Below are 57,671 nucleotides of genomic sequence, written 5' to 3'. Positions count from 1 at the left end.
CCGTCGGAGCGTGATTGTACTCGGCGACGGTGAAAATGAAGCCGTCGAATTCACGCAGCTTCTTTTTCCAGCGCTCTGCCGTCTCGCTTTCAGCGGTCGTCGCGCGCTGCTCACCGAAAAAATGCATGGGGTAGTCGAGCAGGTCGAGAACCTCGACCTCGATGTCCTGCCGTTCGCCGGCGATAGCGGCAATCCACTTGGCCGGATGCTCGGCAAAACGGCCAATACGCGTGCTGCCGACGATGACGGCAATCTTCAACTTGCTCATGGATATCATTTCCTGATGGGTTTTGGGGGCGGATAATGGGAGCGCAACTTTATGAGAAAGCCTCCGCGCCGAGCAAGGCACGAAGGCTTCGAAAAATCAGCTTTTTGACAGGCCGATCGTACACAATCGAGTGAATGGAGCCCGCTCGCAAACTCGGCTGATGCACGCCTTGCGGAGGATGGCAGCGCTTCAGCCTGCGTAGACGACGAGCAGATCCTTGGCATCGATCTGATCGCCGGCCCGCACCAGCACTTCGGAAATCGTCCCATCCTTTTCCGCATGCAGCGCCGTTTCCATCTTCATCGCCTCGATCGAGACGAGCACGTCACCGGCATTGACGGCCTGGCCGGGCGAGACGAAGACACGGCTGATGACACCCGGCATCGGCGCGCCGACATGAACGGCATTGCCCGGCTCCGCCTTGCGGCGGACGGCGGCACCCGCCGCTCCATGGGCCCGGTCCGGCACCTTGATGCGGCGCGGCTGGCCGTTGAGCTCGAAGAAGATGGTCACCATGCCCTGGCTGTCGGTCGCGCTCATCGCCTGGTTGACGATGACGAGCGTCTTGCCGCGCTCGATATCGGCAAACAGCTCCTCGCCGTCCTTGAGACCGTAGAAATAGGCGGGTGTCGGCAGCACCGAGACCGGTCCGTAGGTATCGGAGGCGAGCGCGAAGTCGGTGAAGACCTTCGGATACATCAGGTAGGAAGCGAATTCGAAGTCGCTGACCTCGCGCTCGAGCTTCGTCTCGATGACTTTACGCTCCGCATCGAGATCAGCCTCCTTGAGCAGCGAGCCGGGGCGCACGGTATAGGACTTGTCGCCCTTCAGCGCCTTCTTCTGAAGCGCTTCGGGCCATCCTGACGGCGGCTGGCCGAGATCGCCCTTCAGCATCGAGACCACCGATTCCGGGAAGGAGACTTCCTTGTCGGGGCTGACGACGTCGGCAACCGTCAGGTCCTGAGACACCATCATCAGCGCCATGTCGCCGACGACCTTGGAAGACGGCGTCACCTTGACGATATCGCCGAACATCTGGTTGGCGTCGGCATAGGCCTGCGCCACCTGATGCCAGCGGGTCTCGAGCCCGAGCGAGCGGGCCTGTTCCTTGAGGTTGGTGAACTGGCCGCCCGGCATTTCGTGCAGATAGACTTCGGATGCCGGGCCCCTCAGATCGCTTTCGAAGGCGGCATACTGGTTCCGCGCCGCTTCCCAATAGAAGGAGATGCGGCGGATCCATTCCGGATCGAGGCCCGGATCACGCTCCGTGCCGCGCAGCGCCTCGACGATCGAGCCGAGACAGGGCTGCGAGGTATTGCCGGACAGCGCATCCATGGCGGCATCGACGGCATCGACGCCAGCATCGACGGCAGCAAGAACGGTCGCGGCCGCAATACCCGATGTATCATGCGTGTGGAAATGGATCGGCAGGCTGGTCGCCTCGCGCAGCGCCTTGAACAGAACCTTCGCAGCCGCGGGCTTGAGAAGACCCGCCATATCCTTGAGCGCGATGATATGCGCCCCCGCCTTCTCGAGCTCGACCGCAAGGTCGGTGTAGTATTTCAGATCGTATTTCGGGCGGGCCGAGTTCAGGATATCGCCGGTATAGCAGATCGCCGCCTCGCAGAGCTTGTTCTCCTCGGCAATGGCATCCATCGAGACGCGCATGTTCTCGACCCAGTTCAGGCAGTCGAAGACGCGGAAGAGATCGATGCCGCCCCTGGCCGCCTGGCGGACGAAATATTTGACGACATTATCGGGATAATTGGTGTAGCCGACGCCGTTGGCGCCGCGCAGCAGCATCTGCAGCAGAAGGTTCGGCGCGCCCTCGCGGATCAGCGCCAGGCGCTCCCACGGATCCTCGGTCAGAAAGCGCATGGAGACGTCGAAGGTCGCGCCGCCCCAGCATTCGAGCGACAAAAGGTTCGGCAGCGCATGCGCATAGGTGTCGGCAATGCGGGCGATGTCATAGGTGCGCATGCGGGTGGCAAGCAGCGACTGGTGGCCGTCACGCATCGTCGTGTCGGTCAAAAGCACACGCTTTTCGTTGCGCATCCATTCGCCGAATTTCTTCGGGCCGAGCGTGTCGAGGAGTTGCTTCGTACCATCCTTGACCGCATTGCCGTTGGCGTAGGGAACCACCGGCTCGGCAGCGTTATCAAGCGGCATCGGCCTGTCCTTGGCCTCGGGATGGCCATTAACGGTGACGTCGGCGAGATAGGTCAGCAGCTTCGTGGCGCGATCCTGGCGCTTCACCTGCTGGAATAGCTCCGGCGTCGTGTCGATGAAGCGCGTCGTGTAACTGTTGTCCCGGAACTTGGGATGGCCGATGATCGCTTCGAGGAAGGTCAGGTTGGTTGCCACGCCGCGAATGCGGAATTCGCGCAGCGCCCGGTCCATGCGGGCGATCGCTTCGGACGGATTGGGAGCCCATGCCGTGACCTTGACGAGAAGCGGATCATAAAAGCGGGTGATGATCGCACCCGAATAGGAGGTGCCGCCATCGAGGCGGATACCGAAACCGGACGCCGAGCGATAGGCGGTGATGCGGCCGTAATCCGGAATGAAATTATGCTCCGGATCTTCCGTGGTGATGCGGCACTGCAGCGCATGACCATTGAGACGGATATCCTCCTGGCGCGGCACGCCTGATTCCAGCGTGCCGATCGCAAAGCCGTCGAGGATGTGGATCTGCGCCTTGACGATATCAATGCCTGTAACGACTTCGGTCACCGTATGCTCGACCTGAATGCGCGGATTGACCTCGATGAAGTAGAATTTACCGGTATCGGCATCCATCAGATATTCGACGGTGCCGGCACCGATATAATTGGTCGCGGCCGCGATCTTCAGCGAATAGGCGGCGAGTTCCTGGCGCTGCGCCTCCGAGAGATAGGGCGCCGGGGCGCGCTCGACGACCTTCTGGTTGCGGCGCTGGATCGAGCAGTCACGCTCGAAGAGATGCACGACATTGCCGTGCGTATCGCCGAGCACCTGGCTTTCGACGTGGCGGGCGCGCTCGACGAGCTTTTCCAGATAGACCTCGTCCTTGCCGAAGGCCGCCATCGCCTCGCGCTTGGCTTCCGTCACCTCGCGGGCGAGATCCTTTGGATCGCGGATCGCGCGCATGCCGCGCCCGCCGCCGCCCCAGGAGGCCTTCAGCATGACGGGATAGCCGATCCCCTCCGCCATCTTCGCCACTTCGGCCATGTCCTCCGGCAACGGCCCGGTGGCCGGCACCACGGGAACACCGACCGAGATCGCCAGATTGCGCGCTGCGACCTTGTTGCCGAGCTGGCGCATCGTATCGGCCTCCGGGCCGATGAAGATGATACCGGCCTTGTTGCAGGCATCGACGAATTCGGGGCTTTCCGACAGCAGGCCATAGCCGGGATGGATGGCATCGGCGCCGGAGAGTTTAGCAACGCGGATCACCTCCTCGATCGACAGATAGCTCTCGATCGGGCCCATGTCCTTGGAAAGATGCGGACCGCGGCCGACCTGGTAGCTCTCGTCCGCCTTGAAGCGGTGCAGCGCCAGCTTGTCCTCTTCCGCCCAGATCGCCACGGTTTTTATTCCAAGCTCGTTGGCCGCGCGGAACACGCGAATGGCAATTTCGGAGCGATTGGCAACGAGAATCTTGGAAATGGGCAAAACGGTCTCCTCAGACGTTCAGACGCGGGAATGCTGCACCCGCGAAGGAAATTCTTAACTTCTTGTCACAGAAAGTTCAATTTATCTTGCGACTGCGAAATGCAATTTTTCGACATGCTGAAGCAATTCCAGGAAAAGTGCGAAAGCGGCTTCCGTCCGGACTTGCGTAAAAAGTAAAAAGCAGAGCGGTTTCGCTTCAATGAGAAGCGGAATTGCTCTAACTTATCAGGCCATGACGGAAGGCAAGCGCTACCGCCTGCTGCCTGTTTTTCGCCTTCAGCTTGTCCTGCAAGCCGTTCATATACCAGTCGACGGTGTGGTTTGAGATCTTCAGCATCTTGCTGATCTCCATCGAAGTCATGCCTTCGGCCAGATAATGCAGGATTTCCATCTCGCGCCGCGTCAGCGGCGTGTCGGCCGGCAGCACGGTCTCCAGTGCCTGCGCCTCACCTTTCAGATCGAGCAACCGCCAGAAGGCCTTGCGCGCCACCGCCTCCAGCAATGCGATTTCCACCGGCGACAGCTCGATCGGCTTGCCGGCGAGGCTAAGGCTGGCGAGAATGCCGTTGCGTCCGTGGATGGGAAAGATGTAGCCATCCTCCAGTCCATGACCGAAGGCATCGACCATCATCTGCTCCATGCGGCGCTGATGTGCGTCCTTGTGGAAGGCCGCCATCGCCTCCCGCCAGCGGAAGGGCCGCTGCGCATGAGCGAGATAGCGCACCATCGGATCAATCAGCGCATATTTTTTTGCGGCATATATCTGCGGCCATTGCTCCGGCCAGCGGCCGGCAAGCGCCGCAGCCCAAGGCTCCGGATTCTGCTGCACCGGGCTCTGCGGGACATGGCGCAGCAGACCGTAATATTCGAAGCCGCAACCGCGGAGGATCTGCTGCATTTCGGTGATGACAGCTTCAGGGTTTGAACATTCTTCCAGAATTACAAGCAATTGAATTAACGAATTAATTTTCACAAAAATGCCCCTTGCCCGGACCTGATGCCCGCATGAGGCCGTCGGCGGCTGGTCAAACTGGTCGCGAAACGGTCTTCAATAAATGCAGTCTGTAATTTAATGCTGCGCTAAACATTTAATAAAATGCAAGCGCAAATTGTCGCGAGATATAGCCGAACGGCTATTTCTGTGCCATGGCCATCTCGTTGGGTCCTGCAATAATACAATCGTATCAATCGTCACATCGGTCGAACGCTGAACACTCCGTTAATCGCCCGTTCAGGTAGCCTTTTGTAGCATCGCATCATCCCGTTTTCGCAGATGCACAAGAGGTTCGACGTGACGCTATTCAAGGTCTATGCAAGAGCTCTGCGCTATCTTGGCGCCTACAAGCTGCGCGTATCCCTGGTCGTTGTCGCAAACATTGTTCTTGCGACGATCACTATCGCGGAGCCGATCCTGTTCGGTCGTATCATCGATGCGATTTCGGGCAAGGGTGAGGTCAAGCCCATCCTCTTCATGTGGGCGACTTTCGCCGTCTTCAACACCATCGCCTTCGTTCTGGTGGCGCGCGAGGCCGACCGGCTGGCCCATGGCCGGCGGGCGACGCTGTTGACGGAAGCCTTCGGCCGCATCATTTCCATGCCGCTTGGCTGGCACCATCAGCGCGGCACCTCCAACGCGCTGCACACATTGCTGCGCGCCTGCGAGACGCTGTTCGGCCTCTGGCTGGAATTCATGCGCAACCACCTGTCGACGGTCATCGCGCTTGCCCTTCTGATACCGACCGCAATGTCGATGGACCTGCGCCTTTCCGCCGTGCTCATGGTGCTCGCCATCGCCTACTGGCTGATCGGCCGCGTCGTCATGAGCCGCACCAAGGACGGCCAGGCTTCGGTCGAGAACCATTATCATACCGTCTTCTCGCATGTCAGCGACTCGATCAGCAACGTTTCGGTCCTGCACAGCTATAACCGCATCGAGGCCGAAACCAGGGCGCTGAAATCCTTTGCCGACCGTCTGCTCGAAGCTCAGTATCCGGTGCTCGACTGGTGGGCGATCGCCAGCGCACTGAACCGCATGGCGTCGACCATCGCGATGATGGTGGTCCTGATCATCGGCACCATGCTCGTCCAGGCCGGCCAGCTGCGCGTCGGCGACGTCATTGCCTTCATCGGCTTTGCCAACCTGCTGATCGGCCGTCTCGACCTGATGCGCCAGTTCGCTACGCAGATTTTCGAGGCCCGTTCCAAACTCGAGGAATTCTATACGCTTGAAGACTCGGTGCGTGAACGTGAAGAGCCTGCCGGCAACGGAGAAATCAAGGACGTCAAGGGTGCGATCGAATTCCGCGACGTCTCCTTCGGCTTCGGCAACAGCTCACAGGGCCTGCACAATGTCTCCTTCTCGGTGAAGGCAGGCCAGACGGTCGCGATCGTCGGCCCGACCGGCGCCGGCAAGACGACGCTCGTCAACCTGCTGCAGCGTGTCTACGACGCCCAGGGCGGCAAGATCCTCGTCGATGGCACCGATATCACCAAGGTGACCCGCAAGTCGCTGCGTCGCCACATCGCCACCGTCTTCCAGGATGCGGGCCTGCTGAACCGTTCGATCAGCGACAATATCCGCCTTGGCCGCGAGGGCGCCAGCGAAGAGGAAATGCGCCGTGCGGCCGAAGCCGCCGCCGCTGCCGATTTCATCGAGACCCGTGAGGATCGCTACGATACGCATGTCGGTGAACGCGGCAACAAGCTCTCCGGCGGCGAGCGCCAGCGCATCGCGATCGCCCGCGCCATCCTCAAGGACGCGCCGATCCTGGTGCTCGACGAGGCGACCTCGGCGCTCGACGTCGAAACCGAAGCCCGCGTCAAGGCCGCGATCGACAATCTGCGTGAGAATCGCACCACCTTCATCATCGCCCACCGCCTGTCGACGGTCCGCGAAGCCGATATGGTGCTCTTCCTGGATGACGGCCGCGTCGTCGAACAGGGCAGCTTCGACGAACTCAGCCACAGCAACGGCCGCTTCGCCGCCCTGCTGCGCGCCAGCGGCATCCTGACGGACGAAGAGGTCCGCAAGGCCCATACCACCGAAGCCGCCTGATCGGTTTGGGTTCAAGATAAGGCCGGAAGGGTAACTCCTTCCGGCCTTTTTTGTTTGCTCCGATAGCGTCGTGCTGTGTGATACGCTCTTTGGTCTTTCTTGGGCTCTGCCAAAATACTTAGTCATGCCGTGCCGCACCCCCTCTGCCCTGCCGGGCATCTCCCCCACAGGTGGGGAGATCGGCTGGGCGCACTGGCCTCCCCCAACAATGAGCGTCCAGGACGGCGAAACGATAGATGGCGGGAAGGTCAAGCCACTTGTGATCTCCCCACCTGTGGGGGAGATGCCCGGCAGGGCAGAGGGGGGGCACACGGTACAGCCTTTCCGATCTAGGCCAGACTAATTGATCACACCGCCGATCCTCCCTATCATCCTCCCGCCGCCGAGCATCCAGGGAGAACCGCATGAAGGTCCTGCGCATCGTCGCCAACATCCAGGCACCGGATATCAACCCGGCCCGGCGCTTCTATCAGGATATCCTCGGTCTTGACGTCATCATGGATCACGGCTGGATCACGACATTCGGCGCCGCGCGCTCGATGAACGTTCAGCTGAGCATTGCCAACGAAGGCGGCTCCGGAACGCCGGTGCCCGACCTCTCGATCGAGGTCGACGACCTCGATGCTGCTTTCGCGGCGATGTCGGCCTCAGGCTTCCCGATCGAGTACGGCCCGGCCGACGAGCCTTGGGGCGTCAGGCGCTTTTATGTGCGCGATCCCTTCGGCAAGTTGGTGAACATCCTCGTACATAAAAATTGAGCCGGCGGCCATCGGCCACCGGCTCCTTCATGTTGGGAAAGTCCAAGCCCTATTTTCGATCGTTCTGGCGATAGGCATTCGCCGTCCCGCCAATGCGGACGGGAACGGGAATCGTGGCGGTATCGGCCACAAGTTTCCCCTTGACCTTGCCCTGCTGGCGTTTGCGCTCGAGATAATAGGCATAGGCAAATTGTATCGCGATCCCTGCAATCACGACGAGCGGACCGGCCAGCTGATCCTTGTTGGTGATGTAGAGCACCACCTGGCCGATCATGGCGAGGATCGTGCCGGCGACGAAGATGTTCAGCGAATGGCGGCCGAGGATCGTCAGCGGATGGTCCGCAGGACGGCGCAGGATGCGTGACAGCGCCGGGATGCTGATGACGAGATAGGTCAGTGCCAGCACATGCAGCAGCCGCGGCAGTGACAGGAAGGTCTTGTCGAAACCGGTGATAACAGTCGGCAGGCCGAGGGCCGCCAGCGAATTGCCCCAGATCCAGAGATGGCCGGTGACCCAGATGAAGGACAACATGACGTAACCGGCAGCGGCCGCAAGTAGCAGCGGATGGCGCGGGATCGTGCCGCCGCGCTTGATATGCAGCATCGAGACGATGCCGATCGAAAACAGGAACTGCCAGGAAAGCGGATTGAGGAACCAGTAGTCTTCAATCAGCATGTTGTGCGGCGCCACCTGGTAGATGCCCGCAAGCAGCCAGACCGCAGCCGAGACGCCGAGCGCCAGCCACGGGCTGCGCGCATTCAACAGCAGGATGATCGGCACCATCAGCATCAGCGCGCCGTACATCGGCAGGATATTGTTGTATCCGATCTGGTGGCCGAGCAGGAGCAGCGCCGGAATGCCTTCCTTCAGGTTCATCAGAACCGCCAGGATATTGATTTCAACCAGCAATCCAGGCCGATGGAACAGCCAGGCACCGCAGATGAAGAGCGCCAGCGTCATGAAGGTGGTGATCATATGGGCGAGATAGAGCGTGAAGGCGCGCTTTACCGCCTTGATCGCCACTGTGAGCCGGCTGCCCGGCTGGAAGCGGGACCCGTAGGCAAGGCCGACGGCAATACCCGAGATCAGCACGAAGGCTTCGGCGGCATCGGAGAAACCAAAATTCTTCGTCGTGACATATTCGAAGATCTGTCCGGGAACATGATTGATGAAGATCATGATCAGGGCCACGCCGCGCAAGACGTCGAGCCTGGTGTCACGCACCGGCGCAGCTGCGGATAGGGAATTGCGCCCGGCGACGATGGCTTCGGTCGGCGTGCTTGCCATGGGTTTCTCCTTATTATCCGATTTGCAAACGCGACGATGGCCAAAAGGGTTCCCTTTTGGCCATCGCGAATCGCCGTGTTTTTCAGCGTGGAGAACGCTGTTATCCGAGCGGATATCCCTCTTCGGGATCGGTGACTTCGCAGCCGTTGATCGACAGAGTGTAGCCGCTGTCATTGGACGCTTTTGAGACCGAAATGCGGTATTTGCCGCCGCCTTGCTCTACCTCTGCCGCAAAACCGTCCCATTCCGAAGGGAGCGACGGGCGCACATAGAGCCGGCCGTCCCTCAGCCGGATACCGAGGATGCCCTCGACGGCGGCGCGGTAGAGCCAGCCGGCAGACCCGGTATACCAGGTCCAGCCGCCGCGCGACGCATAGGGATCATGGCCGTAGACGTCAGCCGCCACGACATAGGGTTCGACGCGGTATTGCTCCGCTGAAGCCTTGTCGAACGCGTGGGTGATCGGGTTGAGGATCTGGAAGCAGCGGAAGGCATCGTCACCCCGCTTCAGCTCCGCCAGCGCCATCACCACCCAGGTCGCGGCATGGGTATATTGCCCGCCGTTTTCACGCACACCCGGCGGATAAGCCTTGATATAGCCGGGATCCCTGGCGGAATTGACGAAAGGCGGCGTGAACAGCCGGATGATGCGGGCATCCTCGTCAACCAGCTGATCGAGCACGGCATCCATCGCCGTGACGGCGCGGGCCGGATCGCCCTCGCCGGACAAAACGCTCCAGGACTGCGCAATCGAATCGATCCGGCATTCAGGGCTCTCCCTTGAGCCAAGCAGCGTACCGTCGTCGAACGTGCCGCGGCGATAGTATCCGCCATCCCAGGCCGCAGTTTCGAGCGCCTTCTTGAGCTCGGTAAGATGCGCCGCCCAGCGCTCTGCGCGGACCGTGTCGCCGCGCTCTTCGGCATAGGGAATGAAGGAGCGCAGTGCACCCGCCAGGAACCAGCCGAGCCAGACGCTGGTGCCGCGCCCGGCAATGCCAACGCGGTTCATGCCGTCGTTCCAGTCGCCGCCGAGGAACAGCGGCAGGCCGTTGGCCCCCTTGCGGGCGATGGCGAGATCGAGCGCCAGCGCCGCGTGTTCGTAGACGGTCGCCTTATCCTCGGAAATCTCCGGCTTGTAGAATGAGTCGTGCTGGCCTTCGAGCAGTGCCGGCCCTTCCAGGAAGCCGATCTCCTCGTCGAGGACGTCTTTGTCGCCGGTGACGCTGCAATAGTGATGGATCGCGTAAGCGAGCCAGACGACATCGTCCGAGATCAGCGTGCGCACGCCGGCACCCGTTCCGGGCAGCCACCAATGCTGTACATCCCCTTCGCGGAATTGCCGCGAAGCGGCATTCAGGATCTGCCGGCGGGCAAGCGAGGGTTCGTGCAGCACGAAGGCCAGCGTGTCCTGCAGCTGGTCGCGGAAGCCGAAGGCGCCGCTTGCCTGGTAGAAGGCGGTACGGGCCATGATGCGGCAGCCGAGGCTCTGATACGGTAGCCAGGTGTTGACGAGATTGTTCATCCCGCGATCCGGCGTCGATATCTGCAGCCTGCCGGTGAAATCCCGCCAGAAGGCGCGGTTTGTCTCGACGGTCTCGTCGAACGAAGCCTTGCGGATATCGGCGATAACAGTGCGCGCTTCTTCATCCGTCAGCGTATCGCCGAGGAAGAAGGTGAAGTCGCGCTCCTCGCCGGCGCCGAGCTCGATGTCGATTGCAAGCGCCGCGGCCGGATCACCGTCGAGTTCCGTCGCGCCGGAAAGGGTGGCGGCGGAGATGACGGCCTGCGGTGCCTGGATGGTCCCCGCCTTGCCGATGAATTCGCGCCGGCTTGCCGAGAAGCTCGAAACCGTCTCGCTCGCCGCAAAGAAGGCAGTGCGGTTGGAAAAATCGATGCTGTAGGGGTTGGTGGCAAACAGCGCCCCCGTCTCCTCGTCATGGCTCGACAGGATGAAAGGCACCGTGCGTGCCGGATTGCTGCCGAGGATCCATTCGACATAACCGTAGAGACGCAGCTTGCGGCTGGCCGAACCGGTGTTGCGCAGGCGCAGGCGCTGCAGTTTCACCGGCTTTTCGCGATCGATCGTCTGCGTCAGCTCCAGCGCGATATCGTGCTGAACACTGGAGAAGACGGAATAACCGAGCCCGTGGCGGGCTTCGAAACGAATGTCCGGTCTGCGGGAAAGCGCTGCGAACGGCGTCATGACGGCACCGCTGTCGAGATCGGTGAGATAGAACGCCTCTCCCGAACGGTTGACCACGGTGTCGTTCGACCAGGAGGTCAGCTGATAGTCGCGCGAATTGACGCTCCAGGTGAAGCCCGAGCCCTCGGCCGACACGTGGAAGCCGAAGCTGTCGTTGGAAATGACATTGATCCAGGGCTGCGGCGTCGCATGACCTCCTGGCAGCCGAACGACATATTCGCGTCCGTCGCGGGCAAAGCCGCCAATGCCGTTCCAGAAGTCGAGATCGCCTTCCTCCTCGATGACGACGGCGGGCACGACAGGTGGCGGCACCGGCGCAACACGCTTGACGGGGGCCTTGTTGCGCTCGGCCCGTTCCATCTCCTGCAACTCCTCCTTGGAGGGTGCGAATAGCGCGACGGCGCGGTTGATCTGGTCGACCACCTTGCCGTTCTTCGCATGCAGGGTGACGCGGGAAGCCGCGATCAGCGCATGATAGGTGGCTTCCTCCATCAGGTCCTGGCGAACCGCGAAGATATGCTGGCGCAAGCCATCGGCCTGGCCTACGCGGCGCACGTTCTCGCACATGGCGTCGAGGGCGTGTTGCATGTCCTGCGCATAGGAGGAGGCGCGTTCGTTCATGATCACGAGATCGGCGGTGACGCCGCGCGAGCGCAGATATTCCTGCGCCAGCAGCGCTTCGCGGGCGATATCGAGATCCATGTCGTCGTTGACGCGCAGCGTGAAGATCGGGAAGTCACCGGAGATCGCCAGCGGCCAGAGCGCCGATTGCGACTGCAGGCCGGCCTCGACGGTCGCCTCGTCCTTGCGCAGCTGCATGTCGGGATAGACGAGGTAGCGTCCGAGATGCTGGAAGGCCGCCGCCTGCTGCGAGGTGACGCCGACATGGCGCATCTGCACCTGCGTGCGTGTCCAGGCCTGGACGAGCTCATGGGTGAAGGCGTCGGGATGACGGTAGCGATTGACCGCCTTGTCGACTTCGTCGCGGCTCGGCGCCGCGATCGTCCAGAAGATCACGCTGACTTTCTTGCCGGCCGGTACGCGGACGGTGCGGCGCAACGACATGACGGCATCGAGCATGAAGCCGTCGCTGCCGGAAAGTGTCGCACCCGGATCGAAGGCCGCCGCATCGGCAAGGCTGCGGCCACGGCCGATGAACTTGCGCCGGTCGGTTTCGAATTCGGTATGGCGGGTATCCCCGGCATTGTCGACGATCAGATGGGCGATGCTGATGTGCGGCTCGTTCGGATCGCGCTTGTTGCGTTCGGCGCGGATGACGTCGCCGCGCTTGCCGATCTCTGTCTTGACGAACATGCGGGCGAATGCCGGATGCGCACTGTCGGTATCGTCGGAGGTGATCACCGGTTCGAGGTAGGAGGTGACCTCGATGAAACGGTCTTCCGTGCCCATGTTGAGCAGGGTGACGCGGCGGGCCTCGGCATCATGCTCGGTCGCAATGATGCACTCCACCTCGCTGGTGAGGTCGCCGACGATCTTTGTGAACTGCGCCTTCTCGTCGGCGAATTCGACCTTGATCTTTTCGCCCTCGACACCCTTCGGCTCCGATGTCGTCGACCACCATTCATTGGTGGCGGTGTCCCGCAGGAAGATGAAGCTTCCCCAGCGGTCTTCGGTCGGATCGGCTTTCCAGCGCGAAACGGCAAGGCCGTTCCAGCGGGAATAACCGGCGCCCGTCGCCGTCAGCATCAGCGAATAATGGCCGTTCGACAGGAACACGAGTTCGCGGTCGCGCGACGCCGGATCGCTGATCTTCCTGATCTCCGGCCGCAGGAGATCGTCCTGGATGCTGGCCGGCGTGTCGGATTCATGCTTACCGCTCATGACGGGAATGTCGCGCGGCGCCTTTTCCTGCAGCAGCAGCTCCGCTGCCTCGATGACGGGATCGGAGTGGAAGAGCTCGCGCAGATGACCATTGAAGGCGACGTTGGCGACCGCCGCGATCGACATGCCGTGATGGTGGGCATAATAATTGTAGACCACCGCGCATTTCTTGCCTTCCGGCACGCGCGTCGGCGTGAAGTCGACGGCGTCATGGAAGCCGAACTTGCCGAGCGCACCGACCTTGCGCAGCCTCTGCAGGTTTTCAAGCGCGCCTGGCGGGTCGTACTGAGCGGCGAGCAGCGACGCGTAAGGCGCGATGACGGCATTGTGGCCGAGACCGCGCTTCAGGCCGAGCGTCGGCACGCCGAAATTCGTGTACTGATAATTGAGGTTATGGTCGCGGGCATTGAAGGCCGCCTCCGAAATGCCCCAGGGAATACCGAGCTTGCGGGCATAATTCATCTGCTCGACGACGACCAGATTGTTGGTCTGGTTGAGAATACCCCCGCCGCGCTCCTGCATGACGAGCGGCGGCATCAGATATTCGAACATCGAGCCGGACCAGGAAACCAGCGCGCCGCGCGAACCGACCGGCACGACTTGGCGGCCGAGGCGGTACCAGTGTTCCGTCGGCAGGTCGCCCTTGGCGATGGCGAAGAGGCTGGTCAGGCGGCATTCCGAGGCGAGAAGGTCGTAGCAGGCCTGGTCGAGTTCACCGCTTTCGACGCGATAGCCGATCGACAGCAGACGCCGCTCTGGCCGAAACAGGAAGCCGAAATCCATCGAGAAGGCGAGATCGCGCGCCTTGTCGCGCAGCGCCACCAGCCGCGGCCTCAGCGCATCGACCTTGGAAAGATCGAAGGTGCTGTCGGAAATATGCGCCTCGCAGACCTTCACCAGCGATGCCGCCCACAAGGTGACCTCTTCGCTCTGCTTCGACTTGACCTCATGGTCGAGATTGGCGGCGAGCTTCTCGATGTCGCGGGCGAGAACGGCGAGGTTGATGATACGGATGGAGGCGAATTCGTGCTCGCGCTTGACGGCGGCGAGTGCGTTCTGGAAGCCGACGATGCGCTCCTCCAGGCGTCGGCGCAGCGGGCGCACGGTCTTGCGATCGTCGGGCAGGTCCGCCAGCACTTCGCCGAGAATGCCGGCCGTGTCGCCGACGCCGTCGAGATTGCCCTGCATATGTGCGGACGGCGCCTCGGCCCAGTTGCGGCAGGCCGACGAAATGGCGATCAGATGGCCGGCGAGATTGCCGCTGTCGACGGCCGAGACGTAACGGGGGCCAAGCGTCTGGAGCGTATCGGTGTGGTACCAGTTGAACAGGTGACCGCGGAATTTCTCCATTTTGTCGATCGTCGCGATCGTCTGCTCCAGCCGCTCGAGCGTCTCCTCGAAGGAGAACCAGCCGAAATGCCGGCCGGAAACGACGGAAAGCAGGTAGACGCCGATATTGGTCGGCGAGGTGCGCGCCGCGACGATCACATGCGGCGTTTCCTGGATATTGTCCGGCGGCAGATAATTCTGCTCGGCCGTCGTGAAGGTCTCGAAATAACGCCAGGTGCGCCGGGCGATCTTGCGCAGTTCGCTCGACACGGAATCGGCGACCTCGAGCCGGTCCTCGGTCTCTGCCGACTGGCTGACATACCAGGCGACAACAGGCGACAGGATCCACAGCAGCGCGAAGGGAATGCCGACGAGGAAGGCGTTATCGCCTGGAAGAGCAGCAAAACCAAGCGCCAGCAGCGCCAGCACCGGTGCATGCCACATCGCCTTGTAATAGGAGATCAGCGTGCCCTGGCCGCCGGCCTGGACGCTGGCGGCGGTCCGCCACTGCAGCATCAGCTTGCGGCTAACGAACAGGCGGTAGAGCGAGCGGCCGATCGCATCCGCCATCATGCAAGCCGAATCGGCGATGAAGACGATGCGCAGCGCAACCTGCGCATTGGCAGCGGTGATATCGGACCAGACCGTATAGAGATGGGCGCGGGCGATGATATCGCTGGTGCGCGGGATGATGCCGTTGATGAGCGACAACGTCGGCGCGACGAAAAGGCAGAAGATCAGCAGAATCTGCCAGATGAGTGCGCCGAGCGGATCCATGAAATACCAGCCGAGCACGGAGGCGAAGAACCAGGCGATCGGCGTCAGCGAGCGGCGCAGATTGTCGAACATCTTCCAGCGGCCGAGTGCCGTGACGCCGTATTTCGGATTGAACATGTAGGGGAGAAGCTGCCAGTCGCCACGCGCCCAGCGATGCTGGCGCGAGGTTTCCACCTCGTAGCGGATCGGGAAATCCTCCACCAGTTCGAGATCGGTGACGAGCGCGCAACGCGCCATCGAACCTTCGAGAAGATCGTGGCTGAGCACCGAGTTCTCGTCGATCCGGCCCTTCAGCGACGCTTCGAAGGCGTCGACATGGTAAAGGCCCTTGCCGGTGAAGGTGCCTTCGCCGGCGAGATCCTGATAGACGTCGGAAACGGTGAAGACGTAAGGATCGAGGCCGCGATTGATCGAAAAAACGCGCTGGAAGACCGAAGCGTCCTTGCCCGTCGTCAGCGACGGGGTGACACGCGGCTGCAGCACGCCATAGCCGCTTTCGACGCGACCGGTTTTTGGATTGATGACCGGGCGGTTGATTGGATGATAGAGCTTGCCGACGAGCTTGGTGACGGCATCGCGCATCAGGCGCGTATCGGCATCGAGCGTCATGACATATTGCACATTGGCCGGCACGGTATTGGCGCCCGGCAGGTAGGTCGTGTCGCGGTCGCCGCGCAGAAGCATGTTCAGCTCGTGCAGCTTGCCGCGCTTGCGCTCCCAGCCCATCCAGACGCCTTCCGAGGGATTGTAGAGGCGGCGGCGATGCAGCAGGTAGAAACGCGTCTTGCCGTCATAGGCATAACGGGCGGAGAGATTGGCGATCTCGCGCCTGGCATAGTCGAGAACCTCGAGATCGGCAGGCGTTTCCTCGGCCTCGCTGTCTGGCCAGTCGCTGAGCATCGCGAAATAGATCTCGCCACGCGGATTGGCGAGATAATGCACCTCGAGATTGCGCACGTGATCGTCGACACTGTCGCGGTTCGAGATCAGGCAGGGCACGACGAGCAGCGTGCGCGCATCCTCCGGAATGCCTTCTTTGAACTCGTAGCCGACGAGGCGCGCCGGCGTCACGAAGAAGGACAGCAAGGTGTTGAAGAGACCCGTCGCGCCCTCCGACGCCGGCACTGAGAACATGATCAGCAGCAGGGCGATTTCGACCGCCCCCATGCCGGCATTCGCCATGAACTTGCCGACGATCGCCATGGCGATGACCGTCAGCAGCATGACGGGCACGGCAATCGCCAGCCAGTTGAACCGGCGCACGGCGCGCACGAAATGCTGGATGACCGTCGGGCGATAATTGGCCCGCGCCTCGAGCTTCGGCCGCTGCGCGCCCGACAGGAAGCCGCCGACATTCGGTTCATGCGGCTGCGGCTCGCCGGAGGCCTTGGCGGCATCGGTCATGTCGAGCGCCAGCTGGGCGATTTCCATTTCCGACAGCGGCGAGCGCTTGGCCAGCTTCTCGATCTGCTTGCGATATTTGTTGCGCGAGCCGGAATCGAGGATGCCGTAATCCGAATGCTCCCAGAGCAGCTTGTCGACATGGCTGACCTGCTCGACCCAGACGGACCATTCGGCATCGTCGATCTCGCGAAGGCTGCGGATGATGTTGCCCATCGTCACATTGCCGGAAGAGAGCCGGCTGTGTTCGGCCGTCGTCGCCTCTTCGGTGTTGCGGCCCAGTTCTTCCAGCCGCTGATCGAGCCAGGTGATCGCCAGGCTCGACGTCTGCGAGCCGTCGCGCAGGCGATAGAGGAACTGCGTCGAGAAGGTATTGTCCTCGGCAAGCGGTTCCAACGTCTTCAGATAGGCGGCCGCTGCGGCTGGATCGGTAAGGCGCACCAATTCGTCGGCCGCCTCGTTGGCGCGCCGACGCAGGCGGCGGCTGGCTTCGACACGGCTCGAAATGCGACGAAGGTTTTCCACGAGCACGTAGCGCACGAGGGAGGGCAACGCCCAGAGTTCGCCGATCCTGAGCGTCTCGCTGGCCTGGAAGCCGTCGACCAGCGCCGTCAGACTTTCCTGCGAGATCGTGCTGTGGGTATGGGCGACATAGAGCCAGGCAAGCACGAGGGTGCGCGGCACCTCGACGCCGCCGACGACCATGGTCGGCAATTCGCGATAGAAGCGGCGAGGAAAGTCGCGCCGCACCTCCTGGATCGCCTCTTCGACGATATAGTGATTATCCAGCAGCCATTCTGCCGCCGGCGTGATCGTATCACCGGCCTCGACGTCGGTCGCCGTGGTCCGGTAGACGCGCAGGATTTCCTTCTCGTTTTCCTTATGCCGAGCGAAGAAATCGAAGGGGGCGAAAGCCGGCAGCTTGTCGACGCCGTTGCGGGCGACCGCATCGCCCATCGCCTTGATGTCCTCGATCGAAAGATAGGTCGAGCGGATCGAACCGTTGTGATCGATCTGCTTCATATCGGGTTCGCGCGGAAGGCTCGGAGAAAGATGAGAAATAGACATGGGTTCGGTTCTGGATCCAAACAAAGTTATGGCTGTTTTGCTCAGCCTTTTGCACTGCTTATCATGACTGCTACATGAACGGAGCCCTATTCTTCAAAGATCGATGAAGCCCGGGTGGACGACACTCGGGCCGAGCGATGCATACGGGCTAAGCCCTGTTCAGGACCTGACCCGACGGGATCAAGGCCATCGATACCCTCTCTGCGAAAGCCATGTCGAAAATTTGGACACCCTCGGGAAAATTCAAGTCAAGCGGCATGCTGCGCCGCCCGGCGAGCTTGTCTGGGCGGTGGAAATGACGAAATGCGGGCACCTGGTTCCGGCAATGCAAGAACTCTTCGATTTTCAGAAAAACGAAAGACGGATGATCGGCTGACCATGCGTCCGGCGTCGGTTTGGGCGGTTGTGGCCCACGCCGCTTGCGCTTGAGATCAAGGCCGCCGTGGTGCGTTTTAGATGGCGTGAAAAAGTACAGAAGAATGATGATGGGGATCGGAATGCCAACCAACCATAACAAAATGCCTCTCGTGACCACTCTCCTTTTGACATTCGAGTGTCAGGAGAGTGCCGAGACAAATGAAATGTTCCGAAATTCTATAAAGGCGGGAACCGCCGCAGCGCCGGCATCGGCCGACGCTTGATCACGCCGGATTATCCGACGACGCCGCAAACCATGGCTACGACGAACAGGAATGCTGCGGTGAAGATCGCTCCATGGAGTATCGTCTGAAGCCTATGGCGCGTGGTGAGCGGCTTCTTGGTCGGTACGGAACCATACTGGTTCACGTGAGCATGCGAAATACCCAGATCTGCCATATGTCGCCTCCGTTGTTCTCGTGCGGCCGGTTGTGCGGCTCGCGCTTATATTCGTATCTTCTCTATCAAGTAGGTAGAGATAAATTTCCGTCCAGAGCGAGCGGAAGAGAAAATTCAACCAGCCCTTTTAGCAGAGCGTGCGCCATGCCCAGATCAACGAGCGCTCGACGGCATTCTCGTTCTGCGACGGGTTGGAGGAAGTCTCGATCAGCCGACGGTCCTTTTCCGCAGGAATGGACGCCGAAATCTGTTCCCGGCGATCGGCTCGAACAGGAGGATCGAGGTAACCCATGGTCATCCCACCGAGAAAGAACATGCATCAACCTCCATCGATCACGAAAGCTAACAATCGTTAACGGGATCATGACAGAAGCGACGCAGCTGTCAATAGTCTAGCTGAATGGTCGTCTTTTAGGGAAGCATTATCCTTAACACCGCCACCGGTCTTTTCTTTTCAACGGTTTGAAAAGATTGTCTTTCAGGCCTTGACGAAACCCTTGCTCGCGATCATCAAATTTCTCGTATAGTCCTCGTGAACCGCGCCTTTCGCCAGTTCCTGCGAACTCAGCCGCTCGACGACGGCGCCGTTGCGCATCACGGCGAGCCTTTCACACATATGGGTGACGACGCCGAGATCATGGCTGACCATCACGAAGGTGAGCTTGCGGTCGCGTCGGATCTCTTCCAAAAGGTTCAGCACCTCGGCCTGCACCGAGGCGTCGAGCGCCGATGTCGGCTCGTCAAGCAGCAGGATCGACGGTTCGACGATCAGCGCCCGGGCGATCGCCACGCGCTGGCGCTGGCCGCCGGAGAGCTGGTGCGGGTAGCGGAAACGGAAACCATTGCCGAGGCCGACCTCGTCAAGCGCGCGGGCGATACGCTTCTCGCCGTCGGCGATGCCATGGATTGCTAGCGGTTCGAGCAGAAGCCGGTCGATCGTCTGGCGCGGATGCAGCGAACCATAAGGGTCCTGGAAGACCATTTGCACGCGCCGGTAGAAGACTTTGCTGCGTTTCGAACCTTTCAGCGGCTCGCCATCGATGTTGATCGCGCCGCCGCTGACCGGCGCCAGTCCGGCAGCGGCCCGCAGCAAGGTCGATTTTCCCGAGCCGGATTCGCCGACGAGACCAAAGGATTCGCCGCGTTCGACAGTGATGCTGACATTCTTCAAGGCATGAAAATGGTCGTAGACGACGGTGAGATCGTCGATCTCGAGAGCTGCGCTCATGCCGCCCACTCCGGCTTGCGGTCGAGCACCGGCAGCGGGTGGCGGTTTGCGCCGATCTCGGGCATGCAGTTCAGCAGTCCCTGCGTATAGGGATGCTGCGCATGTTTGAGATCGGCCGCCGCCAGCTCCTCGACGATCTTTCCGGCATACATGACGATGACGCGATCGCAGAAGGAAGAGACCAGCCTCAGATCATGGGAGACGAAGATCAGCCCCATGCCGCGCTCGGACACCAGTCTGTCCATGATCCTCAGCACGTCGAGTTGCACCGTCACATCGAGCGCCGAGGTCGGCTCGTCGGCAATCAGCAGTTCCGGCCCGGCAATCAGCATCATGGCGATCATCGCGCGCTGCCCCATGCCGCCCGAGACCTCGTGCGGATGCAGGTCGAAGACACGTTTCGGGTCGCGGATCTGCACCGCTTCCAGCATCGCGAGTGCGCGATCGCGCGCCTCCGCCTTGCCGACCTTCTCATGCGTGCGCAGCGTTTCGCAGATCTGCCGTCCGATCGACATGACGGGATCGAGCGAATATTTCGGATCCTGCAGGATCATGGCGATGCGCTTGCCGCGCAGCCTGCGCCTTTCGCCGGCGGACGCATTGATAAGATCGATGCCGTTGAAATTAAGCCTGTCGGCCGTGACGATGCCGTGTTTCGGCGTCAGGCCCATGATTGCCCGTCCGGTCTGCGACTTGCCGGAACCGGATTCGCCGACGATGCCGAGCCTTTCCTTGCCGAGCGTGAAGGAGACGCCGCGCACGGCCTCGATCACACCGGTGCGCGTGGGATAGCTGACCTTGAGCTTGTCCACCGTCAGAAGTGTCGTCATTGGCCGCTCTCCTTCGGATCGAGCGCGTCGCGCAGGCCGTCGCCGAGGAGATTGAAACCGAGACTGACGATGAGGATGGCGATGCCGGGCATCGCCGCGACCCACCATTGATCGAGGATGAAGCGCCGTCCCGAGGCGATCATCGCACCCCATTCCGGCAGCGGCGGCTGCGCCCCCAGGCCGAGGAAACCGAGACCGGCCGCCGTCAGGATGATGCCCGCCATGTCGAGCGTCACGCGCACGATCAGCGAGGAAATGCAGAGCGGCATGACATGGCGCACGATAATGCGAAGCGGCGAGGCGCCCATCAGCTTCACCGCCGAAATATAGTCGGAACGCCGGACCGTCAGCGTCTCGGCGCGCGCAATGCGGGCATAGGGCGGCCAGGAGGTGATGGCGATGGCGATGATCGCGTTCTGGATGCCGGGACCGAGGGCTGCGACGAAGGCGAGCGCCAGCACCAGCTTCGGAAAGGCGAGGAAGATATCGGTGATGCGCATCAGCGTCGCATCCACCCAGCCTCCGGCATAACCGGAGACCGTACCGACAATCAGCCCGACCGGCGCCGAGATGACGGCAACGAGCACGACGACGAGCAGCGTCAATCGCGATCCGTAGATCAGCCGCGAATAGATATCACGACCCTGATCGTCCGAACCGAGCCAGAACTCGCCCGTGCCGGGCGGCAGCAGCCGAGCATTGCGCAGATCGCCGACAACGGGATTATGCGTGGCGAGCACATCGGCAAAGGCGGCGATGAAAAGCAGCGCCACGATGATCAGCAGGCCGACGACGGCGAGCCTGTTTGCCGTGAACTGCCGCCAGGTGACATAGGTGCGGCCGAGGCGGGCTTGCAGGCGCGATTGCGGCCGGTCGGAGAGCAGCCATTCGCGGCGGCTCATCGCAGGAGATGGGCTGGCATTGGCCGTCATCGGTTTCGCGTCCTCGGGTCGAGCGTCCGGTAGAGAAGATCGGACAGTAGGTTGATGCCGATGAAGACCGTACCGATGACGATCGTGCCGCCGAGTACGGCGTTCATGTCGGCGTTCTGCAGCGAATTGGTGATGTAGAGCCCGATGCCCGGCCAGGAAAAGACGGTCTCGGTCAGCACCGATCCTTCGAGCAGGCCGGCATAGGAAAGCGCAATGACGGTGACGAGCGGTACGGCGGCATTGCGCAGCGCATGGCCCCAGATCACCCGCGTTTCCGAAAGCCCTTTGGCGCGCGCGGCAACGATATATTCTTGTGAAAGCTCGTTCAGCATGAAGCTGCGCGTCATGCGGCTGATATAGGCGAGCGAGAAATAGCCGAGCAGCGAGGCAGGCAGTATGATGTGGCGGAAGACATCGTAGAAGACGTCCCATTGCCCTTGCCAGGCGCTGTCGAGCAGGTAGAGACCGGTGATCGGCGTGAACGTATATTCGAAGACGATGTCGATGCGGCCGGGAAAGGCCACCCAGCGCAGTTGCGCGTAGAAGATGACGAGCGAGATCAGCGCCAGCCAGAAGATCGGCACCGAATAACCGACGAGGCCGACGACGCGCACCACCTGGTCGGCGATGCTGCCGCGGCGCACCGCGGCGAGAACGCCGAGCGGTACGCCGACGAAGGCGCCGATGAGCGTTCCGAACGTTGCGAGCTCGATGGTCGCAGGCAGGACACGGCGGATATCGACCATGACAGGATTGGTCGTCAACACCGAATTGCCGAAATCGCCGGACAGTATACCTTTGATATAAAGGAAAAATTGCTGATAGAGCGGCAGGTTGAAGCCCATCTCCTGTCGCACCCGCTCGACGACGTGGTTGGGCGCGCGGTCGCCGAGAATGGCGAGCACGGGATCGATCGGCACGACGCGGCCGATGAAGAATGTGACGGCCAGAAGGCCGAGATAGGTGGTGACGGCGGCAAACAGAAACCGCCCTAGCGCCTTTGCAAAGGCCCTAGCACGGCCCTTTCGGGGCCGCGCCTCCTGCGTTGTTTCGACGGTGCTCAAGCGACCAATCCTGCCGGACTATTCCTTGGCGATCGGACCGACGAAATTGGTGTCGAAGCTCGGACCCAGCTTGAAGTCCTTCAGGTTCTTGCGGTAGCCGGCCACCTCGGTCTGCTGGAAGATGAAGATGAACGGGCTGTTTGCCAGATACTTCTTCTGGATGTCCTGATATATGGCGGCGCGCTTGGCGGCGTCGCGCTCCAGAAGGGCTGCCTTTGCTTGCTTGTCGAGCTCCGGCGCTTCCCAGGTGTTGCGCCATGCGAGCGTCTTCACCGTGCCCGCATCGGAATTGTCGGGATTGCCGGTAAAGGTATCGGCATTGGAATGCGGATCGAAATAGTCCGAGCCCCACTGGCCGATATACATGTCATGGGTACGGGCGCGGTATTTGGTCAGCGTCTGCTTGCCGTCGCCGGGGATGATTTCCATCTTCACGCCGGCCTGCGCCAGCGTCTGCTGCATGGATTCGGCGATACCGGTTACCGGCTGACTGTTGCGCACGTCCATCGTGATCGAGAAACCGTCGGGTACGCCGGCCTTGGCCAGCAGTTCCTTGGCCTTGGCGACATCGAGCTTGTAGGGATTCTCATCGAGCGCGCCGAGCTGGCCCTTCGGCAGGAAGGTCTGGTGGATCTCGCCGATCCCCTTGATCAGCGTTGCGCCGATCGCATCGTAATCGACCAGATATTTGAAGGCTTCCTGGACTTCCGCCTTCTTCAGGTTCTCGTTTTTGTTGTTCAGGCTGACATAATAGATCGTGCCCTTCGGCGCACTCGTTGTCGCGAGATCGGGATTCTTCGAAACGGCGTCGATGTCGCCCGGCTCGAGATTGCGGGCGATATCGATATCGCCGGCTTCGAGCGCCAGGCGCTGGGCAGCGCTTTCCTTCATGTAGCGGTAGATGACGCGGTTGAGCTTTGCCTTGTCGCCATAATAATTGTCGTTACGCTCCAGCACGACGACTTCGTTGGCGCGCCATTCGCGCATCTTATAGGCGCCGGAGCCGGCATAGCCGGTCTTCAGCCATTCATTGCCGAAGTCGTTGTCGTATTTGTGCTCGGCATCGGGCGTCACCGCCTTCACATGCTCCAGCACCAGCTTCTTGTCGACGACGGAAGCGACAGTTGCCGTCAGGCAATTGAGCACAAAGCTCGGCGCATAGGCCTTGTCGACCGTGAAGACGAAGGTGCCGGCATCGGCCGCCTTGGCCTTTTCCGTGACGTTCTCGCCGGTCAGGCCGAACTGGGTGAGGATGAAGGCCGGGCTCTTGTCGAGCTTGACGGCGCGCTCGAACGACCAGGCGACGTCTTCGGCGGTGATCGGGTTGCCGGAGGCGAATTTCAAGCCTGACTTCAGCTTGAACGTATAGGTAAGGCCGTCATCGGAAACGCTCCAGCTCTCGGCCAGATCGCCCTTCACCTTGGACGTGTCGTCCATGTCGAGACGGACGAGCAGGCTGTAGCTGTTGGTGGTGATTTCGGCGGTCGAAAGCTCGAAAGCCTCGCCCGGATCCATCGTGATGATATCGTCGATGGCGAAGCCTTCGACCAGCGTATCCTTCGGCGTCTCGGCAAAGGCCGAGGGTGCGGCCATCATTAGGAGCGAAAGAGCGGCTCCCGCCGAAAGCAGGCGAAAATTGCGGCTGAGTTTGGTTATCATCATGGTCTGTTCCCCTGTTTTTTGATTGGATATGAAAGGCTTAGGCGTGGTCCTCCCGCCAAGCCTGAGCCAGAATGCGAAGCCAGTTTTCACGGGCAAGTTTTGCCAGGTCGGCATCAGCATAGCCAACCTCTCTGAGGGCGGCAATCAGCTTCTGATTACCGGCTGCATCGCCGATTTCCTCGGGAATGGTGGCCCCGTCGAAGTCCGATCCGAGCGCCACGCAGTCGATGCCGATGCGATTCACAAGATAGTCGATGTGGCGGATCATGTCAGCAAGCGGCGTGTCGCTGTCCGAGCGGCCGTCGGCACGCAGCATGGCGGTGGCATAATTGATGCCGACGAGCCCGCGGCTTTCGCGGATCGCATCGAGCTGCTTGTCCGTCAGGTTGCGCGCGACCGGCGTCAGGGCATGGGCATTGGAGTGGCTGGCGACCAGCGGCTGGTCCGTCTTCTTCGCCACGTCCCAGAAACCCTTCTCGGTGATGTGGGCAAGGTCGATCAGGATACCGAGACGATTGCATTCCCTGACCAGCGCGAAGCCGGCATCGGTCAGGCCCGGCGCCGTGTCCGGCGACATCGGGAAGGCGAAGGGCACGCCGTGACCGAAGACATTGTGCCGGCTCCAGACCGGACCGAGCGACCGCAGCCCTGCCGCATAGAACACCTCGAGCGCCGAGAGATCGGCGCCGATCGCCTCGCAGCCCTCCATATGCATGACGGCGGCGAAAATGTCGTCCGCCATGGCGCTGCGGATATCCTTCACCGTCCGGCAGAGCCGCCAGGCGCCGGCCTGATCGAGCCGCAGCGCGATCGCCGCCATTTCATTGGCAATGGCAAGCGAAGGCAGCGGATCGAGAGGGGCCGCCATCGGCGTCACATAGCGGCCGTCGGCATCCGGATCGGCGAAGACGAGATCGCCCGAAGGAATATAGATGGCGCAGAGACCGCCTGAAAGACCGCCCTCTCTAGCCCGATGCGCATCAATATGGCCGACCGTCGTGCCGTCTGCGAATTCCGAGATCGGGTCGCTGCCGTCTTTTGAATGTGTCCAGAGTCGAAGGAGAACGTCGTTGTGACCGTCAAATACGAATTGCATCTGTCTTCCTGCGCTGCCCTACTGCATAATTCCTTAAATCGGAATCGATTTAAGAACAAAAATATGCAGCATTCAAAGTGCTACAGCGCCGCACGTCTTTTCAGACGCGCGGCGCTGTAGAGGGCGAATGAAGTGGCCAGAATAGAAAAGCTGACGGAATTCGCCACCTCTTTTTTTAGAAAATGAAACGGGAGCCGAAGCTCCCGTAAAAAATCATCGCAGGCCAGAGATCAGTGCTTGCGGCGTTTCTTCTGTCTGTAGACGTCGATGACGACAGCCGCGACGATGATGAGGCCCTTGACGATCTCCTGGTAGTAGGCATCGATCCTGAGGAAGGTGAAGCCTGAGGTCATGACGCCGAGGATGATGGTGCCGATGACAGTGCCGGTGATGCGTCCGACGCCGCCGGTGAGCGAGGTGCCGCCGATGACAGTCGCGGCAATTGCGTCGAGTTCATATCCGACACCCATGCTGGCCTGTGCGGTTTCCGCACGCGCCGCCGTGACGATACCGGCAAGACCTGCAAGCAATCCGGCAATCACATACACCTTGACGAGATGCGCCTCGATGTTAATGCCGGAAACGCGCGCAGCCTGCGGGTTTGCGCCGATGGCATAGGTGAACTTTCCATAACGCGTATAGCGCAGCGCAATGTGAAAGATCAGTGCAACGACCAGGAAGACGACAACCGGCCAGGCTTTCGTTCCGATGAAATGAAACTGCTCGGTGACCCCGGAAACCGGCTGTCCCTTCGTATACCACTTCGCGACACCTCTCGCCGAAACGAACATGCCAAGCGTTGCAATGAAGGGCGGGATCTTGGTGTAGGCGATAAGCGCGCCGTTCGCGAGACCGGCGGCCGCTCCGATCAGCAGCCCAACGACAATGGGCACGACAGCCGGCAGGTCGGTCAGCGATGGAAAAACGGCTCGCCCCCAGGTCGAGGACTGGGCGAAGCTGGTTGCGATCATCGCCGTCATGCCGACGACCGAACCCGACGAAAGATCGATGCCGCCGGTGATGATGACCTGGGTGACGCCGACGGCGATGATGCCGATGACGGAGACCTGCAGGATCATGATCGTCAGACGCTGCGAATTCATCAGAAAGCTTTGGCCGATGAATATCCAGCCGAGCACTTCGTAGATGAGCGCAATGCCGACGAGCACGAGAAAAATGCTGAGTTCGGTCGGTATGCGCCGCCGCCTTTGCCGGGTTGCGAGCGGAGCCGCGCCCTCTGCTGCCTTGGTAGTCATGTCAAACCTCCCTTGGGAAATCGCCGGCGGCGCATCACTGCGCAGCCAGTTCCATCACCTTTATCTGCGTTGCTTCGTCGCGATTGAGGAAACCGGTCACACGTCCCTCGTGCATGACCATGATGCGGTCGCTCATGCCGAGAACCTCGGGCATCTCGGACGAGATCATCACCACCGCCACGCCATTTCGCGCCATCTCCGTGACCAGCCGGTGGATTTCCGCCTTGGCGCCGACATCGATGCCGCGCGTCGGCTCGTCGAGGATGAGGATGCGCGGATCCGTGAGCAGCCAGCGCCCGATCAGCACCTTCTGCTGATTGCCGCCCGAAAGATTTTCCACCCGCTCGTAAAGATTGGGCGTTTTCACGCGCAGCTTTTTTGCCATGTCTTCGCAGGTTGTCTCGATCGCGCCTTGCTGCACGAAGCCGCCCTTGACGTATCTGTCCTGCAGAACGGCAATCTGCATGTTCTCGAGAATATCGAGGATCAGCAGACAGCCGGTATCTTTCCGGTCTTCGGTCAGGAACGCCATCCGATTGCGGATGGCCTCGGTCGGCGAAGAAATGGTCACCGGCTTGCCGTAGAGCTCGACCGAGCCGGAGCTTGCCGGCGTCACGCCAAACAGCGTTTCGGCAACATTAGACCGGCCGGAGCCGACGAGGCCGGCCACGCCGAGGATTTCGCCGGCTCTGACCTCGAAAGAGACGTTGTTGAAAACGCCCTTGAGACAAAGATCCTTGACGGAGAGCACGACTTCGCCGATCGGCACCTCTTCCTTGGGAAACATCTGGGTGATCTCGCGCCCGACCATCATGCGGATGATGTCGTCGCGGGTGACGTCGGTCGAGGCATGCGTACCGATATATCGGCCGTCGCGGAAGACGGAGAACTCGTCGGCGATCTCGAAAAGCTCGTTCATCTTGTGGGTGATGTAGACGATGCCGATGCCTTGGGCCCTGAGGTCGCGGATAATACTGAAAAGATGCTCGACCTCGCGCTCCGTCAGCGCCGAAGTCGGCTCGTCCATGATCAGCACGTCGGAATTATAGGAAACCGCCTTGGCGATCTCGACCATCTGCCGGTTGGCGACCGACAGGAACCGGACTTCGATATCGGGATCGATTGATATATTGAGCCGGGCAAACAGCTCCTCGGTCATGCGATGCATGAGGCCATGATCGATAAAGCCGAGGCGGTTCTTCGGTTCGCGGCGGATCCAGATATTTTCCGCGACCGTCATGAACGGCATCAGGTTCAGTTCCTGGTGGATCATGGCAATGCCGTTCTCCAGCGCGTCGAGCGGAGATTTCAGCCGGATCTCGATCCCCTTCAGGCGAATATCGCCCTTGTCGGGCGTGTAGATGCCGGCGAGGATCTTCATCAAGGTCGATTTGCCGGCGCCGTTTTCGCCCATCAACGCATGCACGGAAGCGCGCTTCAGCCGGAACTGCACGTCGTCGAGTGCGACGACACCAGGAAATTCCTTGCGGACACCCTCGGCGCTCAAGAGATATTCCGCATTCGGGACGGCGCCGCTTGCACGCACGGCGGCCATGGTTGTCGGGCTGACGGCCATATCATCTCCTCCGGATACAGGTAGGCGAAAAGGATGCGGGCAAAGCCCGCATCCTGCTTGGCACTCGTCTCAGTTCTTGGCGACGAAGTCCTTGACGTTGGCAGGCGTCACGAGCTGGAAGGGAATGTAGACCTTCTTTTCGATCTTTTCGCCCTTGGCGAGCTTGAGCGCTGCATCGAGCGAGCCCTTGCCCTGGCCGGCGGCATCCTGGAACACGGTAACGTCAAGATCGCCCGCCTGCATGGCGGCAAGCGCGTCCTGCGTGGCGTCAACACCGCCGACAACGACCTTGCTCATATCCTTGCCGGCCGCCTTCAGCGCCTGGATGGCGCCGATCGCCATTTCGTCATTGTTGGAGATCACGGCATCAAATTCGATGCCGCTGGAGAGCCAGTTGGTCATCAGGTCGGCGCCCTGGGTACGATCCCAGTTGGCCGTCTGCTCTTCGACGATCTCGATGCCTTTGCACTCATCGGTCTTGATGACGTCATGGACGTCCTGGGTCCGCATGCGCGCAGCCTGGTTGGAAAGCTCGCCCATGATGACGACAGCTTTGCCCTTGCCGCCGAGAATGCGGCAGATTTCCTTGGTTTCCAGCGTGCCGGATTCCAGCTCGTTGGAAGCGACGAAGGCCTGCTTGTCCGGCAGCGTGTCGACGTTGACCGGCTGACGGTTGACGTAAACCAGCGGAATGCCGGCATCGGCCGCGAGCTTCGACATCGCCGTGGTCGCATCGGTATCGACAGGGTTGACGATGATTGCATCGACCTTGGAGGCGATGAAATTCTGGATCTGGCTCTGCTGCTTGGAAACGTCGTTCTGCGCGTCTTCGATCTGCAACGTCACACCGCTCAGTGTCTTTGCATAATCGGTCATACCATTGCGCAGAACGGTCAGGAAATTGTCGTCGAATTTCGCCATCGAGACGCCGACCGTTTCTGCGTGAGCGGCCGTCGACAGGACGAGCGCCATCGCAGTGCCCAGGATAAACTTTTTCATTTTCACTTCCTCCACAAAGCGGTGCCCGGCTGCACCCTCCTCACGCCGGAGCTCCAGGCATTTGCTCTGAAGCCGCAATTCCCTGCGCCGCCTCTCCCGCGGCGCCCCGCAAAACGGAACAAACAAACCGTTCAATCTGTTCTGCGGAATATTCATTCCATTTTCTGCGAACGGCGTCAAGTATCTTTAGCGGCGACGAGATATGGATGAGAGCGCAATCCCATGCGGGCTTCACGACCGACGCCCGCATTCCCTCTGTTGTGAAAGACGAAAGGAACATCCATCTATGGGAGGGTCGAAGACGGGCTCACGGCCGCAGACGCCTTCGACCTCTCGCCGCGACCCAATCATTTGAAGATTTTGGAGACAGGACACATGTCCATTTCGATGTATCGCCTCACCGTTCCGATGTTCCAGCGCGGCCTCGCCAGCCTGAAAACCTACCTCGACAAGGCCGAAGCCTATGCGAAGGAAAAGAATATCGATCCTGCCATATTGGTCGCCGCTCGCCTGGCGCCCGACATGCTGCCGCTCTCCGGCCAATATCAGCGCGCCAGCGACACCGCCAAGTTTGCGCTCGCTCGCCTGACGGCGACCGACGCCCCGAAATTCGAAGACAACGAAACGACGTTCGACGACCTGCGCGAGCGCCTGGCAAAGACCGACGCCTATCTCGCCGGTTTCTCGGCGGAAGCCTTGGAAGGCACGGAAAGCCGTGAGATCACCCTGCCGGGAAAGAGTGGCATCGTGCTGCCGGGTGACGACTATATCGCCACCTTCGCCCTGCCGAACTTCTATTTCCACGTCGCGACGGCCCACGCCATCCTGCGTAGCCAGGGTGCTCCGATCGGCAAGCGCGATTATCTCGGTTGAGTGATTGAGTGAATATCAGGGCCGGTGCGTCACCGGCCCTCTTTCCGTCAGTTCGGTATAGGCGAGCGTTTGATCGAGATGGCGCGCTCGGAGCGACAGCAGCTTCTCGGCATAGTCGAGCCGTATCGCCGCATAGGCCGGATCCGCCGCGACATTGTCGAGCTCCATCGGATCGTCGGCAAGATTGAAAAGCAGCGGCGGCAATGCGGCAAAATGCACATATTTGAACCGCGCGTCGCGGATCACCGCGAGATTACATTCGTTGGACCGCAGCCGGAAATGCCGCTCGGCCTCGCCATGCGCAATGTCGCGGAAATCGAATTCCCAGAATGCCGCATCCCGCCAGCCCTGTCCGCTCCCACCCCTGACAAACGGCATGAGCGACCGGCCATCGAGCCCGTTCTTCGCGTCGATGCCGAGCCTTTGGCAAAGTGTCGGAAAAATATCGGCAGCGCTGGTGAATTTGTCGACGACCCCACCCGCAGCACTGCTTGCGGGATCGCGTATGACAAGCGGAATATGATAGCTGCCATCGAAGAAGCCGCCCTTGCCGAGCGTCCAGTGATCGCCCGCCATTTCGGCGTGGTCGGACGTGAAGACAACCAGCGTATCGTGCCAGGCGCCCGCATCCTTGACGGCCTGCCAGATGCGGCAGAGCTGCGCATCGACCTCCGATATCATGCCGTAATAGATCGCCCGGATCGCGGCGAAATCCTCATCGTTCCAGCCGCTGAGCGGCCCCGCTGCACCGTGGATGAAGTCGCCCTTGTCGGAGCGCGGCATGGCATAGGCGAGGTAGGGATGACTGTCCTGTTCGGCTTTGCAGTTTGCCGCGCGGGCAAAAACCGGTCCGTCGCCCGGCTTGAACATCCGGTTGAACGGCTCCGGCACGGAGAATGGCGGATGCGGACGTAAGAAGGATACATGCGCAAACCACGGCCTGTCCTGTTCGCCCATCCAGCGGATGAACTCGCCGGCCAGGAACGCCGTCTGGGTCTCGTCGCGCGAATAAGCCGGCGCCGCATCGGAGATGTCTCCGGCTCTAGCACCGACCGGAATATGGATATCGCGGCTGACGGCATCCGCATGGCCGCGGGACCTGAGCCAGGAGAGCCATTGTCCTTCATGCTCGGGCAGAAGCTGGCGGGCGGTAAAACCCGGCAGCACGCCTTCGTATGTCGTCAGATGCGGGTCCCTAGCATCCATCCCGCGCGGATCGGGCGCCGTATCCGTGTAGCCGAACAGCGTCGGGTCGTATCCCGCCCGCCGGGCGGCCAGTGCCAGATTGTCGAAGCGAGCATCGAGCGGCGAACCGTTGCGGCAGACGCGGTGGTTCATCTGATAGAGACCGGTATAGAGTGTGGTCCGCGCCGGCGAGCAGGGTGCCGCCGCGGCATAGTGCCGCCGGAAGAGGGTACCTTCGCGCGCCAGCGCATCGACAGCAGGTGTCTTTACGCAGGCATGGCCGACGGCCGACAGGCAATCACCGCGCCACTGGTCCGCCGTGATCAGCAGGATGTTCGGCCGGCGGGCTTTCTCAATGCTGGTCGGCTCAATGCTGGTTGGATTTTGCATGCCAGTCCCAGGCGGAGCGAATGATCTGAGACAGATCATACTGCGGCACCCAGCCGAGCACGTCGCGCGCCTTGTCGTTATTGGCGACCAGCGTATGCGAATCGCCTTCCCGACGGCCGATATATTCGACCGGGAAAGGCCGGTTCGACACGTCCTCGATCGCGCCGAGCAATTCCTTGACCGTCGTGCCGGTGCCGGTGCCGAGATTGAGCGCGACGGAATCGCCGCCCTTCAGCAGATATTCGACGGCGCGCACATGCGCATCGGCAAGATCGAGCACATGGATATAGTCGCGCACACAGGTGCCGTCGCGGGTCTCGTAATCGCTGCCGAACACCTTGAAACCCTGACGGCGGCCGAGCGCCGCGTCGATCGCCAGCGGTATCGCATGGGTTTCCGGCTGATGCCATTCGCCGATCCGGCCCTCGAAATCGGCGCCGGCCGCATTGAAATAACGCAGCACCACCGAGCGCAGGCTCCTGTACTGGTCGTAATCGGCAAGCGCCTGCTCGACGATATATTTCGTCCGCCCGTAAGGATTGATCGGCACCTGCCGGTGCGTCTCGTCGAGCGGCACGCTCTGCGGCAGGCCGTAGGTCGCGCAGGTGGAGGAGAAGACGAAGGCGTTGATGCCGGCCGCCTGCGCCGCTGAGAGCAGCGTCAAGGTGCCGATCACATTGTTCTCGTAGAAGGAAACCGGATCCTTGACCGATTCGCCGACCTCGATCAGCGCCGCGAAATGCAGGATCGCCGCCGGCTTGTGCTTGGCCAGTACCTCATCCAGCCGGGCGCGATCGCGAATATCGCCTTCCTCGGCCGGCCCCCATCTGACGAACTCGCGATGGCCGTTCGAAAAATTATCGAAGACGACAGGCCTATAGCCCTTATTCGCCAGGTCGAGGCACGTATGCGAGCCGATATAGCCGGCACCGCCGACGACAAGAACCGTTTCACCTGCCATGCACCACCCTTATTATTCATTGAGAGATGGGAGAAACCTAGACGAGATACACGTCAATAAAAAGAAGGAACTGCGATCGGCGTCAACGGACAATACGTCAAATACCGAAGCCACGCTCGACCAAGTGCGATCGGCCGCCTGCGCAATTGTGCCGTATCAGGAAAAAACACAAATTATTCGCGTGATTTGCATAGCCGTCCGATCTAAGGCGCTTGCACCAGCAGGTGATGATCAACGGTCTGCAGCCATCAGGCAGGGAGAGCGCAAATGAGGAAGGCAGTGGTCGTTTGGGGCGGCTGGCAAGGCCATGAGCCGGAGCAGTGTGCCGATATCGTCGCCGATCTGCTGCGCGAGGACGATTTTACCGTCGAGGTGACAGGCGATCTCGGCGTATTCGGGTCTGCGGCGCTGGCGAAGGCCGATCTGCTGGTACCGATCATTACCGGCGAAAAGCTTGAGAAGGAGCATGCCGCTGGATTGGTCGAAGCGGTGCGCGGCGGGCTCGGGCTTGCCGGTCACCACGGCGCGCTCGCTACGTCCTTCAAGGAAAGCGCGCCTTTCCGCTATGCCGCCGGCGTCACCTGGGTCGCCCATCCCGGCAACATCATCGACTTCCGCGTTGCCGTCACCCGCCAGGACGATCCGGTCATGGAGGGCATTCCCGATTTCGACTATCGTTCGGAGCAATATTATCTCCATTACGATCCGACCGTCGAAATCCTTGCGACCACCACCTTCACCGGCGCCTACGATCCGGCGGCCCGCAATGTGGTGATGCCCGTCGTCTTCAAGCGCCATTTCGGCGCCGGCCGCATCTTCTATTCCGCCCTCGGCCATGTGGCGGCCGAGTTCGACCATCCCTATATGCCCCTCATCCTGCGACGTGGCCTCAGCTGGGCCGCACGCCAGTAGCGCCAGAACGATCGCCCGCGGATGAGGATCGGCAACGATATCCGGGCGATGTCGGCGGCTAAAGAAGGCGCATTTCAGGCTGGAGGGCAGCCTCGCCTGATCGGCCGGCATGGAGCGGCCGCTTGCCGATCGTCCGCCCGCGCCATAATTTGCCCGGATGCAGGATCGCTTCTCTCTCTTCCCCGCCACCGCCGACCGCCTGGCCGACATAGAAGCGGTATTCGACGATTGCGCCGACGGCCGGAATTGTCGCTGCGCCTACTGGTATCTTCCGAATGCCGACTACAAGACAGGATGGGGCGAGGGGAATCGCAACTGGTTCCGAAGCCTCCTCACCGAACCGCGCCCGCCCGGCATTCTCGGCTATTGCGAAAATGAGCCGGCCGGGTGGTGCGGTGTCGCGCCGCGCGTCGTGTTCGACCGGCTACGCCGTTCAAAGCACTTTGCTCCAGTCGATGACAGGCCGGCCTGGTCGATCAATTGCTTCATCGTCCGCAAGCCGTTCCGGCGACAGGGATTATCGCGATTGTTGCTGAAATATGCCGTCGAATTTGCGACGGTAAACGGAGCCGAACGTCTCGAGGCATACCCCGTCGACCAGGCTGCCCGTGCCTCGAACGGAGCCGAGCTTTATCCGGGAACGCTCTCGATGTTTCTGGATGCCGGTTTCACCGAAGTGGCAAGACGCCTGCCTGCAAGACCGGTCGTTCGCCTGGAATGCCGCTGAATATTTCGGCAACCCGGGGATTGATAATATGGCTTAGCGGGCGGCCTTGATCTGCCGGTCGTTCTCCAAGGCGGGAGCCGCTTCGTCATAGATCCGCATCAGCCGCCCGGCTGCCTTGAGCTTCTCGATGAGGTCGTTTCCATCAGGCGAGGCCTTCGTCAGCTCCAGCTGCTCGAACTCCCTCAGCGCCTGCGCCCAATGGCTTTCCCCACGCCCATCCGGCCTGCCTTCCGATTCCCATAGCGAATAAGCGCGCTGGCTGACCCAGGCGTCTTTATTATGACTCATAACCAACCCCAGCGAGAAATTTGGAAGCAATATTCGACAGGCAACAAGGTGCCAAAACCGGCTTTAGGAGTCGTTACGAGGCAGCGTTAGTTTTTAGCTAATCCGAGGTGCCGAGAGATTATTCCGTGCACTCATTCCCGGACCTTGGCCTCGTACCGCCTCCAGGGTAGGGTCACCCGCAGAAACGACAGCGATGACCGATGGCAGCCAAGACGACACTCAATGCGAAGAATCTCGAATCCCTTGGTGCGCAGCGCCTTGCCGAGCTGCTGATCGAGGTCAGCATGGGCAGCGCTGCCCACAAGCGACGGCTTCGAATGGAGCTTGCCGGCAATCACGGCAGCGACGAGGTGGCGCGTGAGGTGCGAAAGCGGCTTGCCAGCATTGCCCGCGCCCGCACCGTCATCAACTGGCGCAAAGTGAAAGCGCTGAAGAACGACCTGGAAACCCAGCGCAAGACGATCGCAGAAACGGTTGCCGCCGATGATCCCCAGGAGGCTTTCGAACTGATATGGCAGTTCCTCGCATTGGCGAATCCGATCTTTGAAAGATCCAGCGACAGCAGCAGTTCTGTCATCCAAAGTTTTCATCAGGCTTGCGAGGATGCTGCCGCAATCGCCGCGTCCGCCAAGATCGACTCCAATGTTCTGGCCGAGAAGGTGTTCAAAGCCGTGCAGGACGATGGTTACGGCCAGTACGAGAGCCTCATTGCGGCGATGGCGCCAGCCCTCGGCAAGGATGGTCTCGATTGCCTGAAAACGCTCTTCGTCCAATGGTCCAAGGAACCGAAAGACAAGCCGGCCAGGGATGAGCGCAAGGTCATCGGCTGGGGCAGCGCAAGCCCCCTTTACGAAGATGAGATCTTCGGCACGCACCGGGATCTGACGGTGCGCATAGCCTTGCAGGAAATTGCCGACGCCCAGGGCGATGTTGATGCCTACATCGCCCAGCACCCTGAGAAAACGCGCAGGATGCCGATAACGGCGGCCGACATCGCCAATCGTCTGGTCTCGGCCGGCCGGGCGAAGGAAGCACTTGAGGTGCTGAATGAGGTCGATGCGACAGGCCGGGCTGACATGCCATTCGAATGGCAGCTCGCGCGCGTCGAGACGCTGGAGGCCTTGGGGCAGCAGGAGGAGGCTCAAACCTATAGATGGACGTGTTTCGAGCAGTCGCTGCACGACCAGCATCTCCGCGCCTTCCTCAAGCGACTGCCGGATTTCGACGATCTGGAGGCGGAGGAGAAGGCATTCGCCCATGCCCAGGCTTTCCCGGACGTCCACCAGGCGCTTACATTTTTTCTGAATTGGCCGGCACCGGCAGAGGCAGCAAAACTCGTGATGAGGCGGAAGGCGGAACTGGACGGCAATCTCTATGAGCTGATGCCGCTGGCGGTCGAAGCTCTGGCGGAGAAACATCCGCTCGCGGCAACCATCGCCTTACGCTCCATGATCGACTTCGCGCTCGATAGCGGCCGGTCCAGCCGCTATAAGCATGCGGCGAGACATCTTGCGGACTGCGCATCGCTTGCACCTCACATCGATGACTTCGGCAACACGAGATCCCATGACATCTATGTCGCGGAACTTAAGCGCCGGCACGGCAATAAGCATGGCTTCTGGAGCCTCGTGACCTAAATCGCTTCAGACATCTCACCTTCGGAGGAATTCCATGACCACCACCGCCTGGCACGCCGATCCACTGAATTGGGGCAACGGACCCCGCATCTTCGAGGCCTTTCTGGAGCCGACTTGCCCCTATTCGGTCAGGGCGTTCAACAAGTTCGACCAACTGCTGAGCCAGGCCGGCGAAGACAAGATCACCGTGAAGATCCGCCTGCAGCCGCAACCTTGGCATATGTATTCGGGCGTCCTCGTCCGCTGCATCATCGCAGCCTCGACATTGGAAGGCGGCAAGGAGACTGCAAAGCAGGTGATGGCCGCTATCGCCGCCCATCGCGAGGAGTTCGAATTCGAGCGTCATGCCGGCGGCCCGAATATGGATGTGACGCCGAACCAGATCGTCGAGCGCCTGGAACGCTACAGCGGCGTCAAGCTGAAGGAAGCCTTCGCACTTCCGGATCTCGATCGGGAGATCAAATGGCACTGCAAATATGCCCGCCAGAACGGCATCCATGTCTCGCCAACCTTCATGATCGACGGGCTGGTGCAGCCCGACATGAGCAGCGGCGACGAAGTTGGAGCCTGGGTGAAGAAGGCGCTGGGCAATTGACGCTGGCCGTGTGCCAGAGACTATCAAGGTGAGCCGTCTCGCCGCTGTCCTTATCGTGTTCGCATGGGGAATGGAGTCAGTAATCAATCTGGGCTAATTGGCTTTTTAAGGCATTGCTGATGAACTGCCGTCATGACAAAGCCGCCCCGCAAGCCTTCCAAGCCGCTGCTCGGTGAAGCCTACGAGCCGCTCCGCAGCCGACCGCGCCGGCGGCGAGATCCCGCTCAGCCTCATCTTCCTCTCGATCCGATGACGGCGCGTATCACGCCGCGTCGGGGGTCGGGGAGGACACGGTTTCAAATGACGGACGACCCGGAATTGACCCGGGTCGAAGGTCAGCAATGTCAGCAGCAGACGACCGGCCGGGACATGGCTGCTCGCTACTATCTGAGCCTCGACACGGCGATCTTGCTGGGGATCCTGTTTATTGCGATCGTCTTCAGGTTCCACAAGATCACCTTGCCGCTGGTCGACGGCTTCAGCTGGCGCGAGATAAGCACCGCAATGATGGCCGACAATTTCCAGCAGCGCAGCTGGAACATCTTCTTTCCGGAGGTCAGCTGGACCGGGCCCGGGCCAAGCTATCAGGGCCGTGAGTTCCAGATCGTCAGCTATCTCACGGCCCTGCTCTACCAACTCTTCGGCTGGCACGATTGGTTCGGCCGCGCGGTTGCGGCCTTCTTCGGCCTGGTGACGGTGTTTTCGCTGCACAGGCTGACGGCGCTATGCTGGGACGAGATGCACGCTCACGCGGCGGCGCTGGCCTACGCGCTGATGCCGGCGGCGATCATGATCGACAGCTCGTTTCTTCCCGATCCCGCGATGCTGGCCTTGGTCACTCTTGGTGTCTGGCTGTTCGTCAAATACTGGGCCGGCGGCAGCCGCTGGCTCTTGCCGCTCGCCACGCTCAGCTTCTCGCTCGGCGTGCTGTCAAAGCTACCAGGCATCGCTGCCGGCGCCGTCATCTTCTACCTGATGGTCTGCTGGATTCTGGAGAAGAAACGAAAGCAGGCAAGCTGGGTTTTCCTGTCGGGCCTTTCGAGCCTGGCCGTCATCGGCGCTTATTACATCTGGGCGATTTATCTCGGCCGCAGCTATCCGCCGTTTCATGTCGCCGGCACCGGCGGCTATATCTGGGATGACGGCTTCTGGACTTATGTCAGGGACAGATTCTACTTCAAATCCTTGTGGAACACCTCGGTCTTGTGGTTCTACGGCTATCCGTTCCTAGTGCTGCTGGCCGTCGGCTTGTGGATACCGCTCAGCCGCGCCGAAGACCCGAAGCAACGCAGCCTTTCGGCCATTCCCTATGTGTGGCTGACTGCGGCCATCATCCTCTATCTGGCGGCGGCAGGCGAGATCACCAGCAATGTGTGGAACTTCCATATCTTCCATGTGCCGATCGCGATGTTCTGCGGCCACGGCGCGCTTCTTCTGGCAACGCTTGGGTCGAGAACCGTTCTGACGCCGGCGGTGGTGCTTCGCTCGATCTTCATCGTGGCCATCGCGCTTGCCTGGTCGACCTTGCCCCTCGTCAGGACGATGAAGAAGCCAATCGCCATGAACGGCAAGCTGCTTGGCGAGGAACTGGCGCGGTTGGCGCAACCGGGCGACCTCGTCGTCGCCATCGCCCCCGAGGTCGGCGATCCCATCGCAGTCTACTACAGCAGGGCGCGTGGCTGGGTGTTCCCGCCTGGCGGAGGCGATGCCGAATGGTCGAAATTCGTCGCGGATGACGCCACCGCGATCGCACAGCTCGAGGAACTGCGCGCGCAGGGCGCGGATCTGTTCGGCGTGGCCAAGAACGCCACCGACAAGGAGGGCCGGCTGTTCGTCGAGCATCATGAGGGGGTTATCGACTATTTGGACAGGACCGCAACCAAACTTGCGGATTCGGATAATTTGCTGGTCTACAGGATCACCCCTCCATGAGAACGCGACAGCCTGGGGTCATGGGCCTTCAACCGCATCACGCCCGGCACTTTCGCGGTGGAGACGATCGCGTTTTTCGTCACCTATGTCTTGGGTGCGCTACGCGTCTGCGACGACTTTCGCGACGTGGTGCACGGCCGTTTCCGCGCCGGCCGCAATCGGTTGCGCACTGCTCCTCAAGCGCCGGGCTGCAGCATATGGCTCTGAAGACCGCGGCTTGAGCCCGCGCGGCGTGCCAGCGCAAGTCGTCAAGGAGACGGCCGATCTCGACGTCCGCTTCGCCGAAAGATAGCAGGAGGACGCGGATACCCTTACGGTCGAAAACCTATGGCGGAGAGGGTGGGATTTGAACCCACGATACCCTTGCAGGTATGCCGCATTTCGAGTGCGGTGCATTCGACCACTCTGCCACCTCTCCGCGGTCTGGTCGGCGCTTGTTCGGCGCGGGCGTTCTCATAACGGGCAAATGACAGGCTGGCAAGCCGAAAAGTCGAACCATTCCATCCTTTTGCCTTGACACTTTTTTGCCACTCGGCTATCTCGGCTGCGCAATAGGTTTGGAGAAATCCGCGCCTAGCTTGTCCTGCGCTTGCGCGGGGCTTCACCGGCAGGAAGAGTTCGAGGATTAGACCTCTGAAATCCCTGCTTAACTTCGACTGATAAAAAGACGGCCACCTTGCTCAATCGGCGAGGAGAGCTGGAACGAACATGAAAGGATAAAAAATGTTCGCAGTCATCAAGACCGGCGGTAAACAGTACCGTGTGGCAGCCAACGACGTGCTGACCATCGAAAAGCTGGAAGCCACCGCTGGCGACTCCATTGAATTCACCGAAGTGCTCGTGATCGGCGAAGGCGCCGACGCTGCGATCGGTGCGCCCTTCGTTACCGGCGCCTCTGTCAAGGCAGAAGTCGTCGAACAGAACCGCGGCAAGAAGGTCATCGCCTTCAAGAAGCGCCGCCGTCAGAATTCGAAGCGTTCGCGCGGCCATCGTCAGCATCACACGGTCGTCCGTATCACGGACATCGTGGCTGCCAAGTAAGATCAACGGGACAAGGTTTAAAGGAGAACTCCAATGGCACACAAAAAAGCTGGCGGTTCATCGCGCAACGGTCGCGATTCTCAGTCCAAGCGCCTTGGCGTGAAGAAGTTCGGCGGCGAAGCCGTCATCGCAGGCAACATCATCGTGCGTCAGCGCGGCACTGAGTGGCATCCGGGTTCCAACGTCGGCCTCGGCAAGGATCACACGATTTTTGCGCTTACCGCCGGCAATGTGAACTACCGAACCAAGGCCAACGGTCGCGTCTACGTGTCTGTCATGCCGAAAGCGGAAGCAGCGGAATAAGCCGGTAGCGCTCAAAAACAGCCGGCGTCTCATCGACCCGGCTGGCCGCATCAGGTTCAGTCTAGAAAACAGGGGAGATGGGGCGCCATCTCCCCTTTTTCTTTACCCCTCAAGGAGGACTGAACCATGCAAGGCGAATTGTTAAGGGTAGACCAATCACGGTCTCCCCGGGAAGACCAGCGGTCTTCCACGGAGCGGCTGAGGCCGGAACGGTTAAGGACCGATTGCCCTGTCTTGTTATCGGAAAGGCTCGTCATGCGCGCGCCCCACGAAGAAGACATCGACGCCCTTGCCCATCTCGCCAACAACGCCAAAGTCGCCACCATGGTATCGCGTATGCCGCACCCTTATACCGCCGATGATGCTGCCGACTTCGTGCGTCGCACGAAAAATGGCGAGATTGGCAAGTGCGTCTATGCGATCACCAAGGCCGAAAACGGCGCCTTTATCGGCTGCTGCGGTGTCGAGCCGCAGACTGACGGCAGGACCGTCGAGATCGGCTACTGGCTGGGCGAGCCCTATTGGAACAAGAGTTATGCGACCGAGGCCTGCCATGCCCTGGTCGATATGGTGTTCAGAACCCGTCAGGACGTCGATCAGATCGACGCCCGTTGCCGGGTCATGAACGTCGCCTCGCGCCGCGTCATCCAGAAGTGCGGCTTTCAGTTCCAGGGTTCGGGGCTTGCCGCCTCGCTGGCGCTCGGCAGCAACGTGCCGGTCGAATGGTACAGGCTCGACCGCAAGACCTGGATGTCCCTCCGAAGCTGGGGGAACATCGCATGAGCACGACGGCACTGCAAAGGCCGGAGGTCAAGCCGATGATGCCCGGTCCCGCGCCTGTTATCTCGACCGCCCGGCTGACGCTCCGCCCCCACAGGCTGAGCGATGCGCCTGATATCGCCGAATCGCTCTCCGATTTCGCGGTCACGCGCATGCTGTCCCGCGTACCCGCGCCGTTCGACCGGCAGGATGCGCTGGACTGGCTGATCCCGGTCACATCAGGCACCCTGCCCGGCTGGCCGCTGGCGATTACCGGCAAGGACGATGTCCATATCGGTAACGTCTCGATCGAGTTGCGCCACGGCCGCTGGCACCTCGGCTACTGGCTGAACCGCTATTACTGGCGGCGCGGCTATATGAGCGAGGCGGTGACGGCGATCATCGAGCGCTTCTCACGCCGCATGCCGGAGACGCCTGTTCATTCCGGCGTCTTCGCCGACAACCCGGCTTCGCTGCGACTGCAGGAGAAGCTCGGTTTCCGCATGACGGGTTGCGGCGAAATCTATTGTTTCGCCCGCAACACCATGGTGTCGCACATCGAAACCGTGCTGCAGCCGGGCACGCTGCAGCCGCGGAAGGTCGCCTGATAGAGCATGATGCCGAAAAGTGTATGCGGTTTTCGGAAAACATCATGCTCCAGGACTAGAAAGGAGACGCCGCCGCACCGGCGGCGTCTCCTTCAATTGCCGATCTCGACCCATACGGGGAAATGATCGGAACCGACGGACAGCGTATCGATCCGGGCGGATTTCAACCGGCTCTGCAGGCCGCAACTGACGAAGCAATAATCGAGATGCATGCGTTTGCCGCGATCTTCGGGATCCATCCAGCTGTAGCTCTCCGGAGAGTAGGCCTTCAGCGCCGCAAAGGCGTCGACCGGCGTGCCGATCCTCGCCACGCGGCCGTAATACCCGCCGCCAGCCCCAGCAAGCGCGCAATATTCCGGCGATTCCGGCTCCATGTTGAAATCGCCCATGATGACATAATCCTCCGGCAGCGGCGGCTCCGGCAGGTCGAATTCGCCAGCCCCGGTCAGCGTTCCACCCTCCTGGACGAAGGCATTGATATGGGCATTCAGAAATTGCAGCTGTCGGATGCGCTCGTCGGCCGAGACATGGTCGAGATGGACGCAGTAGACGCGGATCGCGCCGGCGGGTGCTGCGATCACCGCCTCGGTTGCGCCGCGCTGCAGGTTGATCTTGCCGATCGTGCGGCTGCGCGGCAGGAGCAGCGTCCGGGTCGCGAGGATCGGCCAGCGCGACAGTACCATGTTGCCGAACTGGAATCGCGTGCCGCGCACCGGCTGGAGCCCACTTTCATCAGCTTCGACATGCATGTCGCAGGCTGGCCCATACACCCAGAAATAGTCGGGAAAAAGGGCTGCAATATCGGCCACCATGTCGGCGAAACCGTTGCGGGAGAAGCCGCGGGTCACCTCCTGCAGCGCGATGACGTCAGCCCCCTCGAGACTCCGGGCAATGCGCGCCAGATCGTATTTGCCGTCGAGACCGAAGCCGTACTGTATGTTATAGCTCGCAAAATTCACGATAATCTTTGACCTCCGTCGGAACCGCCTATATCGAATGGGCCAAGACGGGCCGTCCAACTGCCACTGAATATTGGAAGTAAAATGAAATTTCTCGACGAAGCAAAGGTCTATATCAAGTCCGGGGACGGCGGCGGCGGCAGCGTTTCGTTCCGACGCGAGAAATTCATCGAGTTCGGCGGCCCCGATGGCGGCGACGGCGGACGCGGCGGCGACGTCTGGGTCGAGGCCGTCAACGGCCTCAACACGCTGATCGATTTTCGCTTTCAGCAGCATTTCAAGGCGACGATCGGCACCCATGGCATGGGCCGGAACCGCACCGGGGCCAACGGAAGCGACGTGACGCTCAAGGTTCCCGTGGGCACCCAGATCTTCGAGGAAGACCAGGAAACGCTGATCTGCGACCTGACTGTCGAAGGCCAGCGTTACTGTCTTGCCCATGGCGGCAATGGCGGCTTCGGCAACGCCCATTTCAAGACCTCGACCAACCAGGCGCCGGATTGGGCCAATCCCGGCCTGCCCGGCGAGGAAAAGACCATCTGGCTGCGCCTGAAACTGATTGCCGATGCCGGCCTCGTCGGCATGCCGAATGCCGGCAAATCGACCTTCCTGGCATCAGTCACCCGTGCACGGCCGAAGATCGCCAACTATCCCTTCACCACGCTGCATCCCAACCTCGGCGTTGCCACCATCGACGAGCGCGAGTTCATCCTGGCCGACATTCCGGGCCTGATCGAAGGCGCCCATGAAGGTGTCGGCATCGGCGACCGTTTCCTCGGCCATGTCGAGCGCACCCGCGTGCTGCTCCACCTCATCTCCGCCCAGGAGGAAAAGGTCGGCAAGGCCTATAAGACGGTCAAGCACGAACTCGAAGCCTACGGAAACGAGCTGACCGACAAGGCGGAGATCGTGGCGCTGTCGCAGATCGACGTGCTCGACGATGCCGAACTGAAGAAGAAGACCAAGGAATTGGCCAAGGCCTGCGGCAAGACGCCATTCCAGATTTCGGCTGTCACCGGCAAGGGCATGACCGAGGTGCTGCGTGCGCTGCGCGACATCATCGTCGAAGCCAATACAGAGGAGAAGCCGGCCAAGGTGCCGAAGCTGCGCCATCGCGACATGGTCGTCAGCGATGAGGGCGAGGGCAAGGGTGGAGGCGAGGACGATGACCAGCCGTAAGCCGCTTGGCCGCTACCGCCGCATCGTCATCAAGATCGGATCCGCGCTTCTGGTCGACCGCAAGGCCGGGCTGAAGAAAGCCTGGCTCGACGCCATGTGCGCCGATATCTCGGGCCTGAAGGCCAAGGGCATCGACGTGCTCGTCGTCTCCTCGGGCGCAATCGCGCTCGGCCGCTCGGTGCTCGACCTGCCGTCAGGTGCGCTGAAGCTGGAGGAAAGCCAGGCGGCGGCCGCCGTCGGCCAAATTGCGCTGGCGCGCGCCTGGTCGGAAAGCCTGTCGCGCGACGAGATCGTCGCCGGCCAGATCCTGCTGACGCTCGGCGATACCGAGGAGCGCCGGCGCTATCTCAATGCGCGCGCCACCATCAATCAGCTTTTGAAGATCGGCGCCGTGCCGATCATCAATGAAAACGACACCGTCGCCACCAGCGAGATCCGCTATGGCGACAACGACCGGCTGGCCGCCCGCGTCGCGACGATGACCGGCGCCGACCTGCTCATTCTTCTCTCCGATATCGACGGTCTCTACACCGCGCCGCCCCATCTCGATCCGAACGCAACCTTCCTCGAGACGATTGCCGAAATCACCCCCGAGATCGAGGCAATGGCCGGGGGTGCGGCCTCCGAGTTTTCGCGCGGCGGCATGCGCACCAAGATCGATGCCGGCAAGATTGCCACCGCATCAGGCTGCGCCATGATCATCGCCTCCGGCAAGACCGACAATCCTCTATCGGCAATCGAAAGCCGCGCGCGTTCCTCGTGGTTCGCGCCATCGGGCACACCCGTGACCGCCCGCAAGACCTGGATTGCCGGGCAACTGCAGCCGGCCGGCGAACTGCATGTCGATGACGGCGCTGTCGTCGCCCTCGGGGCCGGCAAGAGCCTGCTTCCCGCTGGCGTTCGCAGCGTTTCCGGCCTCTTCAGCCGCGGCGACACGGTGGCGATCATCGGCCCGGCCGGCCGCGAGATTGCCCGCGGCCTGGTAAGCTACGATGCCGACGACGCCCGCCGGATCGCCGGCCGCAAGTCGGCGGAGATCGAGGCCATTCTCGGTTATGCCGGGCGCGCCGCCATGGTCCATCGCGACGATATGGTCATGACCGCGCAGATCGGTTCGAAATCGGAAAGGCAGAAGAAGGACGCGAGCTATGCTTGATACCGTTGCGCCGGGCCCTGACATTGACGTGCTGATGAACGACATCGGCCGCAAGGCAAAGGCTGCGGCACGACCGCTGGGCTTTGCATCCACCGAGGCGAAGAACAGCGCGTTGAACGCCATGGCCGATGCGATCCTGGGCAACAAGACGCATATTCTTGCCGAGAACGCCAAGGACCTGAAGGACATCGAAGGCACCGAGATGCTCGCTTCCTTCGTCGACCGGCTGACGCTGAACGACAAACGCATCGCCGAAATGGCGGAGGGAATCCGCGCCATCGCCGCCCTTGTCGATCCGGTCGGCGAAGTCATCGCTGCCTGGGACCGGCCGAACGGGCTGAAAATCGAGCGCGTCCGCACGCCGCTCGGCGTCATCGGCGTGATCTTCGAAAGCCGGCCGAACGTTACGGCTGATGCCGGCGCCCTCTGCCTCAAGGCGGGCAATGCCGTCATCCTGCGTTGCGGCTCGGATTCGCGCCGTTCATCGCAGGCTATCCATGCCTGCCTGGTTGAGGGTCTGAAGGCGGCGGGACTTCCAGAGCATGCTATCCAGCTCGTGCCGGTCACCGACCGCGCCGCCGTCGGCGCCATGCTGCGCGGCTTGGACGGGGCGATCGACGTCATCGTGCCGCGCGGCGGCAAGAGCCTGGTTGCCCGGGTGCAGAGCGAGGCTCGTGTGCCGGTTTTTGCCCATCTCGAAGGCCTTTGCCACATCTATGTCGATGCCTCGGCCGATATCGAAATGGCGAAAAAGATCATCGTCAACGCCAAGATGCGCCGCACCGGCATCTGCGGGGCCGCCGAAACCCTGCTCGTCGATGGCGCCGCGATCGGCACGCATCTGACGCCGCTGCTTGAGGTTCTGACGGAGGCCGGCTGCGAGGTCCGTGCTTCAGCAACGGTGCTGAAGGTTGCACCCGGCTTGAAGCCCGCGACCGAGGAGGACTGGTCGACCGAATATCTCGACGCGATCATTTCCGTTGCCGTCGTCGACGGCATATCGGGCGCCATCGCCCATATCCAGACATATTCCTCCAACCACACCGAGGCGGTTATCGCCAAGGACCCCGCCGTTGTCGCGCGCTTCTTCACCGAAGTCGATTCGGCAATCCTGCTGCACAATGCCTCGACGCAGTTTGCCGATGGCGGCGAGTTCGGCATGGGTGCGGAAATCGGCATTGCCACCGGCAAGATGCATGCCCGCGGCCCCGTCGGCGTCGAACAGCTCACCTCTTTCAAATATCGGGTGCATGGTGCCGGACAGACGCGGCCCTGACGTGACGACCGAGAATGTGGACCGGCACTATCTCCGCATGCCGCACAGCGAGCGCGGCATGGTCGTCGGTCTGTTCGGCGGTTCGTTCAATCCGCCGCATCAGGGTCACGCGCTCGTCGCTGAAATCGCCCTCAAGCGGCTCGGCCTCGACCAGCTCTGGTGGATGGTTACCCCGGGCAACCCGCTGAAGAGCCGCAACCAGCTCGCTCCGCTTGCCGAGCGCATTGCCGAAAGCGAGCGTGTGGCCGCCGATCCGCGCGTCAAGGTCACCGCCTTCGAACAGACGCTCGGCACCAGCTACACCGCCAATACGCTTGCCCGCGTCAAGGCGCGCAATCCACATGTGCATTTCATCTGGATCATGGGCGCCGACAGCCTGCAGACCTTTCACAAATGGCAGAAATGGCAGGAGATTGCCCGCACCTTCCCGATCGCGGTGATCGACCGGCCGGGCGCGACGCTCTCCTTCCTGTCCTCGAAAATGGCCAGGACCTTCGATTTCGCCCGTGTCGACGAGGATGATGCCCGTGTTCTCTGGAAGAAACGTGCCCCGGCCTGGACCTTCATCCACGGACCGCGCTCGGGCCTGAGCTCGACGGCAATCCGCAACGGCTCGTCGCACAGCGACGCCGAATAGAGCGCCGCGCGCCCAACAAGACGCATACGCCAGCCTGATTTCAGAAGATCCCGAAAACGAGAAAGCCCGACGGGGGAGGAGATCCGTCGGGCTTATAAACTCGATCGACAACTGGGAGGAGGAGTGTTGTCGACCCTATCGAACGGCTATGGGAGGAGGAGAAGCCGTGTCGATGAGTATGTTGTAGCATATTTCGCAGGAAGATGAATATCGATTGGTGCATTGCAGCAATGCATTGTGTGCAACTCTGTGCAACCTTGTGGCTTTGGCATTGCCGTTTTTCTTGGCAGAAATCGACGGAGCATGCTGTGCCGCCGGGCGCCCTTGCGGTTTGCCACCTGTCGCTCGGGTATTTTCATCTATGGATCTCACGCTGCCGTTCAAGCCATGCACTTCAACAATGCGTAACTATTGGGTCGTAGCGGACACCGCGATCCAATACGGTTATATTTTCATGGATATATCCCTAGCCAAGACGCCTCACCCGTTATATTCGTTGCAATATTTCGAATCCCGAGGGGAATGATCATGCAGAACCGCAGCCGATGGCTGAAACTGGCAATCGCCGCGATCGCCGCCCTCTGGCTTGGCACAGCAGCGCTTCCGGCGCCTGCCGCCGCCGAAAAACTTATCGTCTTTGCGGCGGCGAGCCTCAAAGATGCGCTCGACGCCGCCAATGCCGCCTGGGCGAAGGAAAGCGGCAAGGAAGTCGTCGTATCCTATGCGGCGAGCGGCGCGCTGGCCAGACAGATCGAAAACGCCGCACCCACCGATATCTTCATCTCGGCCGACCTCGACTGGATGGACTACCTCGCCAAGAAAAACCTGATCAAGGCCGATACCCGTTTCAACCTGGTCGGCAACCGCATCGTGCTCGTTGCCGAAAAGGCCAAGGCAAAACCGGTCGAGATCAAGCAAGGCTTCGATCTCGCCGGGCTTGTGGGTGACGGCAAGCTTGCCATGGGCGAGCCGAAATCGGTTCCGGCCGGTAAATACGGCATGGCCGCGCTCGAAAAGCTCGGCGTCTGGAAATCGGTCGAAACCAAGGTCGCCGGCGTCGAAAGCGTGCGCGCCGCCCTGGCCCTCGTCTCCCGCGGCGAAGCGCCTTATGGCATCGTCTACCAAACGGATGCGGCAGCCGATAAGGGTGTCGCCGTCGTCGGCACCTTCCCCGCCGAGTCCCATCCGCCGATCATCTATCCGATTGCGATCCTCGCCGAGAGCAAAAATCCGGATGCATCAGCCTATCTCGACTTCCTGAAATCCGACAAGGCTGCTGCCTTCTTCACGGCGCAGGGTTTCACCATCCTGAAGTGATTGAGGCCGGAAATGATTGCGGATTTGCACGTCAGTGCCTGACTTGAGGCTCACATCACGATGTTTCAGTCTGCTGACGAGGACCGCTAACTACTCTATCGTCATGCTCGGGCTTGTCCCGAGCATCTGCATCCGGTCGATTTTTGCATAGGCAGCAGATCCTCGGCACAAGGCCGAGGATGACGCCGAGTAAAGAGCGTGATTTGCAACAACTGGCTTGCATGTGCGAGCCTTCATTTTTGAGAGGAATAGAAGCGCTTGCTGGACGCTCTTGGCTTGAGCAATGAGGAATGGACGGCGATCCTGCTCAGTCTGCGCGTCTCGATCGTCGCCATGCTGGCAAGCCTGCCCTTCGGCATCCTCGTCGCCCTGCTGCTTGCCCGCGGCCGCTTCTGGGGCAAGTCGGTGCTGAACGGCGTCGTTCACCTGCCGCTGGTCCTGCCCCCGGTGGTCACCGGCTTTCTTCTTCTCATCCTGTTCGGCCGCCGCGGTCCGATCGGCAGCCTGCTCGACGAGTATTTCGGCATCGTCTTGTCTTTCCGCTGGACGGGTGCCGCACTGGCCTGCGCCATCATGGCCTTTCCGCTGATGGTTCGCAGCATCCGTCTGTCGATCGAGGCGGTCGACCGCAAACTGGAGGAGGCGGCCGGAACGCTCGGCGCCGGCCCGGTCTGGGTCTTCCTGACGATCACCCTGCCGTTGACCCTGCCCGGCATCATCGCCGGCATGATCCTCTCTTTTGCCAAGGCGATGGGCGAATTCGGCGCGACGATCACCTTCGTCTCCAACATTCCCGGCGAAACCCAGACGTTGTCGGCGGCGATCTACACCTTCACCCAGGTGCCGGGCGGCGATGCCGGCGCGCTCCGCCTGACGCTCGTCGCCGTCGTCATTTCGATGGCCGCCCTGCTCGCTTCCGAATTCCTTGCCCGTCTCGCTGGCCGGAGGATCGACCCGGAATGACGCTGATCGTCGAGGCAAAACAGAGGCTCGGCGCCTTTTCGCTCGATGCCGCCTTCACCTCCGACCGTGGCGTCACCGCGCTGTTCGGCCGTTCCGGCTCCGGCAAGACCTCGATGATCCGCATCATCGCCGGCCTTGCCCGCCCGGATGAAGGCCGCGTCGTCCTCGATGGCGAGCCCCTGACCGAAACCGCAACCGGTATTCTCGTCCCGAAACATCGCCGCCGCTTCGGTTATGTCTTCCAGGAAGCGCGGCTTTTCCCGCATCTCAGCGTTCGCACCAATCTCTCCTACGGCCGATGGTTCGCGGCGAGAACGGCGCGCGGCGAGAGCTTCGACCGCATCGTCGACTTGCTCGGTATCGAGACGCTGCTCGCGCGCAGCCCCGCGAAGCTGTCCGGCGGCGAGAAGCAGCGCGTCGCCATCGGCCGCGCGCTTCTCTCCTCCCCTCGCCTGCTGTTGATGGACGAGCCGCTCGCCGCCCTCGATGAGGCGCGTAAGACCGAAATCCTGCCTTATCTAGAACGATTGCGCGACGAAACCGACATCCCGATCGTCTATGTCAGCCACTCGATCGCCGAGGTGGCGCGGCTGGCAAACCAAGTCGTCGTCATGCGCGACGGCAAGGTGGAAGCGACCGGCCCTGCCATCGACATATTGAGCCGCCCCTCCACCGCCTCCGACCGGCGCGAGGCCGGCGCACTGCTGGAAGGCACGGTGGAAAGCTTCGATGCGCGGCACCATCTATCGACGGTCGCGCTGAAATCCAGTCGGCTCCATATTCCGGGTGCGGCCCTTGCGCCCGGCAAATCGGTCCGCATCCGCATTCCCTCCCGCGATGTTATGCTCGCGACCGCAAGGCCCGAGGGGCTCAGCGCGCTGAATATCCTGGAAGCAAGGATAGAGGGGATGTCGTCGACCGAGGACGGAACGGTGGAAATCCGGCTCGATTGCGACGGCGATATCATTCTTTCCCGGATCACCACACTGTCCTGCGAGCGTCTGGATCTTCGACCGGGAAGGGTGGTTTTCGCCGTCATCAAGACAGTTGCCCTGGAGGCCTGATCATCAGCGCTCGCCCTGCTGCAGGTTGCGCTTGGCCTCGAGCCAGGCGAGATCTTCGGCAAGGCTCGTGCGCATCGTCCTTTCCATCCGGCGGAAACGACCGAGCAATTCCTCGCCGAACGGCGTCAGCGCCGCGCCGCCGCCCCTCTGCCCGCCGCGTTGCGATTCCACCACCTGTTCGTTAAACATCCGGTTCATCTCGCTGACCAGCAACCATGCCCGCCGGTAGGACATGTCCATCGCCCGCCCGGCGGCCGAGATCGATCCGGTCTGGCGGATATGCTCCAGCAGTTCCATCTTGCCATGGCCGAGTCGATCCTCATCCGGGAAGCTGATTCGCAGGACGGGCACGAGTGTTTTTGCGGCTGAGTCGGTCATTGAATCTGGAGATCGTGGAATTTGCTGCACTTTACGCTGCGGCATGGAAACTGTACACCGCCCGCACGAGGCCGCCCCGAGCAGTCAAATACTTCAATTCGAACGGCAGATCGGATTTTCGGCCGTTCTGTACCTTAGCATGTCTTGAAACATTAATGGTTTGATGCCTATCTTAACCATGATCCGGTCGCGATCGGATCTGTGTTGTGCATAGTTTGTCATTCCAGGAAAGGGAAAGCACTGACAACAGTACACGCCAAGGGAAAAACGTTCGCCGTTATCCCGAAGAGTGCGGAACGTGGCGCCGATGCCGCCGCCCGTGCCCTAGAAACCGTCCTCGCCAGCCTCGAGGACTCCAAAGCTGAAGATATCGTCACCATCGACATTGCCGGAAAATCGGCGCTGGGAGACTACATGATCGTCGTCTCCGGCCGCTCGAACAGGCATGTCATGGCGATCTCGGATCACCTGCTCACCGACCTTAAGGACGACGGCCTCGGTACGGCCCGCGTCGAAGGTCAGGAAGGCGGCGATTGGGTCCTGATCGACACCGGTGACATTATCGTGCATGTGTTCCGTCCCGAAATCCGCGAGTTCTACAACATCGAAAAGATGTGGGCGGCTCCGGATATGGATGAAGAAACACGGCACTGACTGGCGAGCCGGCATTCTGTCCGGCGCCTGAGACGTGGCATTGGCTGGCCGGCAAACATCATAAGCCGGCCGGTGGCGCGGTGTGCGCCCGATGTGCCGCATGAGCGGGAGCGGATGAATGCGAATAGGTCTTTTTGCGGTGGGACGGCTGAAGTCCGGCCCGGAAAAGGATCTTGCCGCCCGTTATTTCGACCGTTTCGCCAAGGCCGGCCCTGCCGTCGGCCTCGAATTTACCCGCGTTGCCGAAGTTGCCGAAAGCCGTGCCTCCAATGCGGAGACCCGCAAGCGTGAAGAGGCGGCGATGCTTCTGAAATCGCTTGCCGATGGCAGCATCCTTATTCTTCTCGATGAACGTGGCAAGGCACTCGACAGCGAAGCCTTCGCAAACCTGCTCGGCTCCTATCGCGACCAAGGCAAACGCGAGCTGACTATCGCGATCGGCGGCGCCGATGGCCTCGATCCCTCGCTTTACGACCGTGCCGACGCCACGCTGTGCCTGGGCAAGATGACCTGGCCGCATCAGCTCGTGCGCACACTGATCGCCGAACAGCTCTATCGTGCCGTCACCATCCTGTCCGGCCATCCCTATCACCGCGTCTGATGCCGCATCGGCCCGATGCGTCGGCGCGACACCCCGGCAAGGCGTCGCAATATCACGCAGCCGTGTTTGCTCGGCCACCCCCTTCTCCTGCAAACCTTATGGCAAAGCGCACCAAATCAGCTTAGTCTCCGCGCGATTTGAGAAAGTGCCCCAACACGCATGACGAGAGCATCCACCAGGCGACACCGCATGATCCTGCCGGCTATCGCAGCCGGCGTCGGTGTGGCGGTGATTGTCATGTCGGCAGATCCGTTCATCGTCCGGGCGCAGGATGCCGCGCCCGAGGCGGTACAATCCGCACCGCAGCCGGCAGCCGAGCCCGCGCCGCCGCCCGATCCGGCGGCCGAACTTGCCGCCAAGCGTGATCAGACCCGTGCCGAACTCGAAACTCTGTCGAAAACGATCAGCCTCTCCACCGACAAGGTGAGCACGCTTCAGCAGAGCATCGCCGATCTCGAAAAGAGCACGGAAAGCATCCGCCAGGCACTCATCGATTCCGCTGCCCGCCGCAAGGCGCTCGAAAAGCAGATCCTCGAAAGCGAGAAGAAGCTTGCCGATCTCGGCGTCAAGGAGGATGGCATCCGCCGTTCTCTGCACGAGCGCCGCGGCCTGCTGGCCGAAGTGCTGGCAGCGCTCCAACGCATGGGCCGCAACCCGCCGCCCGCCTTGCTCGTCACCCCGGATGACGCGCTTGGCTCCGTGCGCAGCGCCATTCTGCTCGGCGCCGTCGTGCCCGGCATCCGCAAGGAGACCGACAAGCTTGCCGCAGACCTCGCAAGCCTCGCCGCATTGCAGACTGCAAGTGCTGCCGAGAAAACCTCGCTGACCGCGACGATGACTGATGGCATCGAGGAAGAGCGGCGCATGGACTTGCTGCTTGCCGAAAACGACAAGCTCAGCCGCAGCAACGCCGCCGAACTCGGGGCCGAACGGAAACGCTCGGAGGAACTGGCAGGCAAGGCGACGAGCCTTGAAGGCCTGGTCGCCTCGATGGAATCCGAGATCGCTTCGGTGCGCGACGCCGCCGCTGCCGCCCGCCAGGCGGAGGAGAACCGCAAGCTGCTTACGGACGAGCAGCGCGCCCAGGCCAAGGCGCTTGCCGACAGCGGCGTGCCCGATAAAAACCGCATTGCGCCCGCATATCCGTTCGGAGAATTGAAGGCGAAATTGGAGGTGCCCGTTACGGGCGATATCCTGCGCCAGTTCGGCGATGCCGACGGCACCGGGCACGAGGCCATGGGAATGACGGTCGCCACCAGTCCAGAGACAGTGGTGACGGCGCCTGCGGATGGTCTGGTGGTTTTCGCCGGCGCATTCCGCAGTTACGGCCAGATGATCATCCTCGACGCGGGCGATGGATACCACCTGGTTCTCTCGGGAATGGATACGATCAATACCCGTCAGGGAAAATTCGTTTTCTCCGGCGAGCCGCTTGCCGTGATGGGCGCGAAAAGAGTGGCAAGCGCAACTGCATTGGCGCTGGAAACGAACCGGCCAACGCTTTACATTGAATTTCGAAAGGACGGTAAACCGGTCGATTCCCGGCCGTGGTGGACCGCCAAAGACACTGGAAAGGCACGCAATGATTCGTAGGGCTTCTCTTGTTCTGGTCGGCGCATTGATGGGTGCGACCGCAATGAGCGTCATTTACTCGGCGAGTGTGCCGGCAGAAGCGGCCGGATCCTCGACTTACAAGGAACTTTCGGTTTTCGGAGATGTCTTCGAACGTGTGCGTGCGCAATATGTGACGCCGCCTGCGGAAGACAAGCTGATCGAGAACGCCATCAACGGTATGCTCTCCTCGCTCGATCCGCATTCGAGCTACATGAATTCGAAGGACGCCGAGGACATGCGCACCCAGACCAAGGGTGAGTTCGGCGGCCTCGGCATCGAAGTCACGATGGAAGACGAACTTGTCAAGGTCATCACCCCGATCGACGATACGCCCGCCGCCAAGGCCGGCGTTCTCGCCGGCGACTACATCTCCGAGATCGACGGCCAGTCCGTGCGCGGCCTGAAGCTGGAAGACGCAGTGGAGAAGATGCGCGGCGCCGTCAACACGCCGATCAAACTGACGCTGATCCGCAAGGGTGCCGACAAGCCGATCGAGCTGACGATCGTCCGTGACGTCGTCGCCGTCCAGGCAGTCAAGTCGCGTGTCGAGGACGATGTCGGTTATCTCCGCATCATCTCCTTCACCGAGAAGACCTATCCAGACATGGAAAAGGCGATCAAGAAGATCAAGGACACCGTTCCGGCCGACAAGCTGAAGGGTTATGTTCTCGACCTGCGCCTCAATCCGGGCGGTCTGCTCGACCAGGCGATCAACGTCTCCGATGCGCTGTTGCAGCGTGGCGAAGTCGTTTCGACCCGCGGCCGCAATCCGGATGAAACCCGCCGCTTCAATGCAGGCCCGGGCGACCTGACGGATGGCAAGCCGGTGATCGTGCTGATCAACGGCGGTTCGGCTTCCGCATCGGAAATCGTCGCCGGCGCCCTTCAGGATCTGCGCCGTGCCACCGTTCTCGGCACGCGCTCCTTCGGCAAGGGCTCCGTCCAGACGATCATCCCGCTCGGTGAAAACGGCGCGCTGCGCCTGACCACGGCGCTCTACTACACGCCGTCGGGCCGCTCGATCCAGGGCACCGGCATCACCCCCGACATCAAAGTCGAGGAGCCGCTGCCGGAGGAACTGCAGGGCAAGATGGTGACCGAAGGCGAATCCAGCTTGCGCGGCCACATCAAGGGCCAGAGCGAGACGGACGAAGGTTCGGGCTCCGTTGCCTATGTTCCGCCGGACCCGAAGGACGACGTTCAGCTGAACTACGCGCTCGACCTTCTGCGCGGCAAGAAGACCGATCCGGCCTTCCCGCCGAACCCCGACAAGGCCGTCGTCGCCAAGTGATCGATCAGCTCAAGGCCGGGCACCTCGCCCGGCCTTGAGCCTTTCTGCTGTTTCCCGGTTTTGGAGCGGGCGAAAAATTGGGAACGGACCTGCATGCGCCTTTGGGCCGCAACCGCAAAACCGGCCGCCGGCGCCCAGGTGTCCTGCGCCTCGGCCGTATCGCCGCCAGTCTCTGCCTTTTTGCGATAGGCGGCTTTTCCCTCTATACGGCATTTCGCGGCGATGGGCTCGAACGCGCCAAACCGCCGGCCGCCGAACAAGCGGCAAAACCACCTTCCAATACTCCGCAACCACCAGCGACAGCTGCCAACCAGGCAACGGATGGCCTGCCCCGCGCGGACCCACGCTCTGGTGCCAATGTTGAGCAGATGGTCACCGGCGACGGCTCGGTCGTCACCAAATACAGCCCCCGCCCGCGCGACGGCGGCGGGCCGGTGCTGGTCGACGCCATGCAGATCGGCCAGGATCCGCGCATGGCGGCCCAACCCAATGAAGCACTGCTCGAAGAGACGCCTTTTGGCAGGCTGCCGATTATCGGTCCCGATGGCCGGCGGCCGATGGATCAATATGCGCGTCCCTCGTCCGGCGCGCGCGGCGTCCGCATCGCCATCGTCGTCAGCGGCCTCGGGCTCAGCCAGACCGGAACGCAGCGCGCCATCGCCGAATTGCCGGAAGAGATCACTTTCGCTTTTGCCGCGAGCGGCAACAGCCTGCAGCGCTGGATGCAGGAAGCCCGCCGCGGCGGTCACGAGATCCTTCTGCAAGTGCCGCTCGAACCTTTTGATTATCCGGCCAACGATCCAGGCCCCGAAACCCTGCTGACCATGAAACCGGCCGCCCGCAATATCGAAAACCTGCACAAGGCGATGGGCGAGATCACCAACTATACCGGCGTCATGAATTATCTCGGCGGCCGTTTCCTGTCTGATCCGGCCGCCATGGAACCTGTCATGCGCGACATCGGCAAGCGCGGGTTGCTGTTTCTCGACGATGGCACATCGGCGCAGTCGAAGACCGCAGCGATCGCCAAGGGAACCGAACTGCCCTATGCCTTCGCCGACCTGCAGCTCGACGGCCAGCTCGATGTCAACGCCGTCCTGAAGAAGCTCGACGAGCTCGAGCGCATCGCCCGCAAGAACGGCCAGGCGATCGGCGTCGCTTCGGCTTTCGATGAGAGCGTTGACGCCATCGCCAAGTGGAGCGAGGAGGCCGCGATGCGCGGCATCGAGATCGTCGGCGTTGCCGCCCTTTCCAACGACCCCAAGAATCCTTGAGAATATCCTTGAGATGGGTCCTTGAGAGGTATCCTTGAGAAGAATTCCAGAACGGAGAAGAAGATGAGCCAGGCGACTGTGAAAGCCGAGGATCTGCCCTACCGCCCTTGCGTCGGCGTGATGATCCTGAACCGCGATGGCCTCGTCTGGGCGGGAAGACGCATCTCCGACGGCAATTCCGAATATGACGGCTCGCCGCAGCTCTGGCAGATGCCGCAGGGAGGCATCGACAAGGGCGAGGATCCATTGGACGCCGCCTACCGTGAGCTTTACGAGGAGACCGGCATGAAGACGGTGACCCTGCTTGCCGAAGCGAGAGACTGGATCAACTATGATCTGCCGCCGGCACTGATCGGCATCGGGCTCAGGGGGAAATTCCGCGGCCAGACGCAGCGCTGGTTCGCCTTCCGCTTCGACGGCGACGACAGCGAGATCGCCATCAATCCGCCGCCTGGCGGCCACGAGCCGGAATTTGATGCCTGGGAATGGAAGCCGATGCGGCAACTGCCGGGGCTGATCGTGCCCTTCAAGCGCGCCGTCTACGACCAGGTGGTGGCCGAGTTCCAGCACTTGGAAACACTTCAATCGGAAGACTGATCACGGCAGGATGATCGCCTCCGTTTGCGCTCGGCAATGATGCCTCCGAAGAATGCCGACTGCACCGATTCGCGTTCAACGGCGTCAGATCGCAAACACCGGCCGCCATAGGCGGCCGGCATCCCGTTCGAATATTATTCGGCTTCGTTGGCGGAATCGGCGTTGAGCTGGCCGTATTTGCTCTCGCCGATTTTCTCGAGCAGGTCGATCTGTGTTTCGAGGAAGTCGATATGACCTTCCTCGTCCGCCAGCAGCTCCTCGAAAAGTTTCATCGAAACGTAATCGCCGGCGTCATGACAGATATCGCGCGATTTTTTGTAGGCCGCGCGGGCGTCGTACTCGCCGGCAAGATCGGCTTCCAGAACTTCTTTGACGTTCTGGCCGATGCGCAGAGGTGCAAGGGTCTGCAGATTGGGATGGCCTTCGAGGAAGATGATGCGTGCAACAAGCCGGTCGGCATGGTGCATCTCTTCGATGGATTCGGCACGCTCCTTCTTGGCGAGCTTGGTGTAACCCCAGTCCTCAAGAAGACGAAAATGAACCCAGTATTGGTTGACCGCCCCGAGTTCGAGGAACAACGCCTCGTTAAGCCGCTCGATGACCTTTTTGTCGCCTTTCAATGTCCGCTCTCCTGTTTTCCTCATGGAATTGTTTCAAGCGGGACATGAAATCAAATATTTCGGCCTCCGTCGAGTGGCGACGGGCGTGATAGTCCTCGGTTGTCTGGATAATCAGGTCGACGACGTTGGGGAAACAGCCGCAGCAGCGGCCGCGTTTTTCCATAGCGTGGTAGACTTTCGCAGGCACGATGAGCTGCCAACAGTCTTCATCGAGAAGGTTGGTGATAACCTCCCGGATTTCTTTATCGGTTATGTAATTGCAGCTGCAGACAAGCACGTCTTCATTCCAAACATGACACTGACTATCGTGTTTTCTGATAAAGAAGATGGTGGCTGTCAAGAAAAAATTCGAGCCCCGCATCATTGAATAGCGGTGCCCGATGAGGCCTTCATGCATATCGTCCGGGATTATGCAGCGGTTTCAGGGTGATGACGCCATAAGGCAATTGAAGCGCGCCGCATGGTCTTGATCGATGCGATGCATTTTTAATGAAAGTTGCGTCCGCGCGGCATCACCTGAGCGGTTTCCGCCGCGCCCGCATGGCGGCCCGAGGCAACCACCCGTTTTTCCAGCTCGGCCCTCTCCTGCGCATGTACAAGCTTTTTCTGCCGCTGATCGACACCCGGCCTCAGCACCTCGTCTGCCCGCTCGCAGACGCCGAAACGCCGGGCCTCGCGTTGCAGGATACCGAGCGCCGGCGTCATGTCCTCGATATGCTCGACGACGGTATGGATCACCCCGCTCTGACTTTGCAGCCTGCCGCGGATTTTCACCAGC

The 57,671-nt window shown here is 61.2% G+C and carries 50 protein-coding genes and 1 tRNA gene (2 of these 51 running past the window's edge); 25 read left to right on the top strand and 26 right to left on the bottom strand.

The features are described 5' to 3' along the window. The 3 genes from HFO71_RS14825 to HFO71_RS14815 form a co-directional block, all read right to left on the bottom strand. A protein-coding gene (locus HFO71_RS14825) for an NADPH-dependent FMN reductase (RefSeq protein ID WP_077977943.1) crosses the window boundary here: on the bottom strand, positions 1 to 268 show its start. The gene continues 305 nt to the left of window position 1, outside the view; the window shows 268 of its 573 coding nt (coding positions 1-268); its start codon is at positions 266 to 268; its stop codon lies beyond the left edge, outside the window. A gap of 189 nt (positions 269 to 457) precedes the next feature. Then, positions 458 to 3,922 (bottom strand): pyruvate carboxylase, encoded by a 3,465-nt coding sequence (gene pyc, locus HFO71_RS14820; protein WP_077977944.1) that lies wholly within the window; start codon positions 3,920 to 3,922, stop codon positions 458 to 460. A gap of 217 nt (positions 3,923 to 4,139) precedes the next feature. Further along, entirely contained in the window at positions 4,140 to 4,895 is a 756-nt protein-coding gene (locus tag HFO71_RS14815; protein WP_077977945.1) for a helix-turn-helix transcriptional regulator, read from the bottom strand. 318 nt (positions 4,896 to 5,213) lie between these two features. Between HFO71_RS14815 and HFO71_RS14810 the strand changes: the two genes are divergently transcribed. Then, positions 5,214 to 6,977, top strand: coding sequence for a glucan ABC transporter ATP-binding protein/ permease (locus HFO71_RS14810; RefSeq protein WP_077978083.1), 1,764 nt, complete (start codon positions 5,214 to 5,216; stop codon positions 6,975 to 6,977). Between the two features lie 404 nt (positions 6,978 to 7,381). Next, the gene (locus HFO71_RS14805; RefSeq protein WP_077977950.1) at positions 7,382 to 7,735 is read left to right on the top strand and encodes a VOC family protein; all 354 of its coding nucleotides are present in this window, start codon (positions 7,382 to 7,384) and stop codon (positions 7,733 to 7,735) included. Positions 7,736 to 7,784: 49 nt separating this feature from the next. On the opposite strand, the gene HFO71_RS14800 is transcribed toward HFO71_RS14805, so the two are convergent. From HFO71_RS14800 to HFO71_RS14735, 14 genes are all read right to left on the bottom strand, one after another. After that, positions 7,785 to 9,023 carry an OpgC family protein gene (locus HFO71_RS14800; protein ID WP_077977952.1) on the bottom strand — a complete coding sequence of 413 codons (1,239 nt, stop codon included), beginning with the start codon at positions 9,021 to 9,023 and terminating at the stop codon, positions 7,785 to 7,787. 100 nt (positions 9,024 to 9,123) lie between these two features. Next, positions 9,124 to 17,643, bottom strand: a complete 8,520-nt coding sequence (locus HFO71_RS14795) for a glycoside hydrolase family 94 protein (protein ID WP_221988203.1) — start codon at positions 17,641 to 17,643, stop codon at positions 9,124 to 9,126. A gap of 148 nt (positions 17,644 to 17,791) precedes the next feature. Beyond that, entirely contained in the window at positions 17,792 to 18,160 is a 369-nt protein-coding gene (locus HFO71_RS14790) for a hypothetical protein (RefSeq protein ID WP_132611094.1), read from the bottom strand. Positions 18,161 to 18,294: 134 nt separating this feature from the next. Then, positions 18,295 to 18,459: a hypothetical protein gene (locus HFO71_RS14785; RefSeq protein WP_164902892.1), complete on the bottom strand. Its 165-nt coding sequence runs from the start codon at positions 18,457 to 18,459 to the stop codon at positions 18,295 to 18,297. A gap of 127 nt (positions 18,460 to 18,586) precedes the next feature. After that, on the bottom strand, positions 18,587 to 18,775 hold the full coding sequence (locus HFO71_RS14780) for a hypothetical protein (protein ID WP_020052143.1): 189 nt from the start codon (positions 18,773 to 18,775) through the stop codon (positions 18,587 to 18,589). A 162-nt stretch (positions 18,776 to 18,937) separates the two neighbouring features. After that, positions 18,938 to 19,687, bottom strand: a complete 750-nt coding sequence (locus HFO71_RS14775; protein ID WP_221988202.1) for an ABC transporter ATP-binding protein — start codon at positions 19,685 to 19,687, stop codon at positions 18,938 to 18,940. Beyond that, a complete protein-coding gene (locus HFO71_RS14770; protein ID WP_025396433.1) occupies positions 19,684 to 20,517 on the bottom strand; it encodes an ABC transporter ATP-binding protein in 834 nt (277 codons plus the stop codon). Before HFO71_RS14770 ends, HFO71_RS14775 begins: the two co-directional genes overlap by 4 nt. Beyond that, entirely contained in the window at positions 20,514 to 21,449 is a 936-nt protein-coding gene (locus HFO71_RS14765) for an ABC transporter permease (protein ID WP_025396434.1), read from the bottom strand. The genes HFO71_RS14770 and HFO71_RS14765 overlap by 4 nt, the downstream gene beginning before the upstream one ends. Further along, complete coding sequence (locus tag HFO71_RS14760; RefSeq protein ID WP_131640865.1) at positions 21,446 to 22,513, bottom strand: ABC transporter permease; 1,068 nt, start codon at positions 22,511 to 22,513, stop codon at positions 21,446 to 21,448. The genes HFO71_RS14765 and HFO71_RS14760 overlap by 4 nt, the downstream gene beginning before the upstream one ends. Positions 22,514 to 22,531: 18 nt before the next feature. Further along, positions 22,532 to 24,175: an ABC transporter substrate-binding protein gene (locus HFO71_RS14755; protein ID WP_131661566.1), complete on the bottom strand. Its 1,644-nt coding sequence runs from the start codon at positions 24,173 to 24,175 to the stop codon at positions 22,532 to 22,534. A 37-nt stretch (positions 24,176 to 24,212) separates the two neighbouring features. Next, positions 24,213 to 25,271, bottom strand: coding sequence for a dipeptidase (locus tag HFO71_RS14750; RefSeq protein ID WP_131640867.1), 1,059 nt, complete (start codon positions 25,269 to 25,271; stop codon positions 24,213 to 24,215). A gap of 230 nt (positions 25,272 to 25,501) precedes the next feature. Next, positions 25,502 to 26,527 (bottom strand): ABC transporter permease, encoded by a 1,026-nt coding sequence (locus HFO71_RS14745; RefSeq protein ID WP_025396438.1) that lies wholly within the window; start codon positions 26,525 to 26,527, stop codon positions 25,502 to 25,504. Between the two features lie 34 nt (positions 26,528 to 26,561). After that, positions 26,562 to 28,103 carry a sugar ABC transporter ATP-binding protein gene (locus tag HFO71_RS14740; RefSeq protein ID WP_025396439.1) on the bottom strand — a complete coding sequence of 514 codons (1,542 nt, stop codon included), beginning with the start codon at positions 28,101 to 28,103 and terminating at the stop codon, positions 26,562 to 26,564. Between the two features lie 69 nt (positions 28,104 to 28,172). Next, positions 28,173 to 29,102 (bottom strand): sugar ABC transporter substrate-binding protein, encoded by a 930-nt coding sequence (locus HFO71_RS14735; protein WP_077977970.1) that lies wholly within the window; start codon positions 29,100 to 29,102, stop codon positions 28,173 to 28,175. Between the two features lie 375 nt (positions 29,103 to 29,477). Between HFO71_RS14735 and HFO71_RS14730 the strand changes: the two genes are divergently transcribed. Continuing rightward, positions 29,478 to 29,975 carry a DUF1993 domain-containing protein gene (locus HFO71_RS14730; protein WP_131640868.1) on the top strand — a complete coding sequence of 166 codons (498 nt, stop codon included), beginning with the start codon at positions 29,478 to 29,480 and terminating at the stop codon, positions 29,973 to 29,975. Between the two features lie 15 nt (positions 29,976 to 29,990). Here the strand turns inward: HFO71_RS14730 and HFO71_RS14725 are convergent, their stop codons facing one another. Continuing rightward, positions 29,991 to 31,550: an alkaline phosphatase family protein gene (locus HFO71_RS14725; RefSeq protein ID WP_221988200.1), complete on the bottom strand. Its 1,560-nt coding sequence runs from the start codon at positions 31,548 to 31,550 to the stop codon at positions 29,991 to 29,993. After that, the gene (gene galE, locus HFO71_RS14720) at positions 31,528 to 32,511 is read right to left on the bottom strand and encodes a UDP-glucose 4-epimerase GalE (RefSeq protein ID WP_025396443.1); all 984 of its coding nucleotides are present in this window, start codon (positions 32,509 to 32,511) and stop codon (positions 31,528 to 31,530) included. Before galE ends, HFO71_RS14725 begins: the two co-directional genes overlap by 23 nt. 267 nt (positions 32,512 to 32,778) lie before the next feature. Here galE and HFO71_RS14715 point away from each other — a divergent pair, with 267 nt between their 5' ends. Beyond that, the gene (locus tag HFO71_RS14715; RefSeq protein WP_025396444.1) at positions 32,779 to 33,423 is read left to right on the top strand and encodes a ThuA domain-containing protein; all 645 of its coding nucleotides are present in this window, start codon (positions 32,779 to 32,781) and stop codon (positions 33,421 to 33,423) included. A 157-nt stretch (positions 33,424 to 33,580) separates the two neighbouring features. After that, positions 33,581 to 34,150 (top strand): GNAT family N-acetyltransferase, encoded by a 570-nt coding sequence (locus tag HFO71_RS14710; protein WP_131640870.1) that lies wholly within the window; start codon positions 33,581 to 33,583, stop codon positions 34,148 to 34,150. 33 nt (positions 34,151 to 34,183) lie between these two features. Here the strand turns inward: HFO71_RS14710 and HFO71_RS14705 are convergent, their stop codons facing one another. Beyond that, complete coding sequence (locus HFO71_RS14705) at positions 34,184 to 34,438, bottom strand: DUF2934 domain-containing protein (RefSeq protein WP_025396445.1); 255 nt, start codon at positions 34,436 to 34,438, stop codon at positions 34,184 to 34,186. Between the two features lie 200 nt (positions 34,439 to 34,638). On the opposite strand from HFO71_RS14705, the gene HFO71_RS14700 reads away from it, so the two are divergent. From HFO71_RS14700 to HFO71_RS14690, 3 genes are all read left to right on the top strand, one after another. After that, positions 34,639 to 36,075, top strand: coding sequence for a DUF6880 family protein (locus tag HFO71_RS14700; RefSeq protein ID WP_131640871.1), 1,437 nt, complete (start codon positions 34,639 to 34,641; stop codon positions 36,073 to 36,075). A gap of 34 nt (positions 36,076 to 36,109) precedes the next feature. Next, positions 36,110 to 36,670 carry a DsbA family protein gene (locus tag HFO71_RS14695; RefSeq protein WP_131640872.1) on the top strand — a complete coding sequence of 187 codons (561 nt, stop codon included), beginning with the start codon at positions 36,110 to 36,112 and terminating at the stop codon, positions 36,668 to 36,670. 300 nt (positions 36,671 to 36,970) lie between these two features. Continuing rightward, the gene (locus tag HFO71_RS14690) at positions 36,971 to 38,602 is read left to right on the top strand and encodes an ArnT family glycosyltransferase (RefSeq protein WP_221988198.1); all 1,632 of its coding nucleotides are present in this window, start codon (positions 36,971 to 36,973) and stop codon (positions 38,600 to 38,602) included. 328 nt (positions 38,603 to 38,930) lie between these two features. Here HFO71_RS14690 and HFO71_RS14685 read toward each other — a convergent pair. Continuing rightward, positions 38,931 to 39,020: transfer RNA gene (locus HFO71_RS14685), tRNA-Ser, on the bottom strand. A 305-nt stretch (positions 39,021 to 39,325) separates the two neighbouring features. On the opposite strand from HFO71_RS14685, the gene rplU reads away from it, so the two are divergent. The 4 genes from rplU to HFO71_RS14665 all read left to right on the top strand — a co-directional run bounded on the left by rplU (position 39,326) and on the right by HFO71_RS14665 (position 41,313). Next, positions 39,326 to 39,643 (top strand): 50S ribosomal protein L21, encoded by a 318-nt coding sequence (gene rplU, locus HFO71_RS14680; protein WP_003543907.1) that lies wholly within the window; start codon positions 39,326 to 39,328, stop codon positions 39,641 to 39,643. 33 nt (positions 39,644 to 39,676) lie between these two features. Then, positions 39,677 to 39,946 carry a 50S ribosomal protein L27 gene (gene rpmA, locus HFO71_RS14675; protein WP_003543909.1) on the top strand — a complete coding sequence of 90 codons (270 nt, stop codon included), beginning with the start codon at positions 39,677 to 39,679 and terminating at the stop codon, positions 39,944 to 39,946. A 126-nt stretch (positions 39,947 to 40,072) separates the two neighbouring features. Further along, positions 40,073 to 40,729: a GNAT family N-acetyltransferase gene (locus tag HFO71_RS14670; protein WP_025396449.1), complete on the top strand. Its 657-nt coding sequence runs from the start codon at positions 40,073 to 40,075 to the stop codon at positions 40,727 to 40,729. Next, the gene (locus HFO71_RS14665; protein WP_131640873.1) at positions 40,726 to 41,313 is read left to right on the top strand and encodes a GNAT family N-acetyltransferase; all 588 of its coding nucleotides are present in this window, start codon (positions 40,726 to 40,728) and stop codon (positions 41,311 to 41,313) included. Before HFO71_RS14670 ends, HFO71_RS14665 begins: the two co-directional genes overlap by 4 nt. Positions 41,314 to 41,405: 92 nt before the next feature. Here the strand turns inward: HFO71_RS14665 and HFO71_RS14660 are convergent, their stop codons facing one another. Continuing rightward, complete coding sequence (locus HFO71_RS14660) at positions 41,406 to 42,272, bottom strand: endonuclease/exonuclease/phosphatase family protein (protein WP_131640874.1); 867 nt, start codon at positions 42,270 to 42,272, stop codon at positions 41,406 to 41,408. An 84-nt stretch (positions 42,273 to 42,356) separates the two neighbouring features. On the opposite strand from HFO71_RS14660, the gene obgE reads away from it, so the two are divergent. The 7 genes from obgE (at position 42,357) to modC (ending at position 49,864) form a co-directional block, all read left to right on the top strand. Beyond that, positions 42,357 to 43,451, top strand: a complete 1,095-nt coding sequence (gene obgE, locus HFO71_RS14655) for a GTPase ObgE (protein WP_221988197.1) — start codon at positions 42,357 to 42,359, stop codon at positions 43,449 to 43,451. Then, positions 43,438 to 44,607 (top strand): glutamate 5-kinase, encoded by a 1,170-nt coding sequence (gene proB, locus HFO71_RS14650; protein WP_131640876.1) that lies wholly within the window; start codon positions 43,438 to 43,440, stop codon positions 44,605 to 44,607. Before obgE ends, proB begins: the two co-directional genes overlap by 14 nt. Further along, positions 44,600 to 45,883 (top strand): glutamate-5-semialdehyde dehydrogenase, encoded by a 1,284-nt coding sequence (locus HFO71_RS14645; RefSeq protein ID WP_131640877.1) that lies wholly within the window; start codon positions 44,600 to 44,602, stop codon positions 45,881 to 45,883. Before proB ends, HFO71_RS14645 begins: the two co-directional genes overlap by 8 nt. Continuing rightward, the gene (locus tag HFO71_RS14640; protein ID WP_077977989.1) at positions 45,858 to 46,520 is read left to right on the top strand and encodes a nicotinate-nucleotide adenylyltransferase; all 663 of its coding nucleotides are present in this window, start codon (positions 45,858 to 45,860) and stop codon (positions 46,518 to 46,520) included. The genes HFO71_RS14645 and HFO71_RS14640 overlap by 26 nt, the downstream gene beginning before the upstream one ends. 528 nt (positions 46,521 to 47,048) lie before the next feature. Beyond that, the gene (modA, locus tag HFO71_RS14635) at positions 47,049 to 47,837 is read left to right on the top strand and encodes a molybdate ABC transporter substrate-binding protein (protein WP_131640878.1); all 789 of its coding nucleotides are present in this window, start codon (positions 47,049 to 47,051) and stop codon (positions 47,835 to 47,837) included. A gap of 261 nt (positions 47,838 to 48,098) precedes the next feature. After that, positions 48,099 to 48,800, top strand: a complete 702-nt coding sequence (gene modB / locus HFO71_RS14630; RefSeq protein ID WP_131640935.1) for a molybdate ABC transporter permease subunit — start codon at positions 48,099 to 48,101, stop codon at positions 48,798 to 48,800. Then, on the top strand, positions 48,797 to 49,864 hold the full coding sequence (gene modC / locus HFO71_RS14625) for a molybdenum ABC transporter ATP-binding protein (protein WP_131640879.1): 1,068 nt from the start codon (positions 48,797 to 48,799) through the stop codon (positions 49,862 to 49,864). Before modB ends, modC begins: the two co-directional genes overlap by 4 nt. A 3-nt stretch (positions 49,865 to 49,867) precedes the next feature. Here modC and HFO71_RS14620 read toward each other — a convergent pair whose 3' ends face one another. After that, positions 49,868 to 50,242, bottom strand: a complete 375-nt coding sequence (locus tag HFO71_RS14620) for a winged helix-turn-helix domain-containing protein (RefSeq protein WP_077977991.1) — start codon at positions 50,240 to 50,242, stop codon at positions 49,868 to 49,870. 210 nt (positions 50,243 to 50,452) lie between these two features. On the opposite strand from HFO71_RS14620, the gene rsfS reads away from it, so the two are divergent. The 6 genes from rsfS (at position 50,453) to HFO71_RS14590 (ending at position 56,273) form a co-directional block, all read left to right on the top strand. Next, positions 50,453 to 50,896 carry a ribosome silencing factor gene (rsfS, locus tag HFO71_RS14615; RefSeq protein ID WP_003589592.1) on the top strand — a complete coding sequence of 148 codons (444 nt, stop codon included), beginning with the start codon at positions 50,453 to 50,455 and terminating at the stop codon, positions 50,894 to 50,896. Between the two features lie 118 nt (positions 50,897 to 51,014). Continuing rightward, a complete protein-coding gene (rlmH, locus tag HFO71_RS14610; protein ID WP_131640880.1) occupies positions 51,015 to 51,497 on the top strand; it encodes a 23S rRNA (pseudouridine(1915)-N(3))-methyltransferase RlmH in 483 nt (160 codons plus the stop codon). Between the two features lie 189 nt (positions 51,498 to 51,686). Beyond that, entirely contained in the window at positions 51,687 to 53,090 is a 1,404-nt protein-coding gene (locus HFO71_RS14605) for a murein hydrolase activator EnvC family protein (protein ID WP_168341067.1), read from the top strand. Continuing rightward, a complete protein-coding gene (locus HFO71_RS14600) occupies positions 53,080 to 54,402 on the top strand; it encodes a S41 family peptidase (protein ID WP_020052177.1) in 1,323 nt (440 codons plus the stop codon). The genes HFO71_RS14605 and HFO71_RS14600 overlap by 11 nt, the downstream gene beginning before the upstream one ends. 77 nt (positions 54,403 to 54,479) lie before the next feature. After that, positions 54,480 to 55,676 carry a divergent polysaccharide deacetylase family protein gene (locus tag HFO71_RS14595; protein WP_131640882.1) on the top strand — a complete coding sequence of 399 codons (1,197 nt, stop codon included), beginning with the start codon at positions 54,480 to 54,482 and terminating at the stop codon, positions 55,674 to 55,676. A gap of 63 nt (positions 55,677 to 55,739) precedes the next feature. After that, a complete protein-coding gene (locus HFO71_RS14590) occupies positions 55,740 to 56,273 on the top strand; it encodes an RNA pyrophosphohydrolase (protein WP_131640883.1) in 534 nt (177 codons plus the stop codon). 134 nt (positions 56,274 to 56,407) lie between these two features. Here the strand turns inward: HFO71_RS14590 and bfr are convergent, their stop codons facing one another. The 3 genes from bfr to HFO71_RS14575 all read right to left on the bottom strand — a co-directional run. After that, on the bottom strand, positions 56,408 to 56,893 hold the full coding sequence (bfr, locus tag HFO71_RS14585) for a bacterioferritin (protein WP_131640884.1): 486 nt from the start codon (positions 56,891 to 56,893) through the stop codon (positions 56,408 to 56,410). Then, a complete protein-coding gene (locus HFO71_RS35830; RefSeq protein WP_245006937.1) occupies positions 56,859 to 57,257 on the bottom strand; it encodes a (2Fe-2S)-binding protein in 399 nt (132 codons plus the stop codon). Before HFO71_RS35830 ends, bfr begins: the two co-directional genes overlap by 35 nt. A 122-nt stretch (positions 57,258 to 57,379) precedes the next feature. After that, positions 57,380 to 57,671, bottom strand: partial view of an error-prone DNA polymerase gene (locus tag HFO71_RS14575; protein WP_131640885.1) — the end only. 3,173 nt of this gene lie beyond the right edge of the window; the window shows 292 of its 3,465 coding nt (coding positions 3,174-3,465); the start codon falls outside the window, past its right edge; its stop codon occupies positions 57,380 to 57,382.

Source organism: Rhizobium laguerreae (genome assembly GCF_019778565.1).
Taxonomy (GTDB): domain Bacteria; phylum Pseudomonadota; class Alphaproteobacteria; order Rhizobiales; family Rhizobiaceae; genus Rhizobium; species Rhizobium laguerreae.
This window is presented reverse-complemented; position numbering and strand designations above follow the sequence as displayed.

Coding starts and splice junctions, on each gene's coding strand:
- rpmA (WP_003543909.1), top strand. CDS start 39,677: ATGGCACACAAAAAAGCTGGCGGTTCATCGCGCAACGGTCGCGATTCT.
- HFO71_RS14620 (WP_077977991.1), bottom strand. CDS start 50,242: ATGACCGACTCAGCCGCAAAAACACTCGTGCCCGTCCTGCGAATCAGC.
- HFO71_RS14710 (WP_131640870.1), top strand. CDS start 33,581: ATGCAGGATCGCTTCTCTCTCTTCCCCGCCACCGCCGACCGCCTGGCC.
- HFO71_RS14775 (WP_221988202.1), bottom strand. CDS start 19,687: ATGAGCGCAGCTCTCGAGATCGACGATCTCACCGTCGTCTACGACCAT.
- HFO71_RS14745 (WP_025396438.1), bottom strand. CDS start 26,527: ATGACTACCAAGGCAGCAGAGGGCGCGGCTCCGCTCGCAACCCGGCAA.
- HFO71_RS14645 (WP_131640877.1), top strand. CDS start 44,600: ATGCTTGATACCGTTGCGCCGGGCCCTGACATTGACGTGCTGATGAAC.
- HFO71_RS14795 (WP_221988203.1), bottom strand. CDS start 17,643: ATGTCTATTTCTCATCTTTCTCCGAGCCTTCCGCGCGAACCCGATATG.
- HFO71_RS14715 (WP_025396444.1), top strand. CDS start 32,779: ATGAGGAAGGCAGTGGTCGTTTGGGGCGGCTGGCAAGGCCATGAGCCG.
- obgE (WP_221988197.1), top strand. CDS start 42,357: ATGAAATTTCTCGACGAAGCAAAGGTCTATATCAAGTCCGGGGACGGC.
- HFO71_RS14765 (WP_025396434.1), bottom strand. CDS start 21,449: ATGACGGCCAATGCCAGCCCATCTCCTGCGATGAGCCGCCGCGAATGG.
- rplU (WP_003543907.1), top strand. CDS start 39,326: ATGTTCGCAGTCATCAAGACCGGCGGTAAACAGTACCGTGTGGCAGCC.
- HFO71_RS14705 (WP_025396445.1), bottom strand. CDS start 34,438: ATGAGTCATAATAAAGACGCCTGGGTCAGCCAGCGCGCTTATTCGCTA.
- HFO71_RS14600 (WP_020052177.1), top strand. CDS start 53,080: ATGATTCGTAGGGCTTCTCTTGTTCTGGTCGGCGCATTGATGGGTGCG.
- HFO71_RS14665 (WP_131640873.1), top strand. CDS start 40,726: ATGAGCACGACGGCACTGCAAAGGCCGGAGGTCAAGCCGATGATGCCC.
- proB (WP_131640876.1), top strand. CDS start 43,438: ATGACCAGCCGTAAGCCGCTTGGCCGCTACCGCCGCATCGTCATCAAG.
- HFO71_RS14730 (WP_131640868.1), top strand. CDS start 29,478: ATGTCCATTTCGATGTATCGCCTCACCGTTCCGATGTTCCAGCGCGGC.
- HFO71_RS14670 (WP_025396449.1), top strand. CDS start 40,073: ATGCAAGGCGAATTGTTAAGGGTAGACCAATCACGGTCTCCCCGGGAA.
- modC (WP_131640879.1), top strand. CDS start 48,797: ATGACGCTGATCGTCGAGGCAAAACAGAGGCTCGGCGCCTTTTCGCTC.
- HFO71_RS14640 (WP_077977989.1), top strand. CDS start 45,858: ATGGTGCCGGACAGACGCGGCCCTGACGTGACGACCGAGAATGTGGAC.
- HFO71_RS14770 (WP_025396433.1), bottom strand. CDS start 20,517: ATGACGACACTTCTGACGGTGGACAAGCTCAAGGTCAGCTATCCCACG.
- HFO71_RS14780 (WP_020052143.1), bottom strand. CDS start 18,775: ATGTTCTTTCTCGGTGGGATGACCATGGGTTACCTCGATCCTCCTGTT.
- HFO71_RS14750 (WP_131640867.1), bottom strand. CDS start 25,271: ATGCAATTCGTATTTGACGGTCACAACGACGTTCTCCTTCGACTCTGG.
- HFO71_RS14690 (WP_221988198.1), top strand. CDS start 36,971: ATGACGGACGACCCGGAATTGACCCGGGTCGAAGGTCAGCAATGTCAG.
- HFO71_RS14695 (WP_131640872.1), top strand. CDS start 36,110: ATGACCACCACCGCCTGGCACGCCGATCCACTGAATTGGGGCAACGGA.
- HFO71_RS14755 (WP_131661566.1), bottom strand. CDS start 24,175: ATGATGATAACCAAACTCAGCCGCAATTTTCGCCTGCTTTCGGCGGGA.
- rlmH (WP_131640880.1), top strand. CDS start 51,015: ATGCGAATAGGTCTTTTTGCGGTGGGACGGCTGAAGTCCGGCCCGGAA.
- HFO71_RS14800 (WP_077977952.1), bottom strand. CDS start 9,023: ATGGCAAGCACGCCGACCGAAGCCATCGTCGCCGGGCGCAATTCCCTA.
- HFO71_RS14605 (WP_168341067.1), top strand. CDS start 51,687: ATGATCCTGCCGGCTATCGCAGCCGGCGTCGGTGTGGCGGTGATTGTC.
- HFO71_RS14725 (WP_221988200.1), bottom strand. CDS start 31,550: ATGCAAAATCCAACCAGCATTGAGCCGACCAGCATTGAGAAAGCCCGC.
- HFO71_RS35830 (WP_245006937.1), bottom strand. CDS start 57,257: ATGATGCGGGGCTCGAATTTTTTCTTGACAGCCACCATCTTCTTTATC.
- HFO71_RS14740 (WP_025396439.1), bottom strand. CDS start 28,103: ATGGCCGTCAGCCCGACAACCATGGCCGCCGTGCGTGCAAGCGGCGCC.
- HFO71_RS14700 (WP_131640871.1), top strand. CDS start 34,639: ATGGCAGCCAAGACGACACTCAATGCGAAGAATCTCGAATCCCTTGGT.
- HFO71_RS14735 (WP_077977970.1), bottom strand. CDS start 29,102: ATGAAAAAGTTTATCCTGGGCACTGCGATGGCGCTCGTCCTGTCGACG.
- HFO71_RS14785 (WP_164902892.1), bottom strand. CDS start 18,459: ATGGCAGATCTGGGTATTTCGCATGCTCACGTGAACCAGTATGGTTCC.
- galE (WP_025396443.1), bottom strand. CDS start 32,511: ATGGCAGGTGAAACGGTTCTTGTCGTCGGCGGTGCCGGCTATATCGGC.
- modA (WP_131640878.1), top strand. CDS start 47,049: ATGCAGAACCGCAGCCGATGGCTGAAACTGGCAATCGCCGCGATCGCC.
- HFO71_RS14590 (WP_131640883.1), top strand. CDS start 55,740: ATGAGCCAGGCGACTGTGAAAGCCGAGGATCTGCCCTACCGCCCTTGC.
- HFO71_RS14805 (WP_077977950.1), top strand. CDS start 7,382: ATGAAGGTCCTGCGCATCGTCGCCAACATCCAGGCACCGGATATCAAC.